The 57,390-nt window shown below is 70.7% G+C and carries 49 protein-coding genes and 1 pseudogene (2 of these 50 running past the window's edge); 29 read left to right on the plus strand and 21 right to left on the minus strand.

All coding sequences use genetic code 11. The features are described 5' to 3' along the window. Together IG98_RS0122240 and IG98_RS0122245 are read right to left on the minus strand one after the other, a co-directional pair. Positions 1 to 889 carry the 5' portion of a zinc-binding alcohol dehydrogenase family protein gene (locus tag IG98_RS0122240; protein ID WP_030915242.1) on the minus strand. 119 nt of this gene lie to the left of the window's left edge, so only the first 889 of its 1,008 coding nucleotides appear in the window; its start codon is at positions 887 to 889; its stop codon lies off the left edge, out of view. 11 nt (positions 890 to 900) lie between these two features. Next, entirely contained in the window at positions 901 to 1,575 is a 675-nt protein-coding gene (locus IG98_RS0122245; RefSeq protein WP_030915245.1) for a pyridoxamine 5'-phosphate oxidase family protein, read from the minus strand. A 295-nt stretch (positions 1,576 to 1,870) separates the two neighbouring features. Between IG98_RS0122245 and IG98_RS0122250 the strand changes: the two genes are divergently transcribed. The 3 genes from IG98_RS0122250 to IG98_RS53450 are packed head-to-tail and all read left to right on the plus strand — an operon-like array spanning position 1,871 to position 5,073. Next, positions 1,871 to 3,256 (plus strand): cytochrome ubiquinol oxidase subunit I, encoded by a 1,386-nt coding sequence (locus tag IG98_RS0122250; protein ID WP_030915249.1) that lies wholly within the window; start codon positions 1,871 to 1,873, stop codon positions 3,254 to 3,256. 21 nt (positions 3,257 to 3,277) lie between these two features. Then, positions 3,278 to 4,273, plus strand: coding sequence for a cytochrome d ubiquinol oxidase subunit II (gene cydB / locus IG98_RS0122255; protein ID WP_030915252.1), 996 nt, complete (start codon positions 3,278 to 3,280; stop codon positions 4,271 to 4,273). Between the two features lie 8 nt (positions 4,274 to 4,281). Continuing rightward, complete coding sequence (locus IG98_RS53450) at positions 4,282 to 5,073, plus strand: sugar phosphate isomerase/epimerase family protein (RefSeq protein WP_245651664.1); 792 nt, start codon at positions 4,282 to 4,284, stop codon at positions 5,071 to 5,073. A 27-nt stretch (positions 5,074 to 5,100) separates the two neighbouring features. Here the strand turns inward: IG98_RS53450 and IG98_RS53455 are convergent. The 3 genes and pseudogenes from IG98_RS53455 to IG98_RS0122270 all read right to left on the minus strand — a co-directional run. Beyond that, a pseudogene (locus tag IG98_RS53455) lies at positions 5,101 to 5,262 on the minus strand (HAD-IA family hydrolase); the annotation flags it as partial. 16 nt (positions 5,263 to 5,278) lie between these two features. After that, positions 5,279 to 5,833, minus strand: coding sequence for a nucleoside/nucleotide kinase family protein (locus IG98_RS0122265; RefSeq protein WP_030915261.1), 555 nt, complete (start codon positions 5,831 to 5,833; stop codon positions 5,279 to 5,281). Positions 5,834 to 5,839: 6 nt separating this feature from the next. Then, entirely contained in the window at positions 5,840 to 6,712 is an 873-nt protein-coding gene (locus IG98_RS0122270; RefSeq protein WP_030915264.1) for an alpha/beta fold hydrolase, read from the minus strand. 255 nt (positions 6,713 to 6,967) lie between these two features. On the opposite strand from IG98_RS0122270, the gene IG98_RS0122275 reads away from it, so the two are divergent. The 7 genes from IG98_RS0122275 (at position 6,968) to IG98_RS0122305 (ending at position 22,143) form a co-directional block, all read left to right on the plus strand. Next, positions 6,968 to 7,846 carry a DUF4132 domain-containing protein gene (locus tag IG98_RS0122275; protein ID WP_030915267.1) on the plus strand — a complete coding sequence of 293 codons (879 nt, stop codon included), beginning with the start codon at positions 6,968 to 6,970 and terminating at the stop codon, positions 7,844 to 7,846. Next, positions 7,843 to 12,828, plus strand: coding sequence for a DNA-binding protein (locus IG98_RS0122280; protein WP_245651665.1), 4,986 nt, complete (start codon positions 7,843 to 7,845; stop codon positions 12,826 to 12,828). Before IG98_RS0122275 ends, IG98_RS0122280 begins: the two co-directional genes overlap by 4 nt. Positions 12,829 to 12,967: 139 nt before the next feature. Then, positions 12,968 to 14,155: an ATP-binding protein gene (locus IG98_RS0122285; RefSeq protein WP_030915272.1), complete on the plus strand. Its 1,188-nt coding sequence runs from the start codon at positions 12,968 to 12,970 to the stop codon at positions 14,153 to 14,155. Next, complete coding sequence (locus IG98_RS0122290; RefSeq protein ID WP_211264052.1) at positions 14,152 to 17,853, plus strand: vWA domain-containing protein; 3,702 nt, start codon at positions 14,152 to 14,154, stop codon at positions 17,851 to 17,853. Before IG98_RS0122285 ends, IG98_RS0122290 begins: the two co-directional genes overlap by 4 nt. Beyond that, positions 17,850 to 19,832, plus strand: coding sequence for a hypothetical protein (locus IG98_RS0122295; protein ID WP_037970979.1), 1,983 nt, complete (start codon positions 17,850 to 17,852; stop codon positions 19,830 to 19,832). The genes IG98_RS0122290 and IG98_RS0122295 overlap by 4 nt, the downstream gene beginning before the upstream one ends. A 121-nt stretch (positions 19,833 to 19,953) precedes the next feature. After that, a complete protein-coding gene (locus IG98_RS0122300; protein ID WP_030915282.1) occupies positions 19,954 to 20,382 on the plus strand; it encodes a nitroreductase family deazaflavin-dependent oxidoreductase in 429 nt (142 codons plus the stop codon). A gap of 381 nt (positions 20,383 to 20,763) precedes the next feature. Beyond that, positions 20,764 to 22,143: a helix-turn-helix domain-containing protein gene (locus IG98_RS0122305; RefSeq protein ID WP_084195573.1), complete on the plus strand. Its 1,380-nt coding sequence runs from the start codon at positions 20,764 to 20,766 to the stop codon at positions 22,141 to 22,143. Between the two features lie 105 nt (positions 22,144 to 22,248). Here IG98_RS0122305 and IG98_RS0122310 read toward each other — a convergent pair whose 3' ends face one another. From IG98_RS0122310 to IG98_RS0122320, 3 genes are all read right to left on the minus strand, one after another. Continuing rightward, entirely contained in the window at positions 22,249 to 22,998 is a 750-nt protein-coding gene (locus tag IG98_RS0122310; RefSeq protein ID WP_030915289.1) for a GntR family transcriptional regulator, read from the minus strand. Between the two features lie 150 nt (positions 22,999 to 23,148). After that, complete coding sequence (locus IG98_RS0122315; protein ID WP_030915292.1) at positions 23,149 to 24,165, minus strand: MaoC family dehydratase; 1,017 nt, start codon at positions 24,163 to 24,165, stop codon at positions 23,149 to 23,151. Next, positions 24,162 to 25,034, minus strand: a complete 873-nt coding sequence (locus IG98_RS0122320; protein ID WP_030915295.1) for an HpcH/HpaI aldolase/citrate lyase family protein — start codon at positions 25,032 to 25,034, stop codon at positions 24,162 to 24,164. The genes IG98_RS0122315 and IG98_RS0122320 overlap by 4 nt, the downstream gene beginning before the upstream one ends. A 154-nt stretch (positions 25,035 to 25,188) precedes the next feature. Between IG98_RS0122320 and IG98_RS0122325 the strand changes: the two genes are divergently transcribed. From IG98_RS0122325 to IG98_RS47140, 4 genes are all read left to right on the plus strand, one after another. Continuing rightward, on the plus strand, positions 25,189 to 26,466 hold the full coding sequence (locus IG98_RS0122325; RefSeq protein WP_245651666.1) for a CoA transferase: 1,278 nt from the start codon (positions 25,189 to 25,191) through the stop codon (positions 26,464 to 26,466). An 83-nt stretch (positions 26,467 to 26,549) separates the two neighbouring features. After that, positions 26,550 to 27,746, plus strand: a complete 1,197-nt coding sequence (locus IG98_RS0122330) for an acyl-CoA dehydrogenase family protein (protein ID WP_030915301.1) — start codon at positions 26,550 to 26,552, stop codon at positions 27,744 to 27,746. 120 nt (positions 27,747 to 27,866) lie between these two features. Next, a complete protein-coding gene (locus tag IG98_RS47135; protein WP_051752614.1) occupies positions 27,867 to 28,715 on the plus strand; it encodes an amidohydrolase family protein in 849 nt (282 codons plus the stop codon). 28 nt (positions 28,716 to 28,743) lie between these two features. Continuing rightward, complete coding sequence (locus tag IG98_RS47140) at positions 28,744 to 29,727, plus strand: LLM class flavin-dependent oxidoreductase (RefSeq protein WP_281178510.1); 984 nt, start codon at positions 28,744 to 28,746, stop codon at positions 29,725 to 29,727. A gap of 109 nt (positions 29,728 to 29,836) precedes the next feature. On the opposite strand, the gene IG98_RS0122345 is transcribed toward IG98_RS47140, so the two are convergent. The 6 genes from IG98_RS0122345 to IG98_RS0122370 are packed head-to-tail and all read right to left on the minus strand — an operon-like array spanning position 29,837 to position 35,490. Then, positions 29,837 to 30,295 carry a MaoC family dehydratase gene (locus IG98_RS0122345; RefSeq protein ID WP_030915310.1) on the minus strand — a complete coding sequence of 153 codons (459 nt, stop codon included), beginning with the start codon at positions 30,293 to 30,295 and terminating at the stop codon, positions 29,837 to 29,839. Continuing rightward, the gene (gene fabG, locus IG98_RS0122350) at positions 30,295 to 31,038 is read right to left on the minus strand and encodes a 3-oxoacyl-ACP reductase FabG (RefSeq protein WP_030915313.1); all 744 of its coding nucleotides are present in this window, start codon (positions 31,036 to 31,038) and stop codon (positions 30,295 to 30,297) included. Before fabG ends, IG98_RS0122345 begins: the two co-directional genes overlap by 1 nt. 42 nt (positions 31,039 to 31,080) lie before the next feature. Next, positions 31,081 to 31,878 carry an enoyl-CoA hydratase/isomerase family protein gene (locus tag IG98_RS0122355; protein ID WP_030915316.1) on the minus strand — a complete coding sequence of 266 codons (798 nt, stop codon included), beginning with the start codon at positions 31,876 to 31,878 and terminating at the stop codon, positions 31,081 to 31,083. A 20-nt stretch (positions 31,879 to 31,898) separates the two neighbouring features. After that, on the minus strand, positions 31,899 to 33,008 hold the full coding sequence (locus IG98_RS0122360; protein WP_030915318.1) for an acyl-CoA dehydrogenase family protein: 1,110 nt from the start codon (positions 33,006 to 33,008) through the stop codon (positions 31,899 to 31,901). A 29-nt stretch (positions 33,009 to 33,037) separates the two neighbouring features. After that, positions 33,038 to 34,219, minus strand: a complete 1,182-nt coding sequence (locus IG98_RS0122365) for a CaiB/BaiF CoA transferase family protein (protein ID WP_030915320.1) — start codon at positions 34,217 to 34,219, stop codon at positions 33,038 to 33,040. Further along, positions 34,216 to 35,490: a hotdog family protein gene (locus IG98_RS0122370; RefSeq protein ID WP_030915321.1), complete on the minus strand. Its 1,275-nt coding sequence runs from the start codon at positions 35,488 to 35,490 to the stop codon at positions 34,216 to 34,218. Before IG98_RS0122370 ends, IG98_RS0122365 begins: the two co-directional genes overlap by 4 nt. Before the next feature lie 78 nt (positions 35,491 to 35,568). Here IG98_RS0122370 and IG98_RS0122375 point away from each other — a divergent pair, with 78 nt between their 5' ends. After that, positions 35,569 to 36,321, plus strand: a complete 753-nt coding sequence (locus IG98_RS0122375; protein ID WP_030915323.1) for an enoyl-CoA hydratase/isomerase family protein — start codon at positions 35,569 to 35,571, stop codon at positions 36,319 to 36,321. Continuing rightward, positions 36,318 to 37,622, plus strand: a complete 1,305-nt coding sequence (locus tag IG98_RS0122380; RefSeq protein ID WP_030915326.1) for an acyl-CoA dehydrogenase family protein — start codon at positions 36,318 to 36,320, stop codon at positions 37,620 to 37,622. Before IG98_RS0122375 ends, IG98_RS0122380 begins: the two co-directional genes overlap by 4 nt. A 7-nt stretch (positions 37,623 to 37,629) precedes the next feature. On the opposite strand, the gene IG98_RS0122385 is transcribed toward IG98_RS0122380, so the two are convergent. Together IG98_RS0122385 and IG98_RS0122390 are read right to left on the minus strand one after the other, a co-directional pair. Further along, positions 37,630 to 38,760 (minus strand): acyl-CoA dehydrogenase family protein, encoded by a 1,131-nt coding sequence (locus tag IG98_RS0122385; protein WP_030915330.1) that lies wholly within the window; start codon positions 38,758 to 38,760, stop codon positions 37,630 to 37,632. A 1-nt stretch (position 38,761) separates the two neighbouring features. Then, a complete protein-coding gene (locus IG98_RS0122390; RefSeq protein WP_051752616.1) occupies positions 38,762 to 39,793 on the minus strand; it encodes an acyl-CoA dehydrogenase family protein in 1,032 nt (343 codons plus the stop codon). Between the two features lie 113 nt (positions 39,794 to 39,906). On the opposite strand from IG98_RS0122390, the gene IG98_RS0122395 reads away from it, so the two are divergent. Next, positions 39,907 to 40,677, plus strand: coding sequence for an enoyl-CoA hydratase-related protein (locus tag IG98_RS0122395; RefSeq protein ID WP_030915336.1), 771 nt, complete (start codon positions 39,907 to 39,909; stop codon positions 40,675 to 40,677). Between the two features lie 11 nt (positions 40,678 to 40,688). Here the strand turns inward: IG98_RS0122395 and IG98_RS0122400 are convergent, their stop codons facing one another. Both IG98_RS0122400 and IG98_RS47145 read right to left on the minus strand, forming a co-directional pair. Next, positions 40,689 to 42,254 (minus strand): AMP-binding protein, encoded by a 1,566-nt coding sequence (locus tag IG98_RS0122400; RefSeq protein WP_037970980.1) that lies wholly within the window; start codon positions 42,252 to 42,254, stop codon positions 40,689 to 40,691. Further along, entirely contained in the window at positions 42,251 to 42,847 is a 597-nt protein-coding gene (locus tag IG98_RS47145; protein WP_169750161.1) for a VOC family protein, read from the minus strand. Before IG98_RS47145 ends, IG98_RS0122400 begins: the two co-directional genes overlap by 4 nt. A 68-nt stretch (positions 42,848 to 42,915) precedes the next feature. Here IG98_RS47145 and IG98_RS47150 point away from each other — a divergent pair, with 68 nt between their 5' ends. Next, entirely contained in the window at positions 42,916 to 43,680 is a 765-nt protein-coding gene (locus IG98_RS47150) for a FadR/GntR family transcriptional regulator (RefSeq protein ID WP_169750162.1), read from the plus strand. 62 nt (positions 43,681 to 43,742) lie between these two features. Here the strand turns inward: IG98_RS47150 and IG98_RS45125 are convergent, their stop codons facing one another. Further along, a complete protein-coding gene (locus tag IG98_RS45125; protein ID WP_051752620.1) occupies positions 43,743 to 44,150 on the minus strand; it encodes a nuclear transport factor 2 family protein in 408 nt (135 codons plus the stop codon). A gap of 169 nt (positions 44,151 to 44,319) precedes the next feature. Between IG98_RS45125 and IG98_RS0122420 the strand changes: the two genes are divergently transcribed. The 6 genes from IG98_RS0122420 (at position 44,320) to IG98_RS0122445 (ending at position 50,020) form a co-directional block, all read left to right on the plus strand. Further along, positions 44,320 to 44,571, plus strand: coding sequence for a hypothetical protein (locus IG98_RS0122420; RefSeq protein ID WP_157594457.1), 252 nt, complete (start codon positions 44,320 to 44,322; stop codon positions 44,569 to 44,571). Next, positions 44,568 to 46,280, plus strand: a complete 1,713-nt coding sequence (locus IG98_RS47155) for a UGSC family (seleno)protein (protein WP_051752623.1) — start codon at positions 44,568 to 44,570, stop codon at positions 46,278 to 46,280. The genes IG98_RS0122420 and IG98_RS47155 overlap by 4 nt, the downstream gene beginning before the upstream one ends. 16 nt (positions 46,281 to 46,296) lie before the next feature. Beyond that, positions 46,297 to 47,034: an enoyl-CoA hydratase/isomerase family protein gene (locus tag IG98_RS0122430; RefSeq protein WP_051752625.1), complete on the plus strand. Its 738-nt coding sequence runs from the start codon at positions 46,297 to 46,299 to the stop codon at positions 47,032 to 47,034. Between the two features lie 203 nt (positions 47,035 to 47,237). Next, positions 47,238 to 48,038, plus strand: a complete 801-nt coding sequence (locus tag IG98_RS0122435) for an ABC transporter ATP-binding protein (protein WP_030915357.1) — start codon at positions 47,238 to 47,240, stop codon at positions 48,036 to 48,038. Beyond that, positions 48,035 to 48,913, plus strand: coding sequence for an ABC transporter permease (locus tag IG98_RS0122440; protein ID WP_030915360.1), 879 nt, complete (start codon positions 48,035 to 48,037; stop codon positions 48,911 to 48,913). The genes IG98_RS0122435 and IG98_RS0122440 overlap by 4 nt, the downstream gene beginning before the upstream one ends. 72 nt (positions 48,914 to 48,985) lie before the next feature. Continuing rightward, positions 48,986 to 50,020, plus strand: coding sequence for an ABC transporter substrate-binding protein (locus tag IG98_RS0122445; RefSeq protein ID WP_157594458.1), 1,035 nt, complete (start codon positions 48,986 to 48,988; stop codon positions 50,018 to 50,020). Positions 50,021 to 50,060: 40 nt separating this feature from the next. On the opposite strand, the gene IG98_RS0122450 is transcribed toward IG98_RS0122445, so the two are convergent. Then, complete coding sequence (locus IG98_RS0122450; protein ID WP_051752626.1) at positions 50,061 to 50,828, minus strand: FadR/GntR family transcriptional regulator; 768 nt, start codon at positions 50,826 to 50,828, stop codon at positions 50,061 to 50,063. Positions 50,829 to 50,925: 97 nt separating this feature from the next. Then, a complete protein-coding gene (locus tag IG98_RS0122455) occupies positions 50,926 to 52,443 on the minus strand; it encodes a class I adenylate-forming enzyme family protein (protein ID WP_051752628.1) in 1,518 nt (505 codons plus the stop codon). A 167-nt stretch (positions 52,444 to 52,610) separates the two neighbouring features. Between IG98_RS0122455 and IG98_RS0122460 the strand changes: the two genes are divergently transcribed. From IG98_RS0122460 to IG98_RS0122480, 5 genes are all read left to right on the plus strand, one after another. After that, positions 52,611 to 53,426, plus strand: a complete 816-nt coding sequence (locus IG98_RS0122460; RefSeq protein WP_030915372.1) for an enoyl-CoA hydratase/isomerase family protein — start codon at positions 52,611 to 52,613, stop codon at positions 53,424 to 53,426. Positions 53,427 to 53,494: 68 nt separating this feature from the next. Beyond that, positions 53,495 to 55,126 carry a FadD3 family acyl-CoA ligase gene (locus IG98_RS0122465; protein ID WP_051752630.1) on the plus strand — a complete coding sequence of 544 codons (1,632 nt, stop codon included), beginning with the start codon at positions 53,495 to 53,497 and terminating at the stop codon, positions 55,124 to 55,126. 44 nt (positions 55,127 to 55,170) lie between these two features. Further along, complete coding sequence (locus tag IG98_RS0122470; RefSeq protein WP_211264053.1) at positions 55,171 to 55,884, plus strand: acyl-CoA thioesterase domain-containing protein; 714 nt, start codon at positions 55,171 to 55,173, stop codon at positions 55,882 to 55,884. A gap of 137 nt (positions 55,885 to 56,021) precedes the next feature. After that, entirely contained in the window at positions 56,022 to 57,194 is a 1,173-nt protein-coding gene (locus tag IG98_RS0122475; protein ID WP_051752632.1) for an ABC transporter substrate-binding protein, read from the plus strand. Next, a protein-coding gene (locus IG98_RS0122480; protein ID WP_030915388.1) for a branched-chain amino acid ABC transporter permease crosses the window boundary here: on the plus strand, positions 57,191 to 57,390 show its 5' portion. It continues 658 nt past the right edge of the window; only the first 200 of its 858 coding nucleotides appear in the window; the start codon lies at positions 57,191 to 57,193; its stop codon lies beyond the right edge, outside the window. Before IG98_RS0122475 ends, IG98_RS0122480 begins: the two co-directional genes overlap by 4 nt.

A 57,390-nucleotide genomic window follows, 5' to 3' on the forward strand; every position in this document is an offset into this window, starting at 1 on the left:
CCCTGGCGAGTTCCAGGTAGGCCCGGCCGTCGGCCCGGGTGTTGGCGGTGACGCTGCGCAGGGTGCGCTCCTGGAACAGGTGGCGATCATAGGTCAGCGGCGGGATGTCGCTGAGATGGATGCCCGCCACCGCGAGGGTGCCGCCCCGGTCCAGCGCGGACAGTGCGACCGGTACCAGCTCGCCCACCGGGGCGAACAGGATCGCCGAGTCCAGCGGCTCGGGCGGGGCGTCCGCGGCGTCGCCCGCCGAGGCCGCGCCCAGCGTCATGGCCAGTTCCCTGGCCCTGGCCGAGCGGGTCAGCACGTGCACCGTCGCGCCCTGGGCGATGGCGATCTGCGCGGTCAGATGCGCCGAGGCGCCGAAACCGTAGATGCCCAGGCGCCCGCCGGGAGGAAGGTCACTGCGGAGCAGTGCGCGGTAGCCGATGATCCCGGCGCACAGCAGCGGTGCCAGCTTCTCCGCCGGCGTCTCCGGCGGCAGCGGGTAGGCGAAGTCCTCGGGAACGGTCAGGTATTCGGCGTAGCCGCCGTCGGCGTCCCAGCCGGTGTAGGTCGAGCGGGGGCAGAGGTTCTCCGAGCCACGCAGGCAGTAGCGGCAGTGACCGCAGGTCGAGCGGAGCCAGGCCGCGCCCACCCGGGTGCCCGGCGACAGCCGCCCGGCGCCGGGACCGGCGGCCACCACCCGGCCCACGGCCTCGTGGCCGGGTGTGGTCCTCGGACGGCGTGGCCGCAGGTCGCCCTCGGCGAGATGCAGGTCGGTCCGGCAGACCGCGCAGACCTCGACGCGGACCAGCACCTCGCCGGGCCCGGGGGAGGGGACCGGGACGCGGACCCGTCGCAGGGGACGCGAGAGGATCGGCCCCGGGTGGGCGACGACCCAGGCGTCCATCTCCGAGGGGATCACAGGCCGCGCCGGATGCGCCGGCCGCTGACCTCGACGGCGGTGATTCTCACGTACAGTTCCCGCTCGCCTCCCGCCCACGGCCGGACGCCCAGCGCCGCCAGGGCGGCCCGGTCCTCCTCGGAGGAGACGTGCTGGATCCCGCCGCGCACCAGTACGCTCCAGCCCTCGTGGCAGGCGTCGTCGATCCGGTCGACCTCGAAGGCGACCTTGCACTCGACCCCCTGGACCCCGGTGCGCAGGGAAGCGTCGAGCGGGCCGCCGAAGGCGGTGCGGAAGATCACCGAGTCGCCGTGCAGGGCGTAGTTGACCGGAAGGATCACCGGACCGTCGGCCCCCTCGAAGGCGATCCTGCCCACCCCCCCGGGGGTGATGAGCCGCAGGCACTCGTCCCGGTCAAGCTTCTCCAGCACGGGGCGACCCGTTGCCGGGCCGTGACCGGGCGGCAGGTCGGTGTACTTGCCGAGCAGTTCCTCGGGCCTGGTGTCCAGGGCGGTGGCCACCCGGTTCACGGTGCCGGTGTTCGGTGAGGCCACGGACTCCTCCAGGTAGGCGAGATAACCGGGATCGATTCCGGCCCGCCTCGCCAACTCCTCCCGGCTGAGGCCGAGATCCTCGCGTCGTCTGGCGATCCGGCGGCCAAGGTCGCCCGGCGCCGATCTGCGTCCGGTCATGGGTTTCTCCCACTGAGAAGATCGATGTCGCTGCGAGTCCGGGGCTCCTCCGGCTCCGCGTTCCTCGATCGACATCATCTGAGGCCTCCCCCTCAGCCACACACCCCTAACCCGCCACCTCACCTGCGGAAACCTCGTCGGCGTTCGGGATCTTCCACGGCGAGGGCCATAAGTCCCGGATATGGGGGCGAGGGGGCAGGACCAAGGTCCCTCCGATCAGGGCCCGGCGGCCCTACGTGGCAAACCCCCCTAATCGGAATCCTTGCGGAGATATCACTCATGAGACGGAGCATCGATGGACGTCTTGGACCTGTCGCGCTGGCAGTTTGGGATTACGACGGTCTACCACTTCCTGTTCGTGCCGCTGACGATCGGTCTGTCGGTACTCGTCGCGGGATTCCAGACCGCCTGGCACCGTACGGGCAATCCCACCTACCTGCGGATGACGAAGTTCTGGGGACGTCTGTTCCTGATCAACTTCGCGATGGGGGTGGTCACCGGCATCGTGCAGGAGTTCCAGTTCGGGATGAACTGGAGTGACTACTCCCGTTTCGTCGGTGACGTGTTCGGCGCGCCGCTGGCGATGGAGGGACTGATGGCCTTCTTCCTGGAGTCCACCTTCCTCGGATTGTGGATCTTCGGTTGGGAGCGGCTGTCGCCCAGGGTCCATCTGGCCACGATCTGGATCGCCGCGATCGGCACCAACCTGTCGGCCTACTTCATCCTCGCCGCCAACTCCTGGATGCAGCACCCGGTCGGCTACCGCCTCAACCCCGAGACCGGCCGCGCGGAACTCACCGACATCTGGGCGGTGCTCACCAACTCCACCACCCTGGTCACCTTCCCGCACGTCATATTCGGCGCGTTCGTCGCCGCCGGAATGTTCGTCGCCGGGGTGAGCGCCTGGCAGCTGCTCAGGAAGAGGCACGTGGAGCTCTTCCGCGTCTCGGCGCGGGTGGCCATGGCCGTGACCGTGGTCTCCGCGATCGGCGTGTCCCTCTCCGGGCACTGGCAGGCGCAGATCATGACCGAGCAGCAGCCGATGAAGATGGCCGCCGCCGAGGCGCTGTGGGAGGACGAGAGCTCCGCCGGCTTCTCGATATTCGCCGTCGGCGATGTCGAGAACGGGCGCAACCACATCAACCTGCAGATCCCCTACGGCCTCAGCCTGCTGTCCACCAACACGCTGGACGGCGAGGTGGAGGGCATCAACGACATCCAGGCCCGCTACGAGAGCATCTACGGCCCCGGCGACTACCGGCCGGTGGTCGGCCTGGCCTACTGGTCCTTCCGGTTGATGATCGGCTTCGGCATGCTGGCCGCGCTGCTGGCCCTGGCCGGGCTCTGGTTCACCCGCCGCGGCAGACTTCCCGCCAGCCCGTGGTTCCACCGGATCGCCATCGCCGGCATCGCGCTGCCCTTCCTGGCCAACTCGCTGGGATGGATCTTCACCGAGATGGGCCGCCAGCCCTGGACCGTCTTCGGGCTGATGCGTACCGCGGCCGCCGTCTCACCGGGCGTCGACGTCACCGAGGTCGCGATCACCCTGGTCGGCTTCACCCTTCTCTACGCGGTGCTCGCGGCGACCGAAGTCCGGCTGCTGCTGAAGTTCATCCGCCTCGGCCCCGAGGACGAGACCGAGAAGCCGTCCGAAGACACCACCCCCGCGCTCTCCTACTGAGGCCCCCACCAAGGAACCCCCATGGAACTCACCACCGTCTGGTTCGTGCTCATCGCCGTGCTGTGGACCGGCTACTTCGTCCTGGAGGGATTCGACTTCGGCGTCGGCATCCTGCTACCGCTGCTGGGCAGGGACGAGGCCGACCGCAGGACCGTCCTGGCCACCATCGGGCCGGTCTGGGACGGCAACGAGGTCTGGCTGCTGGTCGCCGGAGGAGCCACCTTCGCCGCCTTCCCCGAGTGGTACGCGACCCTGTTCAGCGGGTTCTACCTGCCGCTGTTCCTCATCCTCGTCGCGCTCATCCTGCGTGGCGTGGCCATCGAGTACCGCAACAAGAGCGACAGCACCCGAGGCTGGGACCGCACGCTGTTCATCGGATCGCTGCTGCCCGCCTTCCTGTGGGGGGTGGCCTTCGCCAACATCGTCCGGGGCGTCCCGCTGGACGCCGACCACGAGTACACCGGGACGCTGCTCACCCTGCTCAACCCGTACGCGCTGCTGGGTGGCCTGGCCACGCTCTCGCTGTTCGTGCTGCACGGCGCGCTCTTCCTGACCCTGCGCACCGACGGCGACCTGCGCGCCCGCTCGGCCGTCATGGCGAAGAGGCTCGCCGTGGTCACGCTGGTCGTGGGCGGAGCCTTCCTGGCCGTCACCCAGCTCACCGGCGGCAGGCCCGCCACCTGGGCGAGCGCCGCACTGGCCGCCGCCGGGATCGCGGGCGCGCTGCTCGCCACCCTGCGCGGCCGTGACGGCTGGGCCTTCACCGCCAACGCGGTGGCCGTCATCGCCATCACGGTCACCCTCTTCGGTAACCTCTGGCCCGACGTGATGCCCGCGCTGGACCCGGCCAACAGCCTAAACGTCGACAACGCCGCGTCCAGCCCGTACACGCTCACGGTGATGACGTGGGTCGCGGTCATCTTCACCCCGCTCGTCCTCGCCTACCAGGGCTGGACCTACTGGATCTTCCGCCGCCGGCTGACCCGCACCGACCACGGAGGCGCCCACGCGGTCTAGTGTCTACGATGAACGTTCTCCAAGGGGGCTCGATGCGGTTGGCGTTCAGCACGCTCGGCATGCCGGGGCAGGGCCTCGCGCGGGCCGTCGAGACGGCCGTGGCGTACGGGTGCGCCGGGCTCGAACTCCGCCTCCACCCCGACACCGGGGTCCATGCCGGACTCTCCCCGGCGCGACGGGCGGAGGTCCGCGCGGCCGTCGGGGCGGCCCGGCTGGAGATCTCCGCTCTCGCGGGATATGTCGGGATCGCCGTGACCGGCCCGGACGAACCCGTGGTGCGGGAACTCCGCGAGGACCTGGTCCTCGCCGCGGACCTGGGCGCTCCCGCCGTGCGGGTCTTTCCCGGTGGGCAGGACCTCGAGGCGGGGGCGCGGCGGCTGCGGGCGGTCGCGGACCTGTGCGCCGAGTCCGGGGTACGGGTGCTGGTGGAGACCCACGACGCCATGCCGACCGGTGCCGCGGTCGGACGGCTGCTGGACGCCGCCGGCGTGCCCGAGACCGCGGGCGCGCTGTGGGACGTGCTGCACCCGTGGCGTCACGGCGAGGCGCCCGCCGACACCCTGGCGGCGCTGGGCGATCACCTCGCGTACGTGCAGATCAAGGACGCGGTCTCGGCGACCGACACCACTCCGGTGCCGCTGTGGACGGGCGGGGTTCCCCTCGACGGGTGCGGCGATCTGCTGCGCGGCTTCGGTGGCTGGGCCTGCCTGGAATGGGAACGTGCCTGGTACCCGCGGGTGGCGCCGGTGGAGGAGATCCTTCCCGGCGCCCGCGAGTGGGTGGCGCGCTTCTCGGCCTGACCTCGGCCCCGATGCCACGAGGACGGCGTTGATACCGAGTGCCGCCGCGGCGCGGACGTTGACCGCCCGGTCGTCGAGAAAGGTGACGTCACCGGGGGCGGCGTCGAGCCGGCGCAGGACCTGTTCGAAGACGGCGGCATCCGGCTTGGCCAGGGCCGGTCGGCAGCTGTGGAAGCGATGGGTGAACACCGCGGACCACGGCGCCTCAGCCGGTGACGATCGTCAGGTCGGCGCGGGCACGGACGTCGTCGCGGGTGTGGAAACTCTCCTCCTGAGCCGCCCAGCGCTCCCAGTGCGGTGCGTAGAGCTCGCCGTCGCGCCCCAGCGCGCGGTCCTTGCGTACCTCGTCGGCAGCCTCCAGCCAGAGCAGGCCGCTCAGGTACGGCGCGGCGGCCAGCGCGCCGGAGCCGGTGCCGTCGACGATCAGGGTCCCGGTGGCCGGAACCTCGCGCCACTCGGCGTACGCGCCGTGTGCCCAGTCGTAGCGTCGCCATCGCGCGGGCCGGTTCAGGCTCAGCGGCAGCAGGATCCACTCGACCAGCGCGTCGACCCCGCTCAGCAGGCCGTCCCACCCCGGGTAGAGGTCGTCCATCCGTACGACGGGAGCGGCCGGCTCCGCGGCCACGGCGGTGGCGAGGGTGGACTTCCCCGCCCCCGACCGCCCCTCGACGGCCAGGACCCGGGTGCGCCCCGCTCCGGCGGGGCGGGCGCGCAGCCAGGCGGAGATCCACGGCGCGTGGCCGTTCACGGCCGGCGTCATCGCGCGTCACCCCGGCCCGGCGGGCCGATGAAGCGCCCCGAGGAACTCCGCCAGCGCGGAGGTCATCTCCACCGGCCGCTCCAGTGGCGGTAGGTGACCGGTCCGCGGCAGGTCCAGCCGGCGTGCCCCCGCGATGCCGTCGGCCAGCAGGCCGGACGCCGCCTGGATCTGCGGCACGTCGGCGAGTCCGTTGACCACCAGCGTGGGCACCTCGATCTCGCCCAGCCGCCCCTTCGCCGGTGGATCGAGCTGCCGTTCGGCGGAGGGCGGGCCGCTCCACAGCCGCTCGAACACGCCGCGGCACATCGCGACGGCCGCCTCCCACACCGCGGGGTCGAGATCCTCCCGGCCTCGGTCCGGCCCGGCGACCTGCCAGCGGACCTGTGCCTCCGCCATCGCGGCCACGTCCGCGGCGTCGACCGTCTCCGCCTCCCCGGTGCGGTAACGCCGCAGCCGGTCGGCGGGCACGGCACTGTGCACGCGCACCCGTGCCTGCTCCAGCATCTCCGCCGGCCAGGCGTGCCCGGACAGACCCGAGCAGACCAGTGCGAGCGCGGTCACCCGTCCAGGGGCGGCAAGGGTCGCGTCCAGCGCGTACGCGCCCCCCATCGAGCAGCCGACGAGGGCCGCCCGCTCCACCCCGAGCGCGTCGAGCACCGCCAGCAGATCCTCGTGGTGCGCGAACTCACCGGCCGCGTCACCGGACTCGCCGTACCCGCGCCAGTCGTAGCGGATCACCCGGTAATACGCCGACAGCGCCAGGAACTGGTGCTCCCACATCCGCCGATCGGCTATTCCCGCGTGTGCGAACAGCACCGCGGGACCGGAGCCCGCCTCGTCGTACGCGATTTCCACGCCGTCTCGCCGAATCGTCGCCATCCCGGCAACCTACCGAGTGGACACCACCCCTGGAACGCGTGTTCGCCATCGACGAAGCGCCGCAGGGGGCCCGCACCCCGCCCGCCCGGCTGTCTTCGGCATGGGCCGTCCGACGCCGGAGCCGTTCTGGCCCGGACCATGCCCGCCGGGTACGGGTTTGTCGGTCAGGGGCGTTAGCGTTCCGCGCATCACGGTCGCGGGTGAGGAGATCCCCGCGAACGTCGGCAATCCGTGTGTGGTGAGAGGCGGGATCCCTTGGGCTGGCTGGCGGCGGGCGACGGGTATGAGGTCGCTCTTGTGGAGGGCCGGGTGGCGGCGAGGGCCACCTCCGGCCGGGCGGCGGGGCGGCGGCTGAAGTCGCTGCCCAAACAGGTGCGTGAGCATCCTGAGGTCGAGCGGCTGCGCCGCCTGGCCGAATGGCTCGACCGGCACGAGGCCGCCTGCGTGGCGCGGGTGGACGCCTGGATGGTGTCATCCCTGCCCGTTCCCACCGAGTTGGTGGCCCGGGTGTGGCCGGACGAGGCGTGGCGGTCGGTGCTGCGCGACCTGGTGGTGGTCGGCGACGACGAGGCGGGTTTCCTGCGGGACGTCACGGACTTCGGCGAGTTGCGGATCGTGAACCTGGACGGCGAGACCGTCCGGCTGTCCCCGGAGACGGTGACCCTGCCGCATCCGGTGCTGCTGCCGGATCTGGAGGAGCTGAGGGAGTTCGCCGCGGAGCTGGGCGTGACCCAGCGCGTCGAGCAGATCCACCGGGCGACCTGGGGCAGGCCGGTCGATCCCGCGGAGCCGGGAAAGCCCGGGGAGAAAGTCGCGGAGGTGAAGGAGTTCGCCGGGGGAAGGTTCGCCTCCCGGTTCGGCCTCGCCGCCCGCGCGACCTCGCTCGGCTACCGCGTTTCCGGTGGCTACGCCACCTGTGTGGTGCGCGACGCGGAGCGCAGCGCCGAGGCCTCTGTCTGGATCGGGGAGCCCTACTGGGACGGCGAGACCGAGACGGGCGACCTGACCTGGCGCGACCGGGAGGGCAGGCGGCTGCCGTCACGGGAGGTCGGCCGTGTGGCCTGGTCGGAGGGAATGCGCATGGCCGCGGCGCTGTACGCCGGCCGCGATGTCGAGAAGGGAACGAACGCGTGAGCCACACCACGTCGCCGCCGGGCACCCCGGAGAGTCAGCCGTCCGGGGAGCCGGAGCGGGCCGAGGTCACGGGCGCGGCCATGGCTCGGGAGCTGCTGGAGGCCGGGGCGGTCCTGCCGTCCGGCACGAGCGGGGGCGGTGAGCGGGCGGTGCCGTTGACCGCGCGCGCCTACCGGCACCCCGGGCTGGCGGAGCGGGTGGTGGTGCGCCTGGTCGCCGAGGAACTGGGCGCCGCGGAGGATGCCGCGGCCCGCTTCCTCGGGCTGGAGCCGGACGGTGAGCCGGTCGTCGTCGGGGTGGGCCTGCGGCGCTCGCTCGGGTTCCCCGAGTGGGTGCTCGTGCATCACCCACAGGACGGCCACCACGCACTCGCCCTGGTACCGGAGCTGGACCGCGCGGGCAGGCAGGTGAAGTCCAAGCCGAAGGCCGCCCTCGACGCCTACCAGCGGCTCGCCACACAGCTGGCCGGGGCCGTCCCGCACTTCCTGCCGACGTTCCTCGAACAGGCGGGCCGGGCGTTCCTCTCGGTGGAGAACACCGCCTATGCGGCGCAGCTGTTCACCCAGGCGCGCAGGGCCGAGGCGGAGCACGGACTGCCTGTCGACGAGGACCGGCTTGACGCGGTGTTCCTGGAGTTCGCACTCGCGGGGGCCCTGCCGGTCAAGGCCCTGTCGGCGTACGCGAAGGAGTTGGCGGGCCGGGTGCCGGCCGGTGAGGCCCTGCGCAGGGTCCGCCGGCTGTGTGTGCGCCGCACGGCGGCCGGGCTGTCACCGTCCGCGCAGATGGCCGCCGAACTGCGCCGCCTGGCCAGGGCCGCCGGGCGCGACGCGGACGCCGAGGAGCAGGCGTACCTGGCGGACCTGCTCGGCCTGCCCGCCACCTCAGGGGCGCCGCTGGGCTGGTGGAAGGCGCATCGCCCCGCCCTGGTGGCCCTCGCACGGAGGGAACCCGCGATCCGCGGGACGCTGCTGAACATGATGCCCGCCAACGGTGACGGCGAGATGCCCGCCCTCTGGCTGGAGATGCTGGAGGCCTCCGGAGCCGTCGCGGGCCTGGGAGCGGACGAGGTGCCCGAGTGGGAGCGTCCCGCCGACGGCACAGCGGGCTGGCTCGGGCGTTTCCTGGGCATCTGGAATCCGGGACGGCGGTCCGGCTCGCGGCTGCCGGGCCTGTACACGCTGGTCGAGCGCGTGGCGGGACGGCTACGTGCCGAGCTCGCCGTCACGGGCGGGGGCGTGCCGTTCAAGCCGGAACCCGACCTGCTCGACCTCCTGCTGTCGCTGGACGTCCCGGTCGCCGTTCCGGGCGACGGCGTGGGTCTCCTGCTGGAATTCTGGGCCCGGAAGGAGGAACGGCGCGACCTGCTCGCGCTGGCCGCCGACCCCCGGTTCCGGCCCGCGTTCCACCACGCCGCCTACAGTTTCTACGACGACACCGACGGGCGGCGTGCCGTGCGCCGACTGGCGGCGTCCCCCGGCGGCCGGACGATGCTGGCCGACTGGGTAGGCGAGGTCGCCCGGCGCTCGGTCGCCACCGGTCTGCCGCAGCTGCCCGACGCGCTCAGGCGGCTGACCTGGTTGCCCGGCGAGGCACTGGCCCTCGCGAAGGAGAAGGTCGCCGAGGCGGTACGGGCCGACCTCGCCGCCGAGCTCGCCAGGACGCTGCGCGGCGGGCTCCTCGACGAGCTGGGCTGGCCGGCCTGGGAGGACGCGGTCGCCGATCTCACCGGCCCGAAGGGCGTGCGCGAGGTCGAGGTCGCCGACGCCTGGCCGAACCTGATCGTCTCGGGGCCCTCCCAGGCCAGGGTGATCGGCCCGGAGGGGACCGTGCTCACCCACGACCTGCGCCACGCCCCGGACGACACCTGGGGAGATCCAGGCTTCCAGCACGTCGACGGTGAACTGCTCGTCTACTGGCACACCTACGGCGCGGGCGACGAGTTGCGCGGATACTGGCACTCCTCGGCGGGCACGATCCTGACGCTGGAGGGGACGGACAACAGGTGGATGCTGGGTGCCGACACGGTCACCCTGCCGCTGCCCGGCGGCGGGAGGACCACGGGCGCCGGTGTGCTGTACCCGGGTGACACCGCGGTGCCCCGCAGGCGCCGGCTGATCGGGGACGGGACCTCGTTCTGGACCTGGGACGGCGACGTCGAGCACTGGCGCGAGCACGACCCGTCCGGCATGGCGGACGGCAGGCTGAGCATGCCCGGGTTCCTCGCCGACGCGCTGCGCTCGGCACCGACGGGCAGCACCTTCCAGGGAGGCTGGGTGCTGCCCTTCGAAGGAGAGGCGACCCCGGCCGGCGTCCCGGTGGGCGGCCTGCTCGGCTGGCGGACGGTCCGGCTGCCCGACGGGTCGCTACGCGGTGAGGACCTGGCCGGTCGCACCGTCACCCTGCGCGACGGCCAGGACGGCCCCGGCCGACCGTCGCGCGCGGTGACGTTTCCCGGCGACGACCGGCCGCGTGCCCTCGTCAGGAACCACCACGAGATCAAGCTCGTCGATCCTGAGGGCGCCGTCGTCGCGACGGCCTTGACGGACAGGGAGCCGGGCCCCTTCGCGGAAGGTACCGCGCTGCTGCCGCCCCCGCGTTACTGGCACCTCATGCGGGCCCGCGACCCGGAGGGCTCACTGGCCCTGCGCGGGATCGACAGGGAGACGGCGGCGGCCCTGCTGAAGGCCGCGAGCTCCCTCGACCATGCGCGGCTCGCGAACACCACCCAGCCGGGGCAGGCCCCGGGAACCACGCGTTCGGCCCGGGAGGAGCTGCGCGAGCTGGTCCGCACGCTGCTGCCGAGACTCACCCACGACGCGCTCATCACCGGAGTCGCCGGGGTGACGGCGTTCGCCGCCGCGCAGCAGGCGAGCCTGGACGCGGCGGCGGCCAGGCTCGCCGGCGCACTCACGGGTGAGCAGGCGGAGCAGGAGCCGGACGGCCCCGGTGACCAGTCGCTCATCGAGGCACTCAACGGCCTCGGCGTCTCGGGCGACCACTGGTCGAGGGAGGAGCAGCACCGAGGGGTATTCCAGCAGCTGCGGACGATCGGCCGCGAGCAGCGGGTTCCCTCCGGCCCGACCGTCCGCCTTCACCTGGACGGCCAGGAACTCGCGCACTCCCGGCTGGGATGGGAGCCACTGCTCCACCAGTCGGCCGCGATCGCCTACCGGGCGGCGTCGGCGTTCGAACCCGAGCGGGCGGAGGCGCTGCGGAGGCTGCTCTCCGAGATCGACACGCTCGGACTGGCCTGCGCGGCCGAGCCCGCCTCGTGGCGCCGGCTTGTGGCGCATCTGGAAAGCGGCTGGCTCGACGACGCCAGGGGCAAATGGTACGACAGCCGCTGGCGCGGAGTGCTCCCGCTGGAGGGGGGCGCCTTCATCGCCTTCCTGGAGGCCGTCCCGGAGAGCGGCGGCTGCGCCTTCACGGGGCTCTTCCACGACCCGGCCGGTCGCTTCGAAGTCCCTCACCCCTACAGCGTGCGTTCCCTGGGCACGGTCGGCGAGGCCAGGCACGCGGGCTGGCTCGGCGAGTTCCTCGGGGAGTTCGCCGGACGTGGTCCCGCGCCCTGGCGGCCGGAGGGTGCCGAGGAGTTCGCACGGCTCACCGGGGTCACCGCGACGATGGCCAGGCTGGTCGTCGCCGGACTGCCGTACGTGGACACCTACCAGCGCAACTTCCTGCCCTCCGACATGCGGACCGCGCTCGGCCTGAAGGCGGCGGAGGCCGCCGTCGCCAAGGACGAGCTGTGCCGGCTGGACGCCGACATCCGGCGCGAGGTCGTCGCCGCGCTGCTGCCCGAGAGCCCGGCCGCGCTGTGGACCGACGGTCCGGACGTCGTCGCCGCCGCGCGGGTGTGGAATGACAGGGTGGGACGGCGTGCCGCCGTCCCGGAGTGGCTTCTCGGCGAGGCGGCCCGCGCGGTGCGCACCGGATGGGAGCCCGGCCGGGCGCTGCCCGCCCTGCTCGATCCGGCCTCGGCGCCGGAGCTCAGCACCGACCTGCGCTGGCGGGTGAAGGGGGACCGTGTCTCCCCGGCCGACGGTGCCGGCACCGGGTTCACCGAGGCCACGCTGGTCTCCACGGTCGCGCTGACCGCGTGGCTGGCCCACCGGCTGCCCTCGGGCGATGCCGTGCGCGCCGTGCTGCCCGCCGTGCTGGCCGCGGTCTCCGACCGGCTGGCGAATCCCGAGCTCCTGCTCGACCTGGGCCGCTACGTCGACCTCCCCGGATTCAGGAAGGTCGCCGGAGCCCCCACCGAGGTCGCCGAGGGCTGGGAACGCTACGGCGCGGTGATCATGGCCACCCATGACGACCAGCCCGCACCAGGTCTGCGCGTCGCTCTGCTCGACGCGTCGGGGAGCGATCCCTACCTGCCCGCCCTGCGGGCCCTGACCGGTGACCAGGAGCCGTTCCCGGTCGAGACGGCACTGCGCACCGCCCGCGACCCGCGTTTCGAAGCGTTTCTCGGCGACCCTGGAGACCCCGTGGCGGGGGAGCGCGCGGCCGACGGCACCTGGTGGCCGCAGAATCCCTCCCGTTCCGTGCCCGCGCTGCTCTCCGAGGTCGCGGAGCGGTACGGGCTGGGCCAGGACGCCGCCACGCTCTACCTGGCGCTGCTCGCGATGCCGGACCCCACGGACAAGAACGTCACCCGGTGGACCGGATGGAAGCCCGCGCGGTTCAAGGCTGCCCGCGCCGAGTTGGCCGCCACCGACCTGGTGGTCGAGGCCGGCCGCGCCCGAGCCGGTCGCTCCCTGTTCCTGCCGGGAGCCTGGACGGACCTCAAAACCCCGAACCTCCCGCTCGAACAGTGGAAGCTCCCCATGTTCGACCTGCTCAGCGCGGAGAGCGCGCCGCTCGGCGTGGTCGTTCCCACCGAACCCGCCGCCGACCTCTACGCCAGGGCCTGGCAGCGGGTCCGCGACGGCGACGTCCCTCGATTCGAGGAGCTTCGCGTGCGGCGCGGCAGGCGCCGCTGAGGAGAGGGGCTCCGCCTCCCCGCGGACCGCTCACCAGGAACCAGCAGTTCTCAACGGCCCGATCGGCCGGAACGCGCATGGGTTCGCCCCGTGCGTTCCGGCCGATCGGACGGTACGACAGACAGAAGGATCTCTCTCGATGACCATGACCGAACAGACGGTCCCCCCGGCTCCCTCCGGCCGGCAGACGCTGCCGGCCGAGGAACGGCACGCCGCCGAGCTCGCCTTCCTCGCCGCCCATGACAACGGCTCCCGGCCCCCCGGCTGGTCGCTGACCCCGCGCGCGGTCGTCACGTTCGTCTGCGGCAGCGAGGGACAGGCCCTCGAACTGCCCGGATCGCGGCAGGCGAGCGAGGGCGAAGGCCTCGCTTCGCCCACCCGGCTCGTCATCGCTCCCAAGTTCGTCGGCGAGCGCTCCCTGGTGGAACGCTGCGTGGTCACCCTCGCCGGTGAGCGTGGCCTGCTGCTGGTCGGCGAGCCCGGCACCGCCAAGTCGATGCTCTCCGAGCTTCTCGCCGCCGCCGTCTGCGGCACGAGCGCGCTCACCGTGCAGGGCACCGCGGGTACCACCGAGGACGCCTTCCGCTACGGCTGGAACTACGCCCTGCTCCTGGCCCAGGGGCCGAGCCGCCAGGCGCTGGTCGACTCCCCGGTGCTGTCCGCCATGCGATCTGGGCGGGTCGCCCGGATCGAGGAGATCACCCGCTGCCTGCCGGAGGTGCAGGACGCCCTGGTGTCGATTCTGTCCGACCGTCGCCTCAGCGTGCCCGAACTCGCCGGCACGCCCGACGCGCTGACGCCGGCGGCTCCGGGCTTCACCGTGATCGCCACGGCCAACCTGCGCGACCGTGGGGTCTCGGAGATGTCGGCGGCGCTCAAGCGCCGGTTCAACTTCGAGACGGTCGCCCCCATCGCCGACCCCGCCGCCGAGGCCGCCCTGGTGCGCGGACAGGCCACCGCCGTGGTGCGACGGGCCGGCGCGGCCTTCGGCGTCGATGACGCCGTGCTGGACGCCCTGGTCACGGTCTTCCGGGACCTGCGCTCCGGCCGTTCGGCCGAGGGCTGGGACGTGGAACGGCCGGGAACCGTGATGTCCACCGCCGAGGCGGTGCAGGTGGCGGCCTCCCTCGGGGTGGCGGCGGCCTACCTCCCCGGCGGGGACGTCCTCGACCTGATGCCCGGCCACCTGCTCGGCGTGGTCCGCAAGGACGATCCGGCCGACCACGCGCGGCTGCTCGGCTACTGGGACGGCCCGGTGCGACGCCGCGCCGAGGACGGTTCCGCGATGTGGCGCCGCCTCTGGGACCTACGGGAGAACCTGCGTTGACAGGCGATCGGCAGACGAGCGCGCAGGGTACGGGCGCGAGGGACGCGCATACCCGGGGAACGGCGGGTCAGGGCTCCGAGGTTTCGGAGGCGGCCTCGTGGAAGGGCGGCACCGGGAGGACGGCCGGTCCCCACCCCCGGGAGGCGATCGATGCGCTGGCCGGGGCCACGCGTCCCTACCTGCTCGGCGTACGCCACCACAGCCCCGCGCTGGCGGCGGCGGTTCCGGCGCTGCTCGACGCCGCCGCCGCGGAGGTGGTCTGCGTCGAGCTGCCCGCCGACTTCCAGCCATGGCTGGTCCACCTGGCGGATCCGGCCACCCTCGCACCGGTCGCCCTCGCCGGGACGGGCGGCGACGGGCGGCTCGGGTTCTACCCGTTCGCCGACTTCTCGCCGGAGCTGGCCGCCATCCGCTGGGCACGCGAACGCGGGGTCGAGGTGCTCTGCTGCGACCTTTCGCTCTCCGACCCCGGCTGGCATACGAGCGATCCAACTCGGCCGGACGCCCGGCCGGACCCGGCGGAGGTGCCGCCGGTCAGGGCCTTCGCCGATGCCCTCACCGCCTCGGTCACGGGCAGGGCGGGAGACGACATGTGGGACCGTGCCGTCGAGGTGCTCGCCCCCGGGTGCCCGCCCGAGGCGGTACGCCGAGCGGCGCTGGGTGTCGGCTGGGCGCTGCGGCAGGACGCGGAGGCCTCGGGCGGAGTGCCGGCCGGTGACCTGGTCCGTGAGGCGCACATGCGCGGAGTGCTCGCGGAGGCCGCCGCCGGCGGCCGGCGGGTCGCCGCCGTGGTCGGCGCTTTCCACGCCCCCGCCCTGGTCACTCCCGATCGGGTGGTCCCTGGAAGCGGCACCGGCGCCCCTGGCGCGCCGGCGGCCAAGGACCCCTCGCCCGCCACGTCACTCGTCCCGTACGCCTTCGACCTGCTCGACTCCAGATCCGGCTACCCGGCGGGCATCCGTGACCCGCGCTGGCAGCAGGCGGTCCTCGCCGCGTGCGGCGATCCCGGGAAGATCAGGGACGCCGCCGCCCGTACGATCACCGAGCTCTGCCGCGAGCTGCGCGCCGCCGGGCACACGGCGGGCACCGGCGAGGCGGTGGAGACGCTCCGGCTGGCCTGTGACCTGGCCCGGTTGCGCGGTCTGCCCGCGCCGGGGCGCGGCGAGCTGCTGGAGGCGGTGACGACGGTGCTCGGCCAGGGCGAACCCCTCGGACGCGGCCGGGCGCTCGCCCGCGCCCTCGAGACGGTCCTTGTCGGCACCGAGCGCGGCAGGATCGCGCCTGGCACACCCCGGTCCGGGCTCGGCCCCGCTGTCGAGGCCGAACTGGCGGAGCTGCGGCTGCCCCACCCCGGCGATCCAGGTCCCCGTGAGGTCCGCCTCGACCCGCTCCGCTCCGACCTGGACCGCCGCCGTGAGATCCTGCTGCAACGCCTGCTGGTGTGCGGAACCGGATACGGCCGGCCGGTCGAGGTGGCGGGTACGGGTGACGCGACGGCACTCACCACCCGCTGGTCGCTCTCCTGGACCCCCTCGGTCGCCGCCCTGCTGGACCTGGCGGGCATCCGAGGCGTCACCGCGGCTCTGGCCGCCGCGGGAACGCTGCGTGAGACCTTCCGCGGGGAGGCCGCCGAGGGCGGCCCCACCTGCGCGGCGATTCTCACCGGGCTGCGGGCCGCAGCCGTCTGCGATCTGCGGGACCTGGTCGCGGACCGCATCGAGGACGCCGTCGCCCTGCTCCCCGCCACCGCGGGGCTGCCCGACCTGCTCGGGGCCCTCGACCTGCTGGAGGCACTGCGCCGCGAGCATCTTCCAGGAACCACGCCGGAGAGCCGGAAGCGGGCCGCGGAGCTGTTCGGCATCCTGCTGGAGGCCGCCGTACGGTCCCTGCCAGGGCTGGCCGGCAGTGACCGGCCCGAGGACGCGACCGCCCTGACAGCGCTCGCCACCCGCTCCGCCGAGCACCGGCTCGGCCTGCGTCTCGACGACGCGCTGAACACTCTCACGCGCACCGGCTCACCGCTCGTCCAGGGGGCCGCGCTCGCGGCCCGGATCCTGCTCGACCTGGACGCGCCCGGCACCCTCGGGGCCAGAATCGCGGGATGGGTCGACGGCGCCACGGGCACGGAGGGCCGACACCGCCTGTCCCGCGCGCTCGTCGGCCTGTTGGCCGCCGCGGGCCCGCTCCTGCAGTCGGCCGCCGGGGCCCTCGACCCGCTGCTCGATCGTGTCGACGGCCTCAGTGACCAGGGCTTCCTGGACCGTCTTCCCGCACTGCGCGGTGGTTTCGACACGCTCACCCCGGCGGCACGGGACCGGTTGCTGCGAGCCGTGACCGACCGTCTCGGCGACCGGCTCGACCTGGCGCTGAGCGCCCCGCCCGAGATGCTGGCCCTCTGGGCCGCCGCGGACGCCGCCGGGCTGGCCGCGCTGAACACCCTGCGGTTCCGCGTGCCCGGTCTCCTTCCGCCGGGCGAGGAGGTCACGGTCGCCGGGGAGCCGGACCTTCCGGCCGTTCCTGCGGAAAGGACGGGGCCGGTGCTCCCCGCCGTACCCGCGGCGGAGCGGGGGGCCGCCTCGCGGCGCCTCGCTCCGGCCGACCGGTGGCGGCTGCTCCTCGGCAGGGAGTCGGGGCGGCTGCCCGCCGACGCCAGGCGTTACGCGCACGCCCTGGACGAGCTGTACGGGATGGGAAGGGGGGAGGGGGCAGCCGACCTCGGCTCCGGCGGCGACCGCGGCGGGCAGGGCGTCTCCTTCCCCTCCGCCCGCGAGTGGGCAGCGGAACTCGACGTACTGTTCGGAACCGAGGTGCGGGAGGAGGTGCTGGCCCGTGCGGCCGACAGCGGGCGGACCGACGTACTGTCCGAGCTCGACCCCGACACGGTACGTCCGTCGATCGAGCTGCTGACCTCTGTCCTGTCCCTGGCGGGCGGGCTGCCCGAGCAGCGGCTGGCCCGGCTCCGTCCGCTGGTCCGCCGCCTGGTCGCCGAGCTGGCCAGGGAGCTGGCCACCCGGATGCGCCCGGCGCTCGCCGGCCTGGCGACGCCGCGCCCCACCCGCCGCCCCGGCGGCCGGCTCAACCTGCCCGCCACGCTCCGGGCCAACCTGGCGCACACCCGCAGGACCGGCGACGGCAGGTTTCTCGTCGTCCCGGAGCGGCCGGTCTTCAGCACGCGGGTACGCGACGAGGCCGACTGGCGGCTGGTCTTCGTGGTCGACGTCTCGGGCTCGATGGAGGCCTCGGTGGTCTGGTCCGCGCTGACCGCGGCCGTCCTGGGAGGTGTTCCCACCCTCTCCACCCATTTCCTGGCCTTCTCCACCCAGGTGATGGACCTGACCGACCGGGTCGCCGATCCGCTGTCCCTGTTGCTCGACGTGCGGGTCGGCGGTGGCACCCACATCGCCGCCGGGCTCGCCCACGCGCGCTCCCTGGTCACCGTGCCGAGTCGCACGCTCGTCGTGGTGGTCAGCGACTTCGAGGAGGGCTACCCGCTCGGAGGGCTGCTCGGTGAGGTCCGCTCCCTCGTCTCCTCCGGCGTGCACCTGCTGGGCTGCGCCGCCCTGGACGACACCGGGACCCCGCGCTACTCGGTGCCTGTCGCGCGGCAACTCGTCGCGGCCGGGATGCCCGTCGCGGCACTCAGTCCGCTCGCCCTCGCCCGCTGGGTGGGCGACCGCCTCCGAGGAGAGAACCGTTGAACCTTCCAGCCTCCGCCTCCCTCGCCGGGCAACTGCCACCGGTGGAGCCGCACGTGGTCGCCTCGGCGGTGGAGGAGCTCACCCCCAGGCTACGGAAGAAACTCGACGCGGCGATCGAGCGCTGCGCCGGGCTTGCCGCCACCGTCTCAGGGCAGACCGTCTCCATCAGCTGGGGCGAGGACGCGGTGGTCACCCTCACCCGGGGGCCTTCGGGCACGATCGCCGACCCCGATGCGGCCCGGTGCGGCTGCCTGCTCGCGCCCCGCTGCCTGCATCGCGCCGCCGTACTGAGCGCCTGCCCGGTCGCGGAAGCCGGCCTGCCGGCGACCGCCGAGCCGGTCGCCGACGCGTCGTCCGGTTCGGGCGCGGGTTCGGGTGCGCCCCTCGACCCGGTTCCCGGCCGGGAGACCGCACAGCACACGACCGGGAGAGCCGCCCCAAAGGCCGGGCCCGGATCCAGGCAGATGGCCGCCGCGGCCGGGTTGTGGGACGCTGCCACCGCGGTGCTCGTGGGCGGGGTGCCCGGTGCCGGAGCGGTACCCCAGGCGGAGCTGCTCCGCGCGGCCCACACCGCCAGGCTGGCGGGCCTGCACAGAGCCGAGGCCGCCGCCCTGCGCGTCGTGCGCGGCCTGCGTGCCGCTCGCGCACGCCATGACGGCCACCGCCTGGCCGACCTGGTCTCCGCGCTCCGGGAACTTCTGCTGACCGCGGGCAGGCTCGCCGCGGCCGACCCCGATCCAGCCCTGGTGGGAACCGCGCGCCGCGCCTACCGGCAGGGTGAGGCACTGAAGGTGTACGGGGTCTGCCGGGAACCGGTGATCAGCGCCACCGGCTACGGAGGGGTGGTCACCCACCTCGTCGCCGAGGACGGCCGCTGGTTCTCCGTCGCCGACGTCAGGCCCGGAGGATCGGCACGTGCCCGTGGTGCGGCCACCGCCACGGTCGCGCTCGGCGCCGCGGCTCTCGACCACGCGGGGCTGGCGAGAGGAGGGCTGTTGATCTCCGGCGCGGAGATCTCCCCCGAGGGCCGTCTCGGCGCGGGTCGCGGCGTGCGGGCCAACCCCGTCGCCGGTCTGTCCTGGTCGGACTCGCCGCTGGCGGCCCTGTTCGCCAGGCCGCTCGCCGAGACCGCCGGGGTGACGTTCTCCGGGGACCCCTGGGACGATCCGCAGGACGGCGGGGGAGCGGGGCGGCCGGTCGGATGCGACCTGGTGATCGTCGGCGCCGAGGGCGACCGGGTACTCGCCCGCGAGCTGACGCCCCGTGCGGAGCCGGGTGGCGGAGCGGGCACGTCCCCCGCGCCCGCCGGACGTTCCGGCGCCGACGGCTCCCTCCGCGGACCGCTGATCCGGCTCGCGCCGGCCGACTCACATCCCGATCTGGCCCATGTCGCCAACCTGCGGCAGCTCGCGTCCAGGCCGGGGCTGAGGGTACGGGTGATCGGCAGGTTGGACCCCGACAGGGCCGCCACCCTGCGCCCGCTCGCGATCGGGCCGGTTCCCGGAGCCGGCCCGACGTTGCGCCTGCCCGCCGAGTGGATGGACCGCGCCGATCTCGGATACGACCGCCTGCGAGGTTCCCACCTCCCGTCTCGGGAGGACTGCCGGCCCCGGGAGGAGGCGGCCGAGGCCGGCCCCGACCCGGTGGCGGCCACACCCCTGTGGCGGGCGCGCCGCCTGGTGGAGCTGGCCGTCTCCGGTGGGCGGCGGACGGTCGCGGAGTCCGCGCGCGGCGACTCCCTCGCCCAGCGGGCCGCGCTCCGCCGCGCGGGCTTCGAGACCGCCGCCGACCTCGCCGACGCGCTCACCGCGGAGGCCGATCGCCGCACCCGCGATGTGTTCGGCCGCCTGGCCGACTCCGGCGGCGACCGGTACGCCTGGACGTGGCTCGCCGCCGCCGTCCATCTCGCGGCCACGGAACGGGCACTGGTCCGGGCGTCCTGGTACGACGCCCGCGCTACCGGGGAGCGGGCCGGATGACATCCGTATCGGGATCCGTGGCGCTCCCCGGTGTTCGGCCGCCCCGGGCGACCGCCCTGGCGGGTGCGGACAGGAAGGACCGGATCAAGAAATGTCACCGGTGGCCGATAGCGTGCGCGGCATGAGCGATGAGATCACCGACTCTCCCACCGGTTGGGTCGCCAAGCACGCCCGCAGGTACGTCGAGTCGAACGGCGCGGAGGGCCACCTCTATCACGGCAGGCCGACGCTGCTGCTGACGACGGTCGGCCGCAGGTCCGGGGTGCGCCGTCGCACCCCGCTGATCTACGGTCGTGACGGTGACGCCTACGTGATCGTCGCCTCCAACGGAGGGGCCGCAGGCCACCCGCTGTGGTATCACAATCTGCTGGTCCTGCCCCAGGTCGAGGTGCAGGTGGAAGCCGAGACGTTCACGGCCCTCGCGCGGACCGCGACCGCCGAGGAGAAGCCCGCGCTGTGGCGGCAGATGGTCGGCATTCACGCCGAGTACGCCGACTACCAGCGCAAGACCGACCGCGACATCCCGGTGGTGATCCTCACACCCGCCTGAGGCCCCAGGCCCGCCACCCGGTCATGACCGTGCCACCGGGACGGACCGGAGCACCGGGAGAATGCTCGCCGGCGCTGTCGATTCGTCCCGGCCGGCCGCCCTCACCGAGGCGGCGCGGGAAAGGGGGCAGGAACAGCCGTGACCACCGGTCCGTGCGGGGATCTCGCGACGGAGTCAGAGGCGGGTCGCGACCGTTGTGGTCGCGCGCACGGCCGCGATCCGATGGCGGGGCCCAGCGAGGCCGTGAGCTGTTCGTGATCTCATTTGGACCGCGACAATGCTGGCCACCAAGGGCAGTACGATCTACTGTAATTGACAATAAACCGTGCGTAAGGAGTGGGGCGTGGATCTCATCGTGCCGCCGGCGGAACGGGTGTGCTGATGGCCAGTCAAGCAAGCATCGGTGACCGCATCCGCAGATTGCGGTTGAGCAAGCACATGTCCCAGGCGCAGCTGGCCGGGCCCGACCTGTCTGACAGTTATGTCTCGCTCATCGAGTCAGGGAAGCGGAATCCCACTCCGAACGTCACGCGCCTGCTCGCTGAGCGGCTCGGCTGCGGCATCGAGTTCCTGCTTCACGGGATCGAGCCGCACCAGCGCGTCGACACCGGGCTCGCGCTGCGCCACGCCGAACTGGAGCTGTGTCACGGGGATCCGGTCGTGGCGGCCGATCGTTTCGCGGAAACGGTCAGGGCCGCGGGTGACGACAACGCCGCTCTCGCCGCGCAGGCGAGGTTCGGCCAGGCTCGTGCGCTGGAGGCCCAGGGACACACGGCGCAGGCGGTCGAGGCGTACGAGCGGCTTCGCCGCGAGGCCGCGGCGCATCCCGAGCGCCTCGCCGACCTGCCGGTCGTCGTGGCACTCTGCCGCTGCTACCACCGAGCCGGTGACGCGCTCCGCGCCCGGGATCTCGGGCTGAACGCTCTGGCGCAGGCCGTTCGGCTCGGGCTCGACCAGGGCGCCCTGGCTCTCGACCTCGCCGTGGTGCTCGCCGAGACGGAGATCGACCTGGCATATGCCGAGCGGGTGCTGTCGGCGTCCGGAGTGCCCGAGGCCACAGGCCACGGTCCGGAGGTTCTCGGCCTGTGGCAGGCCAGCGCGGCCGCGGCGGAGAAGGACTCCGCGCTGGCCCTGCGGCTCGCGGAGGACGCCATCGCCGCCGGCCGGTCCACCCGGATGGCCTCCGACTATGCCCGGAGCGCGATGTGCTGGGCGTGGATCACCGCCGCGAGCCCCGAGGGGGCCGGCCTTGACCGGGCGGGCGAGTTCGCCGCCTCCGCGGCCGAGGTCCTCACGCGTCTGTCCCCCGGGGCGGTCGAACATGCCCGGAGCCTGATCGTGCTCTCTCGGGTGCGGCTGCACGCCGGCGACCTGGACGCCGCCGCCGACCTGGCGGACCGGGCTCTCGGCCTGCTCACCGGTGTGCGCGGGGCGGTGCCGGCCATGGCGTACGTGGTCCTGGCCGAGCTCGCCTTGGCACGCTCCAACGACGGCGGCCCGGCGTTGGCGGAGGCGCAGGAGGCGCTCGCCGATCCGGCCTCCCGCACCGACAGGCAGTCGGCCAGGCTCTGGCGCGAGATCGGCGACCTCTGGGGGCGGGCCGGATCGCCGGAGAGGCAGACGAACGCCTATCGTCGGGCCCTCGAAAGCGTGGGGGTCTGCTCGCGGATGGAGACGCCACCCGGTTCGGCGTGGCGTGAGGTGATGACTCCCGTGATTCCGGCGCACCTCGGCACTTCGCGCGGGGCGGTGGCCGGGTAGTTCGCCCACGGGGCCGGTTCTCGTCCCGCTCGGTGCGCCGAGCGGGGCGGAGCCGGTCGTGACGGCCGGTAAGGTCAAGTCGGCATCAGATGATCGACTGCCTCGTCAGGTCACGCTGCGCCGCAGGTTGGTGCGGTATGAGTAGTGCTCGGGCAGGAAGTAGCTGATCGCCAGTTCGACTGGTCGTTCGGCGGTGTCGAAGTAGAGGCGATCGATCCGTAGCAGGGGATGCCCTGCGGAGCAGCCGAGTTGCTGGGCGGTCGACTTGTCGGCCAGCGCGACCGTGATGCTTTGGTCCGCCTCGGCGATGGGCGCCTCGAGCCGGGTGTCCAGGAGTCCGATGATGGTCACTTCGCTGGTCGCCCCTTCGGCCGTGAGCTCCGGAACGGACGCCAAGGTGACGCCGACGGCGGGAGGAAGGAAAACCGTGGTCAGGCAGAACGGCGTGGTGTCATGAAGCCGGCGGAAGACGAGGTTGTAGACGAGATCGCTGGACAGTCGCAGCCTGCTCGCCGCGCCCACGTCGACCTGACGGTGCAACGGAACGGTGATGTCCATCCGCGTGTCGACGGAGAGGCCCATGAGGTCCTCGACGGATCCGAATTGTCGGATGTAGGTGCCGTCCTTGGGGGTGGCGAACGTGCCACGTCCCGGGATGCGGTAGACCATGCCCTCGGCGACCAGGTCCTGGAACGCGCGCCGCACCGTCTGCCGGCTCACTCGGTGGCGCTCGGCGAGCTCGGCCTCTGTCGGGAGGCGCCGTCCGTCCGCGTAGCGACCCTGCAGGATCTGGTTACGGACCTCCCGGGCGAGCACGCTGTAATTGCTCTCCCGGCGGCTGGTGCTCGCAGCCATTGCCCACCTCGGTTTCACTCGAGCAGCGCGTCACCATGGGGTCGGCGGGAAAGGACAACCGCGGGATCCCTGCCATCGCCACCATTGTCGACGAATTCCGTCATGCAGCCTATCCGGCCTCTTCGCCGGTGCGTAGCGCATGTCGAGCGCCTACGCCAGGACAGCGACGAAGCGCCAGTCGAGGACATCGATGGGTTCGGCGCCCGAGCCGGCTGCTCGGACTCGCGACCGTAAATGGGCGAGCCCGCCGTCGGACAGGGGCTCGAGCCGCTCCACCTCGATCGTGCTTCTGAGCGTGTCGTTCTCCCGGACCGGGCCGAGATGGTCACACCCGTGCCAGCCGACCACGGTGACGATGTTCGGCAAGGCGCGGACGGCCTGGTGCAGCGCGAGCCCGATGGTGTGGCCGCCGTACACGAGACGGCCTGACCCGCTCGCGGACGCGTCATGGTGTACTTTGGCCAGGTTGAGAGTCAGCCGAGCCAGTTCGGGTGCCGAGGAGACGACGTCACCGCCCGCCACGTCGAAGACGGCCCCCGGCGAGAGGTCGGCGAGGTGCGGGCCGGACCGCTCCGTGCGGTACGCGGTCAGATCCCACTGCGAGGTCACCGCTGAGAGTTCTTCATCGGATGGCGAGGCGCCAATGCCGGACAGGTCGTCCGCGTGCCCGGTTTCCCGTTCGTCGTCGCGCAGCGGCAGCATTGCGCAGCGCCAGAAGTCGAGTACCGGGCGGCCGTTCTGATCCAGGGTGCTGATCCGCAGTGCGGCCAGTCCGGTCGCGGCCCGTCCAGGGCGGCGCGAATTCTGCCGCAGTCCGACGACTTCAGTGACCGTGCTCAGGGTCTCTCCGAGCATGGGCGCCCGACGGAACACGACGCCTCGGTAGAAGAGGTTCGCCACCACGGTGTGCGTCGCGATCGTCGACTGCCCGATGGCCACATCCCAGACGAGATTGGGTGCGGCTAGAACCCCCCTGGCACCGGTCACCCGCCGTGACAGGCTGTGGTTCAGCACCAGCGGAAGGCGGCATCCGACGATCGCCTGGTGCGCGGCCGTCAGCCCTTCGGTGAGCGTGACGGCGGGAGCGTTGTCGAACCGCTGGCCGATACGGAGGTCCTCGAAATAGGGGCCGTCCACCGGCACACGGCGCAGGTCGACGGAGTTCATCGCACGCCTCCCGTCCCAGCGCGGGACAGTGTCTGGCGGGCGGTGAGAGCCATGGCCGAATCGGCCATCTCGCCATTGACGGCGATGGCGCCGCTGCCGTCACGCTCTGTCCGCTCCAGCGCCGCGCAGACCGAGCGTGCCCGTTCCGCCTTCTCGTCCGACGGCGTGAACGCCTCGTTGACCGGGCCGATCTGACGCGGGTGGATCCCCCACTTGTCGTCGAACCCGAGGTCGCGCGCACGTTGGTTGACCGCCGCAGAGCCCTCGGCGTCATTGAACGCCAGATATGGCCCGTCGATCGCGTGGAGCCCACGTCGTCGAGCGGCGAGCAGTACGGCGTGCTGCGCCGGCAACCAGACGGCCAGTGTCCGGGGCTCGTACGGCCGCCCTAGGACGGCGCCAAGATCGGCGTATCCGAGGATGAGTGTCCGCAGGCGCGGCGACGTGGCGGCTGTCTCGTCGACGCGGTGCATGCCCTTCGCCGTCTCTATCAGCGCCTGGATGCCGATCCGAAGCCCCGCACCGCCCGCTTCGACACCGGTCGGCAGCCGGTCCACGAACGCGATGTCATCTGGATGCTTCACCTTTGGGGTCACCAGAGACGCGAGTCCGGCGCCGTTCCCGACCAGGTGAAGGACGTCCTCGTGGCACCATCGCGTGCCCACGGCGTTCACCCGTGCGGCGATGGTGGCCGGGGTCGGCGGGATCGCCAGCAGGCGCGCCGCCAGGTCGGCGCGTGCCCGCGGCTTCGCGTCGGGTGTGACGAAGTCCTCCAGGTCGATGACGATCTCATCGGCGCCCGGAGTGAGCACCTTCGCAGCGTCCGGCGCCGGGACGGACAGGCAGGAGCGGCGCACCACAGAATCCACAGGCCACCTTCCCAGCGGGCGGATCTCAGGACAGGGCAGATCTAAATGTGCGGCCAAATTCTCATGTCTGACCAGCAGCTGTCAATGGGATGCCGTTGACAGCTATGGGCGGCAAGACCAATATGGCCGTACAAATTGTGAAGGAAGGTGCTCGGTGATCGCCGCTCCAAGAACCGCCCCGGACGCCGACAAGCCGTTGGCCGGCATGCGGATCGTCGAGGTCTCATCGTTCGTCGCGGCGCCGCTCGGCGGCATGACGCTGGCACAGCTCGGGGCCGACGTGGTGCGGGTCGATCCGCTCGGCGGGGCGCCGGACCATTCCCGCTGGCCGCTCGCCCCCTCCGGGCAGAGTCTGTACTGGGCGGGTTTGAACAAGGCGAAGCGCTCGCTCTGCGTGGACCTGCGCTCGGCGGAAGGCCAGGAAATCGTCACGCGGCTCATCACCGACTCGGGACCGGGAGGCGGCATCGTGCTGACCAACTCGGCCGGCCGGCCATGGCTGACCTTCGAGGCGCTCGCGGAGCGTCGGCCCGACGTGATCCACCTGCAGATCGAGGGCCACCACGACGGTGCGCCGGCGGTGGACTACACCGTCAACGCGGCCATCGGTTTCCCCATGGTGACCGGCCCGGAGGGACACGCGGATCCCGTCAACCACGTTCTGCCCGCGTGGGACATGGCCTGCGGGCTGTACGCGGCGATCGGCATCCTCGGCGCCGATCGCCGTCGGCAGGCGACCGGGCAGGGCCAGGCGATGAGCGTGGCACTGTACGACGTGGCCCTCGCCATGGTCGGCAATCTCGGATTCCTCGCCGAGGCGCAGGTCGGTGGGGTCACCCGTCCGCGGGTCGGCAACCACCTGTACGGCGGCTTCGGGCGGGACTTCGTCTCACGCGACGGGAAGCAGGTGATGGTGGTGGCCCTGACGTCCCGGCACTGGCGGGACCTTCTCGCGGTGACCGGGTTCGCGGACACCGTCGCCGCGCTCGAACGCGGCCTAGGCGCCGACTTCTCGGTGGAGGGTGACCGCTTCGCCTACCGGGAGGTGCTGGCCGGGCTGCTTCAGCATTGGTTCGGCGCCCACGATCTGGCGCAGATCCGGGAACGGCTGGGCGGGACGTCAGTGCTGTGGTCGGCCTACGGGACGTTCGCCGATCTCATCGGCGAGCAGGCCGGCGACGTGCGCGCCAACCCGATGATGGACGTCATCGACCAGCCCGGTGTCGGCGAGCATCTCGCGCCGGGCTCGCCCATCGCCGTGCGCGCGACCCGCAGGAGGGACGTCGTGCGGGCTCCGGTGCTCGGCGAGCACACCGATGAGATCCTGCGCGGCCTCGGCCTGCGGGATGACGAGATCCAGGACCTGCGCGCGCGCCGGGTCGTGTCCGCCTGGGCCGAGCGCCCCGCGGAGCGGCCCGGCCCCGCGAACTGACAGCGCGCTGGTTGCCCGACTCGCCCCTCCGTTCCGGAGGCGCTCCGCGAGATCGGAAAGACACGAAGGAAAGGAACCGACCGATGGGCCGGCTTGCGCAGACCACAGGACTCACCGATGTCCAGCAGGAGATCCTCGACACTGTCCGTGACTTCGTCGACAAGGAGATCATCCCGGAGGCGCAGCGCCTTGAGCACGCCGACGAATATCCTCAGGCGATCGTCGACCGGATGCGGCAGATGGGCCTGTTCGGCTTGACCATCCCGGAGGAGTACGGCGGTCTCGGCGAGTCGTTGCTGACGTACGCCCTGGTCGTGGAGGAGATCTCGCGAGGCTGGATGAGCGTGTCGGGGATCGTCAACACGCACTTCATCGTCGCCTACATGCTGATGCGGCACGGAACCGATGAACAGAAGCGGCACTATCTGCCCCGGATGGCCACCGGTGAGGTGCGCGGAGCGTTCTCGATGTCCGAGCCGGGCTGTGGATCGGATGTGTCCGCCATCAAGACCCGTGCCGTGAGGGAGGGCGACGGGTACGTCATCGACGGCCAGAAGATGTGGCTCACGAACGGAGGTTCGGCGACCCTCGTCGCGGTGCTGGTGAAGACCGATGAGGGCGCCGAGTCCATCTACCGGAACATGACCACGTTCCTCGTGGAGAAGAGGCAGGGCTTCGGCGAGGTCGAGCCGGGTCTCACGGTGCCCGGCAAGATCGAGAAGATGGGATACAAGGGTGTCGACACCACCGAACTCGTCTTCGATGGTTACCGCACCTCCGCCGCGCAGATCCTCGGTGAGGCTCCGGGGCGTGGTTTCTACCAGATGATGGACGGCGTCGAGGTCGGCCGGGTCAACGTCGCCGCCCGGGGGTGCGGCGTCGCGCTGCGCGCCTTCGAGCTCGGCGTCCGGTACGCGCAGCAGCGCGAGACCTTCGGCAAGCGCATCGCGGACCACCAGGCCGTGCTGTTCCGGCTCGCCGACATGGCCACCAAGGTCGAGGCCGCGCACCAGATGATGGTCATGGCCGCACGCAAGAAGGACTCCGGCGAGCGCAACGACCTTGAGGCCGGCATGGCCAAGTACCTGGCGTCGGAGTACTGCCGTGACGTCGTCGAGGAGTCGTTCCGCATCCACGGGGGTTACGGCTTCTCCAAGGAGTACGAGATCGAGCGCCTCTACCGCGAGGCTCCGATGTTGCTGATCGGCGAGGGCACCGCGGACATCCAGCAGATGATCATCGGTCGGCGTGTGCTGGAGGACTACAGGTTGCGCTCGTGACGCCCGGGTGCGGGCGCCTTGTTCCATGGACATCGCCTTCGATCACAAGTATCTTTGCTATTCTAATAATGATTGAAGGTGAGGCGCTCGATGTCCGACGTTCGCTTCGTGGATACTCACATGCATCTGTGGCATCTGACCGCGCACAAGTGGTATCCCGCGCTCGATCCGCCTGAAGGTGAGGACGACTTCGGCATCGGGGACATGGCCGGCCTCCGGAGGGACTACCTGCCCGCGGAATACCGCGCGGACGCCTCCGGCGCGGGGGTCGTCGTGGACAAGGTGGTCCACGTCTCGGCGGTGACCGCACCCGGGAGTCACCTGGACGAGGCCCGCTGGCTCGACGCCCTTGCCCCCGGTAGCGGTCTGGTGGGCGCGGTCATCGGCGCCGTCGAGCCGGGTTCGGACGCCGTCGCCGTCGCTCGGGACATCGCCGTTCAGGCGGAGAGCCCGTTGTTCCGGGGGATTCGGGTCCTGTACGGCTTCGACCCGGTGGACCCGGTGACCCGCACGCTGGTGGAACTGCTGGACGCGGGCGGCCATGTGCTCGACGTGGTCATCCGGCCCGCCGAGGTCGAGGGCTGGCTACCGCTGCTGCGCGACGTACCGGGGCTCTCGGTGGTCCTCGAACATGCCGGCTGGCCGGACAGCGCGGATCCGGCACACCTTGCCACATGGCGGGACGGCCTGGCGGACCTGGCCCGCCTGGACAACGTGAGCTGCAAGATTTCCGGCCTGCCGATGGCACTGCACACGCTCGACGGGACGGTTCTGCGCCCATGGATCGAGACATGCCTGGACGTCTTCGGCACGCACCGGACGTTCTTCGGCAGCAACTTCCCGGTCGACTCTCTGTTCGGGACGTACGCCCAGCTTGTCGACGCGTACCTGGGCGCGACGAGCGGGCTCACCGCGGCGGAGCGGGACCAGGTGTTCGCGGCCAATGCCGAGCGCTGCTACGGGATCTGAGGAGATCGCCATGAAGGTTGGGTTCACCATGGACCTGCGTAATCCACTGGGGCGGCCGTGGCGCGACCACTGGGAGGACTGCCTCCGTCTGATGTGCGAGTCGGAGGCGATGGGCTTCGACTACGTGATGGTGCAGGAGCACTTCTTCCAGCCGGACGGCTATGCACCGTCGGTGCCGGTCTTCCTGACACTGCTGGCTGAGCGCACCAGGACCATCCGAATCGGCTCCTACGTATACATCCTTCCGCTGCACCACGCGGCCATGCTGGCGCAGGAGACTGCGGTGCTGGACCATCTCTCGGAAGGGCGGCTCGACGTCACGGTCGGGTCGGGACACAGCGCCGCGGAATATCGCGCACTCGGCTATTCGCCGAAGACCCGGCCCTCCCGCATGCAGGAGGGCATCGAGGTGCTGAAGCGCGCTTGGACAGAGCGGCCGTTCAGCTACACGGGGCGTTACTATGACCTGCACGATGTCATGGTGCAGCCGGCACCGCTGCAACAGCCCCATCCGCCTCTGTGGGTCGCCGCCACCGCACCGCCGGCCGCCCGTCGCGCCGGCCAGGTCGGTGCCCATCTGCATGGCGCCTCCGTCGACCCGGCGTTCCACGAGGCGTACTTCGCCGGCCTGGCGGAGGCCGGCGTGCCACGCGATCAGGCCCGGATCTCGAACCCGTGGTCGATCACGGTCACGGATGAGAATCCGGACGCGGTGTGGGAGCGGCGTAAGGATCTCATCTTCGAGCGGTGGGACTTCTACCGGCGGATCCGCGACGACATGGGTGATCAGAACCTGCAATACGGCCTGCCGCCGTCGCCGGAGGCATACCGGGACTTCGAGCTGATCGGTGACGCGGACACGGTGATCGGGACGCTGAAGGGATTCGTCAGGTCGCTCCCGCTGACCGACATCGTCCATTCGGGGCCAGCCGGGGGGACACCACCGGACGAGGCGTACGCCGACCTCAAGCGCTTCGCCGATCAGGTCCTGCCGACACTCAAGAGCTGGTAGGGACGCGCAGGACGCCATATGGAGGTTCCTGCTCCACTGTGTGATCGGCGGAAGGCCACAGGGGTCCGGTCGCACCTGGCAGCCAGGTGCGACCGGACCCCGGCCGTCATCACGGGCTTGCGTAGTAGCGGCTGACGGTCTCGGCGACGCAGGCCGGTTTCCGTCCGCCCTCGATCTCCATCGTCGACCGCAGCACCGCTCCGACGCCGCCGGCGACGTCCTCCGCCTCCTGTAGCAGGGTGCTGACCCGCACGCGTGAGTTCACCGGCACCGGGCTCGGGAAACGCACCCGGTTGAGACCGTAGTTGATCGACATTCGCACGCGGTCGATCCGGTAGATCTGACCGACCAGGACCGGCAGCAGCGACAGGGACAGGTGACCGTGCGCGATGGTCGTGCCGAAGGGGCCGTCCGCGGCCAGGACCGGATCGACGTGGATCCATTGGTGATCGCCGGTGGCTTCCGCGAACGCATTGATCCGCTCCTGGTCGATCGCCAGCCAGTCGCTCGTGCCGAGCGTCTCGCCGACGCAGGCCCTGAACTCGCCGAGATCTCTGAAGACGCGCACTACATGTTCCTTCCACCGGCGACCTCGGTCACGGTGCCGGTGATGAACCCGGACAGATCCGAGGAGAGAAACAGGACGGCCTTGGCGATGTCCTCGGGTTCGCCGATCCGGCCCAGCGGGATGTCCGCGACCATCCTCGCGAGAACCTCGGGCGGCATGGCGGCCGTCATGGCTGTTCGGATCAGGCCCGGCTGGATCGCGTTGACCCGGACGTCGTACTTGGCCAGCTCGCGTGCGGCGGCCTTGGTGAGCCCGACGATGCCCGCCTTGGCGGCGCTGTAGTTGGTTTGCCCGAAATTGCCGACTTTTCCAGAAATCGAGGATATGTTCACGATGGAGCCGCGCCCCTGGGTCCTCATGGCCCGGCCGGCGGCGCGGGTGCCGAGCCAGGCCCCCGTCAGGTGAACGTCCACGACGGTCCTGAAGCTCTCCAGGGTCATTTTCGCCATTGTGGCGTCTCGGGTGATGCCCGCGTTGTTGACCATGACATCGACGGTTCCGAACGTTTCACGGCAGGTGTCGACCAGCGCGTCGACGGCGTGCTCATCGGTCACATCGCAGGGTACGGAGATGGCCTGGTGCCCCTGAGCCTTGAGGTCGGCGGCCGCCAGCCTGGCGCCTTCGGCGTTGATGTCGCTGACCACGACGGAGGCGCCATGCCGGGCCAGGACCGAGGCGATGGCCAGACCGATCCCCTGAGCGGACCCGGTGACAATGGCATTGCGGCCCTCAAGAAGTTTCACGTCTCATTCCGTTCATCAGTCGTCAGGTGAAAGCCGCAAGGTCTAGTCAACCCAGCGAGGTGCGCGCTTCTCGACGAAGGCGAGGGGGCCCTCGGTCTGGTCCGGGTGTCCCCACAGGCTGACGAGGTGTTGCGCGCCGACACGGCACGCATCCGTGAGTCCCAGCTCGAGAGCCGTCCACAGAGCCTTCTTGGTCGCTGCCATGGCGGCCGGGGAGTTGCGCGCGATCTTCTCCGCGAGCTCCTGCGCGGCCTCCCGCAGTTTCTCGGGCGGGTCGACGATCTGGCTGATCATCCCGAGTTCGTAGGCACGCTGTGCCGTCATCCGCTCATGGGCACCGACGAGTGCCATCCGCATGACCGCCTCGAAGGGTATCTTCTTGGCCAGGCCGATCACTTCGATCGCGGTCACCTGGCCCACGCTGACGTGTGGGTCGAAGAACGTCGCGTCGGAGGCCGCGATGACGATGTCGGCGTCGGCGACGAAGTGCAGGCCGCCGCCCGCGCAGAGGCCGTTGACGGCCGCGACGACCGGCTTGGTGACGTTCTGGTGCCAGGATGTGAAATGGAGATCGAAGTCGATCAGGCTGTCCTGGTAGCGCTCCATGCCCACGCCGTCGGTGGCGATCTCGCTGAGGTCGGCTCCCGTCTGGAAGGCACGGCCCTCGCCGGTCTGCACGATGACCCGTACGGCGGGGTCGCGGTCCAGTTCGAGCCAGGCGGCCGCCAGTTCCTCACGCATCGCGTTGTTCATGGCGTTGAGCACCTCGGGCCGGTTGTTGACCAGCCAGCCGACAGGGCCGTGGCGCTCCACCTTGATGGTCTCGTACGTAGTAGTCATGCCTGGCATGTCCTCTCCTGTCACGCGACTTCGTGTTCAAGCAGCTCGCTCAGCGCGGCGACGTGCTCTTCGACCTGCCCGAGCAGGCGGGCACTCGTGCGCGCCCGCTTGTAGTACAGGTGTGCGTCGTGCTCCCAGGTGAAGCCGACGCCGCCGTGCAGCTGGATCGTCTGGGCGGTGACCCAGGTCGACGCCTTGGCCGCCATGAGCGCGGCCACGAGGGAGTTGCGTGAGAGCTCGGTGCCCGACGACCGCGTGGCGGTGTAGACGGCGGAGCGCGCGGACTCGACCTGGATGAGCGCGTCGGACAGTCGCTGCTTGACGACCTGGAACGATCCGATGGGCCGCGCGAACTGGATGCGCGTCTTAGCGTACGCGACGACCATGTCGAGACAGCGCTGGGCGACACCGGTCTGCTCGGCCGCGAGAAGCGCGCGCGAGACGTCGGCGGCCGTGGCCAGGGCGGCGTCGCAGCCCACCGGCCCGACGAGCTCGGCCTCCACACCGGTCAGCTGGAGCCGCGCCATCTTCCGTGTCTGGTCCAGCGTGACGAGTGGCTCCGCGCTGAGGCCGGCGGCGTCGCGCTCGACGGCGAAGACGCCGGGACCGTCCGGTGTCCGTGCCACCACCAGCAGGAGATCGGCGGTCGCGCCGTCGACCACGTGGTGCTTCGTTCCGTCGAGCCACCATCTGTCCCCCGCGCACCGTGCGGTGGTGCGCACGCCGGATACGTCCCACCGGGCGCCGGCTTCGGCGAGGGCCACGGTCGCGGTGAGCTCGCCGTGGGCGATCCGGCGCCCGTGGCACTCCATCGCGCGCGGATCGTCCAGCGCGAGCAGCAAGGGGACGGCGAGCACTGAGGTCGCGAAGAGCGGCGTGCAGGCGAGCGAGGCACCGCACTCCTCGACGGCGACAGCCAACTCCGTGGGGCCGAGTCCGCCGCCGCCGTAACGCTCGGGCAGCATCAGGCCGGGCAGGTCGAGCCGCACCAGCAGCCGCCAGGTGGAATCGTCCCAGCCGCGCTCGGTCATCATGGCCGCGCGGACCCGGGCGGAGGTGCTGGCGCCGGACAGGGCGCTCCGTACGCTCTCGCGGAACTGATCGAGGTCCTCTTCCGAGGTGGTGGTCATGGCCGCTCCTAGATCTATACGGCGCCGATTCATACGACGCCGTCGTGGTGCAGTCGGTGGATGGACGCGTCGTCGTACCCGAGCTCGCGGAGGATCGTGTCGGTGTGCTCGCCCAGGGCCGGGACGGGACCGGCGGGGGTCTTCCAGGCGGAGCTCACCGGAGGCGCGAGCGGGGTGGCGACCGGGCCGGCCGGCGCGGGCACGGTCAGCCAGCGGTCACGCGACACGAGCTGGGGGTGGTCGACGACCTCCGCCAGGCCGTTGACCAGGGCGCAGCCGATGCCGGCCCGGTGCAGCGCGGTGACGGCCTCGGAGCCGCCAAGGCGGCCGATGACCGAGGCGAGAAGCTCGTCGATGTCGGCTCGGTGAGTGACGCGCGCCTGGTTCGTGGCGTACCTGGGATCGCCGGCCAGGTCGGGCCTCTCCAGCACCGCCGTGGCGAGCTTCGCCCACTCGCGGTCGTTCTGGACGCTCACCGCCACGAGCTTGCCGTCGGCGGTCCGGTAGACGTCGTACGGTGCGATGGACGGGTGGCTCATGCCGGACGCGAGGCCGGGTACCGAACCGTGCTTGTGCACGATGAGGGGGTAGCCCATCCAGTCGGCCAGGGCATCGAGCATCGACACCTCCAGCACGCAGCCCTCGCCCGTACGCTCGCGGCCGAGCAGCGCCGAGAGCACGGAGGAGAACCCGAACATTCCGGCCGCGATGTCGGCCACGGAGATGCCCGGCTTGATCGGGTGCTCCAGGCTCCCTGTGATCGTCGTCAGGCCGCCCTCGGCCTGGATGAGCAGGTCGTATGCCTTGCGGTCGTCGTACGGGCCGCCGGTGCCGTAGCCGGAGATCTCGCAGACGACGAGCCGCGGATGCCCGGCGAGCAGGGTCGCGCCGTCCAGGCCCAAGCGGGAGGTCGCCCCGGGTACGAGGTTGTGCACGAACACGTCGGCCCGCGCCAGCAGGGCCTCGAGAACGCGACGGCCCTGCGGCGCCTTGACGTCGAGCGCCAGCGACTCCTTGTTGCGGTTGGCCCAGGCGAAGTGCGCCCCGGTGCCGTTGGCGTGGGTGTCGAAGTGCCGGGCGAAGTCGCCGCCGTCGGGCCGCTCCACCTTGATGACGCGTGCTCCCAGGTCGGCGAGCTGGCGGGTCGCGTACGGCGCCGAGACGGCCTGCTCCATCGAGACGACCAGCAGGCCGTCGAGTGGTGCCGTCATGTGCGGGAGAAGTGCTCGATGGCGGCCTGCAGCGTGCCGTCGAGGGTGCTCGCACCGCCGATCGGCTCGGGCAGGACGACGGGTCCGTGCTCGCGGCTCGGCAGCAGGATGGTCGCCGTCCCCGGCGCCGTGACCTGGCCACGCTGGTTGGTCGCGGACAGTTCGAGGTCGACGGCCGGGTGGACGCCGTTGCCGTCCTCGACGAGGTGCTTGCGCACGACGGTGCCGGTGATCCACTGGGCGTCGCCGATGTAGTTGAACTGACGGAACTCCACGCGCAGCCGCCAGAGCCAGGCGTCGTCGCCCATCCAGTCGGTGCAGGCGTGGATCATCCAGGTCTCACGCATCCGCCCATAGTCGAAGGTCGTGGGGTTGCCGGAGCGGCGCGCGAACTCCGGGTCCCAGTGCACCCGCTGCATGGCGTCCCAGACCCCGAGTTCGTCGCGGTGGTAGAAGCGCGGGATGCGCCGGCGGTTCCGGTGCGCCAGACGCAGGGGCGCGACACCATAGACGCCCGTGCCCATGCCGGTGTGCCAGCAGACGATGTCGGTCACGGTGAGGGGGCCCTTGACGAGGGGGGTGATCGCGTCGCCTTCGTGAACGTCCTCGAACCATCGCGGCTCCGCGCCGCGGGGCCGCTCGGCGGTGTACCGGGCGTCGATCTCGGCGATCCGTTCCTCGGTCCAGGGCTCGATCGCGACGTCGTCGTACTTCTTGCGCTTGCGCGCCTCGGTGCGCTCGGTGCGGATCATCAGCCGGTACTGCCCGGCGAGCGGGGTGCCGTCGGCGTCGGCGAAGACGTTGGCGTTCCACTCGTGGACGGCGCGCCCACTGAACTCGCTGGGCTTGTCGAGCACGCCCACGAGGGCGTTGCGCCGGTGGACGGCCCGGTCGGCGTACAACGGCGACCACCACTCGCGTTCGCACGCGGAGTAGAAGGCGTGGACACCGCGCAGCGGGTCGCCCTTTAGCTCGTCCTGACGGGCCAGGTCGGCCTCGGTCAGCACGTCCTCGCCGATGACGCTGTCGCCGCCCACGAGCGGAAACGGGGCGATCGGGCGGCCCCAGCGCGAGCGCTCGGCGTAGCCGGGGTCGCACCACAGCGGGTTGTCGTCGCCGTAGGAGCGGGCGGCGATGCGGAACGCGTCGGTACCGGGCCGCAGGTAGTGGGGCGGCACCGGGTTGGGCTGGGCGATGCCGATGCGCGCACGCAGTGCCGCCACCCCCCCGTCCGTGATGCGGGGCTGGGTCTTCTCATCCGTCGGAGCCATGTTGCCTGGACGTCCTCTCGCCTTTTCTTTGCTATCTTATAACTATAAGATTCGACATGTCGAGAAAGCGGGGGGCGCATGGTGTACGAGACGTTGCTCGTCGAGCGTCACGGGCCGGTGGGCTGGCTTGTGTTCGACCGGCCGCACGCCGGCAACGCCATGGACGCCGTGATGATGGCCGAACTGCCGCGCGCCTGGCGCGAGCTCGACCGGGACGAGGACGTGCGCTGCATCGTCGTGTCCGGACGCGGCAAGGCGTTCCAGACCGGGCTGGACATGGCGGCCCTCGCCCGCGACCCTGCGAGCCTGCGGGAGTCGAGCCGGCGCACTCGTGACGCGGCGCTGGAGCTGACCGGCTGGCATCTCGGCGTCGGCGTGCCGGTCGTCGCCGCTGTCAACGGGGTGTGCGCCGGGGGAGGTCTGCACTTCGTGGTCGACGCCGACGTCGTCCTCGCCGCGCGCCACGCCACCTTCGTCGACCCCCACGTCAGCGTCGGCCAGGTCAGCGCCTGGGAGGCCGTAGGCCTGGTGCGCCGGATACCTGCCACGGCCGCCGCCCGCCTCGCGCTCATCGGGGTGCACGAGCGCCTCGATGCCACGCGGGCGCGCCAGCTGGGACTGGTCGGCGAGGTGGTCGACGGCGAGGAGTTGCGAGACGCGGCGCAGCGTGTGGCCGAAGCGATCGCCCGCGGTCACCCCGTATCGGTACGGCGGATCAAGCAGGCGCTCTGGCGGTCGGAGGAACTCGGTCTGGCCGGAGCGCTCACAGCGGCCCGCGAAGCGGCGCCGCGGCCGATGCATCACCAGAGAGACGGAGAGGTTCAGCCATGACAGAGCAGCAGCCGGCGTCCACTGAGGTGCCGGTCGGACCGGACGTGCGGCCCGATCTGGCCGTCGAGGCGGTCCGGGGGTGGATCGAGGCCCACGTGCCCAGGCCGTGGCGCGAGGCGGGGGAGAGAGGCGGCGCGCGCGCGGTACGCGTGGTCAGGTCGCCCGAGGAGTACCAGGCGTGGTATCCCGTCTTCGGCGCCTCCGGCCTGGTCGCCCCGACCTGGGACGTCGAGCACGGTGGGCTCGGCTGGAGGCGGCCCGTCGCTGCGGCCGTCGAGAAGGTGCTGCGCCGGTACCATCTCCCGAGGCTCAACCCCCTCGGGCTCAACCTCGTCGCCCCGGCGCTGTTCGCGCACGGGACTCCGGAACAGCGCCGCCGCTTCCTCGGCCCGATCGTCCGGGCCGAGGAGTTCTGGTGTCAGCTGTTCAGCGAGCCCGGTTCCGGCAGCGACCTCGCCTCGCTGTCGACGAGGGCCGAGCGGGACGGCGACACATGGGTGGTGACCGGTCAGAAGGTGTGGACGACGTGGGCCGATCGCGCCGACTTCGGCGTCCTGCTCGCCCGCACCGATCCGGACCTGCCCAAGCACCAGGGCATCGGCTATTTCCTCATGGAGATGCGGCAGCCCGGCGTCGAGGTCAGGCCGCTCCCTCACATCGGCGGGGAGACGGAGTTCTTTGAGGTGTTCTTCGACGGTGCCAGGGTCCCGGACGGTCACAGAGTCGGCGAGGTCGGCGCCGGCTGGAGGGTCGCGCAGGCGACTCTCAGCGGGGAGCGGCAGATGGCGTCCGGGTCGGGATCGGGCGGCGTCGACCGGATCGGCGGTGTGAGCGCCTCCCATCTCGTACGCCTGGCTCGCCGGCGGAGCGCGGCCGGCCTGCCGGGCGGCTGGGACGATCCGGTGACCCGAGAGCACATCGTCTGGCTGTGGTGCGAGGAGCAGGCTCGTACCTGGACGAACCAGCGCGTCCGGGACCGGCTCGCTGGCAACCTCCCGCCGGGACCGGAGAGCTCGATCGGCAAGGTGCACGGCTCCGAGCTCAACCAGCGTGTCCAGGAGATGGCCGCGGACCTGCTGGGCGAGGATGCCATGGCGTGGCGCGGATCGGCCTCGACGCCCGCCGAATACTGGGATGGCATGCCGGCGGAGATCCGTGGACTGCTCCGCAGCCGTGCCAACACCATCGAGGGCGGCACCACCGAGGTCAACAAGAACGTGATCGCCGAACGGGTCCTGGGACTACCGAAGGACTTCGACCCCTACCGGGGAAGGCCCTGGCGGGAACTGCCCCGGAGCTGAGCGGGACTCATGCCAGGGGAAGCCCGAGCACCCGCTGCGCGACGATCTGGCGCTGGATCTGCTGAGTGCCGCCGTAGATCGACTGGGCGCGCGACCACAGGTAATCCGAGAACGGACCCGGCGCGCCCAGTACGAAGGACGGCCCCGCGAGATCGCTGACCACGCGGTAGAGGTTCTGCTCGACACGTGTGGCCAGCAGCTTGTCGACCGAGCCGGCGGATCCGGTGGTGTCCGTGGTGCGGTTCGCCAGCGACCGTGCCACGTGCCACTGCATCACCTGGACCTCCACGGTGGCCTCCGCGAGGCGGCGGCGCAGGCCCGCGTCGGCGGCCACCCGGCCCGACCGGACGTCGTCACATGCGGTGGCCAGCACGCGGCCGAGCCGTCCGACCCATCCCATATCGGCGGGTCCGCGCTCGTACGACAGCATGTGCATCGCGATCTGCCAGCCCTGACCGCGCTCGCCGATCAGGTTGGCCGCGGGCACGGTCACGCCGTCGAAGAAGACCTCGGCGAACTCGCGGCTGCCGCTGGCAAGCACGATCTCACGGCGGTCCACGCCAGGGGACCGCATGTCGACGACGAGCATCGACAGGCCGCGGTGGCGCGGCCGGTCCGGCTCCGTCCGCGCGAGCAGGAGACACCACCCCGACCACATCGCGCCGCTGGTCCAAATCTTCTGGCCGTTGACGACGAACCGGCCGTCATCGAACGTCGCAGTGGTGGAGAGCCCGGCCAGGTCAGAGCCTGCCCCGGGTTCGCTGAAGCCCTGGCACCACACCTCAGTGCAGTCGAGAAGCCCGGGAAGCACCCGGGCTTTGAGCTCCTCGCCCGCGAAGTCCGCCACGGCGTGAGCGATGTGGCCGATGGGCGGCGACGGAGGCGCCCCCGCGGCCGCGAGTTCCTCGTTGAGAATGGCCTCGTAGGCATCCGGCAGGCCGCGCCCTCCGTAGGCGGCGGGCAGCGAGAGGCCCGCGTAGCCCGCCGCGGCCAGGGCGCGGTGCCAGCGCAGGGTCCGCTCGACGGCTGCGGCGGACTCGTATCCGGTGCCATCGCGGTGCTCGGCGAGATGGTCGCGCAACCAAGCGCGCAGACCCGCCCGGAATTCGGCTTCGGCGGGATCGTCGGCGAAATCCATGTCAGCTCCTCGAAAAGTCGTCGTCGGCGATGAAACTCTGATGGTGGTGCTCGTCGCCGAGCACCAAACGGCCGGCATGGGCACGGCGGAGCCAGATGTGCGCGGGGGCTTCCCACGTCATTCCGATGCCGCCGAAGACCTGGATGGCGCTCTCGCACACCTCCACCGCCGACCGGGACACGAATGCCTTAGCGACGCGTGCGGCGCGCAGGGCCTCACGGCCTGGAAGCGCGTCGACCGCCCACGCCGAGTAGTAGGACGCGCTCCGGCCGGCCTCCACGAGGACGTGGCTGTCGGCCAGGAGTTGCTGGACCGCCTGGAACGAGCCGATGGGAGCCCCGAACTGCGCACGCGTGCGGGCGTGCTCGATCGCGGCGTCGAGCGCGGCCTGCATCGTGCCCAGCAGGTCGGCGGTCAGAAGGCTCAGGGCGAACGCGTCGAGCCGCGCGGCCGCGTCGCCGTCGGGCGCGGTCGGCGCGAATGCGGGGATGCCCGCCGACGGTGCGCCCAGAGGGCGGACCGCGCGTGTCGGATCGGCGAAGGGCAGTGGGTCGCCGAGAGAGTGCGCGACACCGCTCGCCGGGATCACGGCCGCCTCGGCTCCCGCGGCGTCCCAGGCGAGGGCCCCGACGGCGGCGCAGGCGAGGCCGCGCAGGTTGGCGTCGAGCGCCGGTGCCAGGCGGATCCCGCCTTCCGCGATGTCCTGGAGCAGCCCGGAGGGAGCGCCCCACGCCTGAAGCTGCTCGGCCGCGAGGATGATCCCGAGGACCGGGGCGGCCACCGTGTGGTGGCCGAGTTGCTCGGCGAGCACGGTCAAGTCGACGACGCCGGCGCCGGCGCCGCCGTTCTCCTCGCGAAGGCCGATCGCGAGCCAGCCGGTGTCGACGACGCGGGACCACGAGGCTTTGTCAGGGACGGGAGGGGCGATGTCGTGAGGGCCGCGGCCGCGGTTCCACTGGGCCGCGAGGACGGCGGCCAGCTTGCCGCACGACTCGCGGAACGCCCGCTGCTCCGCGGTGAGCTCGATTACCATGTCACTCCGAGAGCTATCTTATCTATTATTGAAATAATGACGCTATTCTAGGGCTCGTCCGCGACGTCGGCAACGGGCCCGTGTCCGAGGGCGTCCTGAGCAGGGAGAGAGCCATGACCGAACGCCGGGCCGTCACCGTGACCATGGAGGACAACGTCGCATGGATCACGCTGGACGATGTCGAACGGCGTAACAGCCTGAACCCCGTGCTGGTCAGGCAGCTGGCCGATGCCTGCGCCGAGGTCCGGCGGGATCCCGGCCTGAGGGCTGTCGTGCTCCGTGCCCGCGGTCCCGTCTTCTCGGCCGGCGGTGACATCGACGCGCTCGGCGAGCCGGTGGAGGATCCGACCGTCGTCTATGCCGGCTTCAGAGCCCTGTCGGCCCTCCCGGTGCCCGTCGTCGCGGCGGTGCACGCCCCCGCGATCGGGGCGGGCGTGAACTTCGTCCTGGCATGCGACGTGGTCGTGGCCGCGCGAAGCGCCACCTTCGACCCCCGCTTCCTCGATGTCGCGATCCATCCCGGCGGTGGCCACCTGTGGCGCATGGAACAGCGCGTGGGCCGGCAGGGAGCCGCCGCGATGGTGCTCTTCGGCGAGGCCGTGACGGCGTTGGAAGCGGAGCGGTGCGGCCTCATCTGGCGCTGCGTCGAGGACGACGATCTCCTCGACGTGGTCCGCCGCATGACGGCGCGCGTCGTGGGGCGCTCGCCGGATCTGGTGCGACGGACCAAGGCGACGATGCGGCTCAGCCGCTCCCTGACCGATCCCCGCATGGCGGCCGATCTCGAACAGGTCGCCCAGGACTGGTCGATGCGGCAGCCCAGCTTCACCGAGGCCGTCCGCCGGCTCCGCGAGCGGGTACGGCCGCGTGCCGGAAACTCCTGACGGGCGTACCGTCAGCCGGCCGGGCGCAGTAGTGTCCCGGCCAGCTCGTGGAGTTCGGCCTTGGCCACCTTCCCGACCGCTCCACGGGGCAGGTCGTCGACGAACCAGACGCGCCGCGGCACCTTGAAGTTCGCGAGCCGCTCCCGGCACCAGCCGATGAGCTCCTCTCCGGTGACATCACGGCCGCCGGTGCCGTCCTCGGGAACGACGAAGGCGGCCGTCACCTCGCCGAGGCGCTCGTCGGGCACCCCGATGACGGCGACCTCCCGCACCTGCGGGTGCTCGACCAGCGTGTGCTCGACCTCGGCAGGGTAGACGTTGAACCCACCCACGATGACGAGGTCGCGCGCGCGGCCCGCGATGCGCACGTAGCCGTCGTCGCCGATCCAGCCGAGGTCTCCCGTACGCAGCCAGCCGTCGTGGATCACCTCGGCGGTGGCGACGGGATCGTCCAGGTAACCCGCCATGACGTTGTCGCCGGTGACCTCGATCTCGCCCACGAGCGGGTCGCCCGTCGCGTCAGGAGCCCAGACCCGGGCGCGTACGCCGTCGATGGGCCGGCCGATCGAGCCGCAGACCAGGTCGAACGGGTCTCCGGGCCGGGTCATCGTGCAGACGCCGGTGGCCTCGGTGAGCCCGTAGCCGATGATCACGTCATCGATTCCGAGGCCGTCGATGAGCCCCCGTACGAGGGCGGGCGGCACGATCGCCGAACCGATGACCGCCGTTCGAATGCCGAGCTCGCCCGGGATGTCGCCGGCCAGCCGGGCCGCGAGGACGTACTGCTGCACCGCGGGCGGGGCGTTGAGGACCGTGACCGGGTGGGTGCGCAAGACGTCGACGACGGACGTGGCGGACACCACGGGCACCAGCACGACGGTGGCCCGCGCGTGGAACGCGGAGATCAGACCGGTCTTGAACCCACCGATGTGCGCCAGCGGGTAGGTCACGGGGTAGATGTCGCCGCGCCTGAGGCCGACGACGTCGGACCAGGTGCGCGCCGTCGAGAGCATCGGCCCCTGCCGTAGCAACGCGCCCTTGGGGCGCCCCGTTGTGCCCGAGGTGAACTGGATGGCGGTGATGTCACCCGCGGGAACCGGGGAAACCGGCCTGCCGCCGGCCCGCTCGACCAGATCACTCCAGCCCGCGCCGCCTTCCGGCACGTCCTCGCCGAGGGCCACCACAACGGCGCCACCGGCTATCGACAAGGCCTCCTCCGCCAGCCGGCGACCGAGGAAGTGGTCAGGCGCGACCACGAAGCCGCAGGCGGCTCGCGGCAGGATCTCGCCCACCTCCGATGGGGTGTAGCGAGGGTTGAGCGGCACGAGAACGCCGCCGGCGACGATCGCCGAGAGCATGGCGACGGTGCAGTCGATCGTGTTCACGGCCCAGGCCGCGACCCGGTCTCCGGGGCGCAGGCCCTGGCTCTGCCAGGCGGCGACACCCGCGCGGACGCACGCGTCGAGTTCGGCGTACGAGAGGGTGTGTCCCTCGCAGATCACAGCGGTGACATCGGCGGCGTCCTCGGCCGCGGTGGCGAGCAGCGCGTCGATCGAGTGGGGGAAGGTAGCGGTCATGCCTGGTCCTCGTGGTGTGGTCGTGGATAGACGAGGTGGTCGCCGAAGGCGGCGCGCACGACGTCCGTGCTACGCGCGTCGAGAAGCTCGAGACACCAGGGAACCCGTGCGTCGCGGGACTCGGTGTAAGCCCAGAAGCCCGGGTCGGTGGGCGTCGGGGCGAGGGGCATCGCTCCGCGTCCGCGAACTACTGCGGTCATCGGGAACATCGTGTCCGGGTGTCGCCCGACAGGGGAGTAGCTCACCTCGGCGCCGTCGCCGAGCGCGGAGACGGCCCGGTCGAGGTCGTCGACCCAGAAGGCGAGGTGGTGGATTCCGGGACCGCGCTCCTCGAGCCACGCCGATGTGCGGGTGCGGCCGCGGTGCGGCTCCACGAGCTCGATCGCGGTGTCGGCCAGGCGGGCGAAGGCCACCCGGCCCGAGGACGGCCCGAGGATCTCGCCGTGGAGCTGGAGCAGCCCGTCGGGATGGTCCACGTCGCGGACGAGCCAGTCTTCGATGCCCAGCAGGGCACCCCATGTGCAGCGGAACTCCTCGATGCTGTGCACGGCGAAGCCGATATGACAGAGTCCCACGATTCCGGGAACGCTCATCGCCGCCCCAGCTCGCGCCGTCCGGGCCGCCGGGGGGGCCGCGGAGTGGGACTGTGTACACTCTCTGGGTGCACGCCGAATCCGGTGCCGGCTCCACGCGTCGCCCGAAACTCTCGCTCGAGGTGGCCCGGCAGATCGTCCAGACGATGAGCGAGGCTGGCATGGGGCCGGGCGACCGCTACTTGCCGGAGGCGGAGGCGATGCGGCGCCACGGAGTGGGACGAGGTACATACCGCGAAGCGCTTCGTTTCCTGGAGCACCAGGGCCTGATCATCATGCGTCCCGGGCCGAACGGTGGGCCGGAGATCGTCCAACCGGGCTGGCCCAATCTCGCCTCGACCATCGCCTTGCTGCTGCAGTTCGCCGGGGCGCCCCTGCGATCGGTGCTGGACGCCAGGGTCGTCATCGAGCCGGGCATGGCCGAACTCGCCGCGCGGAACGCGACGGAGGAGGAGCTGGCCCTGATGGCCGACGACCTCGACGCCATCGAACGCGCGCTGGGCTCCTATCGGGCGTTCGCGACGGCCTACGAGGCCTATTGGCAGCACCTTGCCGAAAGTAGCCATAACGAGTTGTTCGCCTTCCTCAGTCCGGCGCTGCGTGCCATCGTCAACAGCGCCGGATTCGTACCGGATGAACCGTATCGGAGCGAAGTGCTGGCCCGGCTTCGTACCGTGCACGCTGCCGTGGTCGCGCGTGACCCGGCTCGGGCCCGTGAGGTCATGCGCGCACTCGAGGAGGAGTTCGGGCGGCGGCTCAGGCAGGGGTATCCCCGGCAGATCGCACGGGTGATGACCTGGTCGGATGTGCGCCAGCCCGGTGACCCCGCGTAGCCGCCGACGGGACGCCGCCGAGCGTCCGAGTGTGACACCGAGCGCGGTCCGCGGCGGCGCGGTCATCCGACGCGGCTCACGCGCCGGTAGATGCGCCAGCCTCCGGGCGTGCGGGTGAGCTCGTCGGCGTAGACGCCGAACACGCGGACCACGGGCGCTGAGGTGGTGTCGCCGAAGAAGAGGAAATATGACACCGCGTCGGCCGTGTCTCCGTCGACGGTCACGTGCAGGGGGACCACGAGGTGGCGGGTCGCCGTTCCCGGTCCGCTGACCCCTTCCGCACGCCGTTGCCGGGTGGCGGCGACGATCTCCTCGATGCCGTTCTGCGTGCTCGCGCCGAAGGTCCAGGTGGCGTCGTGAGTGTAGAGCGTGCGGTAGTCGTCGGGCGTGCCCTCGTCGGCGAGGTGCGCGGCGCGCCCGACGAGATCCCGGATGAGTGCGTGGTCGTGCGCGGGGCTGGCGTCGGACATTGTGTCACTCTAACATATTAATGATGTAAATCATAGGAAGACGGACGTCGCGCAGTCGCCAAATTGAGGTACCTGATTTCAGTGATCCGTACATCCATTGACGATGTTGCGACTAAAGACTAGGTTCCTGGATTGCTCAGAGATGGCATCGGGAATGGAGGATGCGGTCATGGCAGTGATGTCGATCGGTGCACAGCTCGTCGCCGAATTCGACCGGATGGTCCGCCGGGACGGCGGCGAGGTCACCCTCCTGGCGGAGGACGGTGACGTGATCCGCGTTGGTTACCGGCCCGGGAACGCCGGCCCCGATTGTCGCGACGATGTCTGCATTCTGCCGCAGCAGGAGCTGTGGCAGCTCATGGCCGAGACACTGCGCCGGCGTGGCCCGCACATCGAGCTCGTGATGGAGGTACTCCCGTGAACACGCGGCTGACCATTGTCAACCCGGTTGCGACGCCCCGGTCACACGCCGACGGTGACCGCTTCCCACCCGCGGCGCGGCCGTCGACGCTGGACGGCGCGACCGTGGCGCTGTACTGGAACGGCAAGCAGAACGGCCTGGACGCGCTGGCGCGGGCCAGGGAGCTCATCGACGCGAGATTCCGTGGAGTCACCTTCATCGAGATGACGGGCGCGCTCGGAGGCACGACGCGTTACCTCTCCGAGGAGCAGCTCGCGCTGATCGAGAAGCGGGTCGACGCCATGGTCGCCTCCACGGCGGACTGCGGCAGCTGCTGCTCCTGGCTCATGCGCGACCTCTGCGAGGTCGAGCGCCGCGGCGTCCCCGCCGTGGGCTACACCGCGGAGATCTTCGATGAGGACGCCCAATTCAGCGCCAAGACTTTCGGTGTGCCGGAGGCGTGCCCGGTGATCGTCCCGGAGTGCTTCTCCAACAAGAGTACGGAGGAGATCCACCGCATGGTGGACGAGTCCTTCGCGGAGGTGGTCACCTGCCTGACGTCCGAGCGGGCCGTGTACGACGTCCTGCCCGAGTTCGCCTCGATGGTGCTCGAGGGGGCGCCCGAACTCCACTTTGACGGTGAGGACCAGCTCGACGCCTTCGACGAGATGCAGCGCCGGTTCGTGGCCAACGGCTGGAGTGACGGGATGCCCCTGGTGCCGCCGACCCGTCGCAAGGTCGCGGAGATGGTGGCGGCGTCCGGGCTGGACGGTGACCACGTGATGGGCGACTTCGCGCCGGGCTTCGGCATCGGCACAGTGGAGAAGATCGCCGCGAACGCGGTCATGGCAGGGTGCCGGCCGGAGGCCATGCCCGTGGTTCTCGCGATCATGGAATGCATCCTCGACCCGTCCATAGGGCTGCGCACCTGGGCGATGTCCACCGGTCCGCAAGCCCCGCTCGTGCTCGTCTCGGGCCCTATCGCCGACCAGATCGGCATGAACCGCGGTATCTGCGCGCTCGGCCCGGGCTCGATCTCCGCGGTCAACGTCGGCATCGGGCGAGCGCTGCGGCTCATCATGATGAACGTGGGCCTGTCGTACCCGGGCATCACCGACATGGACACGATCGGTACCCCGATGAAGTTCTCGGCCTGCGTCGCCGAGAACGAGGAGCGAACGCCATGGGATCCCTGGCGTGTCCAGCAGGGCTTCTCGGCAGAGGAGTCGACGGTGACCGTGAACGTCCCCTATGGCATGACCGAGTTCTTCGACTTCCAGAACTCCAATCCGGAACTGCTCATCGAGAGCTGGTCGACACTCACCTCCCAGGCCGTCGGCACGCCGGCTGCGGGCGCCTGGTTGATCAAGCAGGACGCTCCGCTGTCCGCCGGGTATCCGTTCCACGGGAAGTTCTCCAACATGCTGCTGATGGCGCCGGACCACGCTGCGGCCTTCGCCGCGGCCGGCTGGACACCGGACGACATCCGTGAGGCGATCCACCGGCGGACGAAGGTGCCGTTCCGCCAGCTGATGTTGAACCAGTCGATGGCCGCCTTCGAGACGTCCCACCCGGAGCTGCGGTGGTTGCTCGACGCCCCGGAGACGATGGTCACGGTCAACCCCTCCGCCGACTGCTTCGAGTTCTTCGTCGTCGGCGCCAAGGCCGGGCGCAGCCAGTTCTGCTTCGGAGGCACGAACTCGGTGACCAAGCCCGTCGTCGTCCCCTGAGATGCCTGGAGAATCGATGATCGATCTGAGCGAACCCCGTCCGCATGTCGCCCTCGTCACCCTTGACCGGCCCGCGCGCCGTAACGCCCTGGACCTGGCCGGCTTCCGAGAGCTCGCGGCGACGTGGCGCGAGGTCGCGGCGGGTGGGGCGCGGGTCGCCGTGGTCACCGGGGGAGCGGACTTCTCCTCCGGCGCGGACCTGGCGACGTTCTCCGATGACGTCGCCGCGGCGCTTCGCGGCGGCGAGTCGGCGACCGATCTCTGGGCCGAGGTGCACTTCGCGCTCCTGCGCGACGCCGTGCTGACGGTACCGGTGGTGGCCGCGATCGAGGGCATCTGCTTTGGCGCCGGCATGGAGCTCGTCGGCGCGACGGACATCCGCGTCGCCGCCGAATCGGCCCGCTTCTGCCTGCCGGAGGTGCGGCACGGATTCATCGCTAGCGGAGGGTCGGTCGCGCGGTTGCCCCGCCAGATCGGCTACCCGGCGGCGATGCAGGTGCTGCTCACCGGAGAACGCTTCGACGCCACCCGGATGCGCGAGTGGGGGTTCGTTGGAGAGGTCGTACCGGACGGGTCGGCGATCGAACGCGCTCTTGAGATCGCCGAGCGGATAGCCGCGAACGCCTCCGAGGCGGTGAGAGGGGTCAAGCGCGCGGTCGGCGAGGGCCTGCGCGGCACTTTGGCGCAGGCGTTCGAGATCGAGTCGCGGGTGTCGGAGGAGGTGCTGGCTGTGTCTCGTGGTCCGGCGTCGTGATGAGCGGCCACGGGGCCTTCGCCGAGAAGGTCCCGTGGGCGCGGGCGATCTCGGTGACCGTCCCGCGTTGTCCGCCGGGAACGTCGCCGCACTTGAGCGCTGGTCCATGCACCCTTGTTTCGGCCGTGTTATCTATGTATCTTATAAATCATTGATTTATAAGACTCCACCGTAGAGTGGCGGTCGCAGAGAGGTGCTTCGTGATGCCACCACTTCCGCTCGAAGGCGCCGCCGAGGCCGGCGTGAAGATCGCGGTCCGGGCGGTGGGCAAGGTGTTCCCCTCCGGCGCCGACTCGGTGCAGGCCCTCGCGGATATCTCACTTGACGTGTACGACGGCGAGTTCCTGTGTCTCCTGGGGCCCTCAGGATGCGGGAAGACCACGCTGCTGAGGGTCATGGCACAGCTCGAGCGTCCATCGAGCGGTGTGATCGAGATGCGTCACGACGATCCGTCCCGGCCCTTGTCGGCCGTCGTTTTCCAAGACTACTCAGTGTTCCCGTGGAAGACGATCCGGGACAACGTGATCTTTCCGCTGCTCCAGACCGGGATGCGCCGGGCACGGGCACGCGAGGTCGCCGACCACTGGCTCGCCCAGCTCGATCTCGCCGGGTTCGAGCGGGCCTATCCCGACACCGTCTCCGGCGGCATGAAGCAACGTGTCGCGATCGCCCGCGCGCTCGCCGTGCAGCCCGAACTGCTGCTCATGGACGAGCCGCTCGCCGCGCTCGACGCCCAGCTTCGCCTGCTCCTGCAGGAGAAGCTGCTGGCGCTCTGGCAGGCGAACCAGAACACCGTCGTCTTCGTCACCCATTCCATCGACGAGGCGCTCCTGCTCGGTGACCGCATCGCGGTGATGAGCGCCCGCCCGGGTCGTATCGCCACGGTGATCGACGTACCGTTCGAGCGGCCCCGCCATCCGGACGAGATCCGCGCCTCTCCCGACTTCGCGGCTCTGCGTGACGAGATCTGGCACCGACTGCGAAGGGAACTCCAGCCCGCATGATCCCCGTGACCCGCGATTCCGGCGCCGCGACGGCGCCGCGCGCCGACAGCGCGGCAGGCGGCACCACCTGGCGGTCGATCACCCCCGGGTCGGCCGAGCTCGACCCGCGCGGGTACGCGAGGCGTCGGCGCCTCCTGGAACGGGGCCTCGCGATCCTTGTGCCCGTCGGACTCATCGGTCTGTGGCAGCTCCTGGCGAGCAGTGGGGCGCTGGAAGGCAACTACTTCCCGGCGCCTTCGACCATCGGGTCGGCCTGGGCCGAGCTCGTGGAGAGCGGCGTCTACCAGGATTCCGTTGTCGCGAGCATGCGACGCATCGTCATCGGTTACCTGACCGGCGGCCTCAGCGCGATCGTTCTCGGGCTCGTCATCGGCTCGGTACGGCTGCTACGTGTGGCCCTTGAGCCGATGATCTCCGCCCTTTACACGATTCCGAAGCTGGCGATCCTCCCGCTGCTCCTCCTCATCTTCGGGCTGGGCGAGACGAGCAAGGTCCTCCTGGTGGCCCTCACCTGCTTCTTCGTCGTGCTCATCAACACGATCGACGCGGTCGTCAGTGTGTCCCCCCGCTATGGCGACGTCGGCCGATCGTGCGGAGCGTCACGCTGGGCGACCCTGTGGCACATCACCCTTCCGGCCGCGCTGCCCCAGACACTCACCGGGATGCGGCTCGCCTCCGGCCTCGCTGTCATCGTCATCGTGGGTGCCGAGTTCGTGGCCGCGGACGTGGGCCTCGGGTTCCTGGTATGGAACTCGTGGAACCTCGGCGTCCCGGAGCACATGTACGTGGGCATCGTCTCGATCTCGGTGATCGGCGTCATGGCCAACATGATCCTTCGAGGTGTCGAGTGGCTGCTCACCCCCTGGAACCGATGATCAACTGAGTACGGTACCTGCCGTCGGCAGATGTCCGGCGGACCTGTGCCGATCGATTGAAAGGAACACCACGTGACCGCACGGCTCTCGCCGCGGAGTCGCGCCATGGCCGCGTTCGCCCTCTCGACCCTCGTCCTCGGCGTACTCGCCGCCTGTGGCGACGGTGATGAGCGGGACGCGTCCGCAGGCGGATCCAGCGCCCTCAAGGTCGGTTACATCTCTGGAGCCTCGCTGGCACCGGCGTTCGTCGCGGATGCCCTCGGCTGTTACCAGAAGGAGGGCCTGACGGTCGAGTTCCAACCGATCAGGAACCCGGCGGACGCGATCGCCTTCCTGTCGTCCGACAAGATCGACGCCTACGTCGGCTCGCCGTCGGCTGGAATGTTCAACCAGGTCGCCAAGGGCGCCGAGCTCAAGATGGTCGCGTCGCTGGGCTCGGTCAACACGCCCGACGGTGAGGACGCGCCGAGTGGTTTGTTCGGCGCCAAGAGCGTCGAGGAGGTCCAGGATCTCAAGGGCAAACGCGTGGGCGTCCTCGGCACCGTGGGCACCGCCACGTCCTACCTGCTCGGCAAGTCCCTGGAGGCCGGTGGTCTCACCTTCGGCGACGTCGAACTGGTCTCTCTCGCGCTCTCCGACATGGTCCCCGCGCTGAAGAACGGCGGTATCGAAGGGGCACTCCTCATCGCCCCGGAAACGCAGAAAGCCCTCGACCAGGACATCGCCCACGCGCTCGTCGACTCCAAGAAGGCATACGGGACGAGCACGACCGCCGGCATCATGTACGGTCCCGGTCTCCTCAAGGACGATCGGGCCACCGGTGGGAAGTTCATCAAGGCGGCCGCCTGCGCGACACGGCAGATGCAGGGGGACTGGCGAAAGGACACCAAGATCGTCTCGGCGCTGGCGAGCTTCATGAAGGTGCCGGAGACGACGATCAGCGGGGGCGGCCTCTACGTCTTCGAACCGACCCTCGCGGTGAACGCGAACACCTTGAGAGAAATGCAGGAGATGTTCATGAAGGTGAAGGGGACGCTCACCTATGACCAGATCATCCCGTCCGAGAAGCTCATCGACGACGGCATCCGCGTCGAGGCCGTCGGCTAGAGGCTCCGTACACGGGCGGGGGTGACAGGATCGAGGGCTTTCACGGCTCGGTGCCGCGGGCGAAACCGCGGCACCGACCCAGACTCGATCGCCTCGTCGCCGCCAGGTGGGCACTCGCCAGCTTGACGGCGCGCGCTCCGTCTCCGGCCTCGATCGCGTCGACGAGCTTCTCATGGTCGCGAAGCGCCGCCCGGCGCGACTTGCGGGCCATCGGCGAATCCGGGTCGGTCTCCCCGTCGACGGACACCTCGGACCACACGGTGGACTCATGGGCGGTCCAGATGATCTCAAGGGATCCGATAATGACGATCATCGTCTCGTTGCCGCACGTCTCGACGAGCTTCTCGTGGAAGCGCCGGGCCCGGATGGGGAACTGCTCGGGATCGTCGAAGGCCTCGTGCTGCTCCTCGATGACGCGGCGCAGTTCCGGCACGGTCGTCTCGGCGCGATCGGTACGCGCGGCGCAGAGCGCGACGCACGTGGGCTCGATGTGGAGCAGGGCACCGCTCACATCGGCCATGTTCGTGCGCCGCGTCTGCAGGACCATGCTGATCGTGCGTGCGATGCGCTGCGGCGTGGGCAGGTGTACGACGGCGCCTCCGACGTTGCCGCGCCTGACGGAGACGAGCCCCTCGGTCTCAAGGATCCGCATGGCCTCGCGCACGGCGGGCAGGCTGACCCGGAACTCGGTGAAGAGGTGCTCCTGACGAGGCAGGCTGTCACCCTCTGTCAGCCGGCCAGAAAGGATGTCGTCGCGCAGCTTCGCGGCGACGATCTCGGCGAGACGCGGCTGTCGTAGCTGTCGCACAGGACCCCTCTCCAATTAAACTCCGACACGGACGGGTCTCAGACTGTCCCTGTCAATGTTGCGTATGACCCCGTCGTCAATCATACAATCATTATGACTACAGCGTAACTTCCCGTGGAGGAATGGTGCAGCTCAACTCACGGCGGAGTAGCTTGCCGACGTCGGATCGGGGCATCGTCTCGACCGTGACGAAGGCCACCGGCACCTTGTAGGGAGCCAGGTGTTCACGACACCAGGCTTCGAGCACCAGGGCGTCGACGGATCCCGACTTAGGCACGATCCAGGCATAGGGCACCTCGCCGAGGCGGCTGTCGGGCACCCCCGCGACCGCGACGTCGCGCACCGAAGAGTGACGCCGTAGCACCTCCTCGACCTCGTCGGGGAAGATCTTGAGCCCGCCGCGGTTGATCATATCGCTGACTCTGCCCTCGATCCACAGGAATCCGTCACCGTCGAGGCGGCCGATGTCACCGGTGCGCAGGAAGTCGTCCACGATCCTGTCGTCGCCCGGCGGCGACGTTTCATTGGCGGCGGCGGCGTATCCCCGCATGCGAAAAGGCGACCGGATGTGAATGTGGCCGAGCTCGTTCGTCGCGACCTCCTGGTCGTCCTCGTCCAAAATCCGCACGTCGACGTCGTCATAGGGGCGGCCGGTGGCGCCGAGCTTCTCGGCCCCGAACCCGCGGATGTCCTCGATCGTCCAGCCGACGACCTCGCCTCCGAGCTCTGTCTGCCCGTAGGAGTTGAGTACGAGGACGCCGAACCGTTCGTGGAAGCGCCGCGCGGTGGCCGGAGAGAGCGGCGCCGTGATGGATCGGACGATCTCCAGCGGCTCCAGTGTGTCGATCTCGTCGCTGTCGCACAGCATTGTGATCATGGCGGGCGCGAGCACCGTGGAGTTGAGGCGGTGCGTGCGGACCGCTACAGCGAACTCCGCCGGGGTGAACCTGTCGAGCAGGACGACGCCGAACCCCGCGCGGAGTGAGAACAAGGTGTTGAATATGCCCGCCCAGAGTGCGAGCGACAGCGGGATCAGATTGACCCGTATCGACTTTCGAGGCTCCCGCGTGTCGGGGCCACGCCGGCGCAGCTTTCGCAGGCTCGAGTCCAAGGCGTCGATCGTGCTGCGATGGCGTAGCAGGACGGCCTTGGGCTTGCCCGTCGTTCCGGAGGTGCGCAGGATGAGGGCGGTGTCGCCGTCGTAGGTCGTTACCGGGACTGTCATCGGCCGCCGGACCTTCGCGCTCCACGCCGTCTCGTCGAGCTCGATCATGCCGATGTCGACGATCTGGCGGTCAAGGTCCTCGGCTGTGCCGAGGAGAAGACCGACCGGTGTGTCGGCGACGAGATTCGCCACTTCGCGACCGGTGCTGCGACAGTTGATCGGCATGTACACGGCGCCTACCGTCCAGACTGCGAACATGGCGACGACCCCGGTCATCCCCGGCCCGACGAGCGCGCCGACGGGGTGGCCCGGTTCCACACCGGCCCGGGTCAGCTCGGCCGCCACCCGCGACACGGCCGTGCGCAGCTCCATGAAGGTCAGAGTGCCTCCGGTCGAATGCACGACAACGGTCTCGTCGAGCGCCGGAAGGTCATCCAGAAGCTCGACCAACGACCGATCGGGCGGTTGGATCGAAGACCGGTCGGATGACCCGTCCTCGCTGGGAACGCTCGTGCTCATGTCCGTCCTCTCGATGGCGTGAAACCTTATTATTATAAAGATAGCAATATCACGAAGGCTAGGCTGGCGCCCTAAGAGTTCATCTTTATAATGCTTGCATGCTAAGCGAATATCCTGCCGCCGACGGAGTCGAGATCGACCTGACCGGTGGTGTCCTGGCCCTGCGCCTGAACGACCCGCGCCGGCGCAACGCGCTGCACGACCGATCGCTGCGCGCCCTCATCGACGCCCTCGAACTCGCCCAGAACGACGAGCGGGTCCGTGCCGTACTTCTGTCCGGAGCAGGTGCTGACTTCTGCAGCGGCTTCGACATCGTCGGGCGCAATGCCGGTGGCTCGGCCGAGCGCCCCCGGCCGGGGGCGATCCAGCGCCGTCTCCCGTCCCAGGCCCATCGTCTGATCCCCCAGCTGTGCGAACTGCAGGTGCCGGTCGTGTGCGCTGTGACGGGATACGCGGTCGGGATCGGGTTCCAACTCGCCCTCGCGAGCGACTTCGTGGTCGCGGATATTTCGGCCACCTTCTGGCAGCCGTTCATCACTCGGGGAATGACGCCGGACAGCGGTGCGACCTGGCTGACGACGCGGGCCGTCGGGTCGCAGCGAGCTCGTCGCCTTCTCCTGCTCGGTGACCGTCTCGACGCCCGGACGGCCCATGACTGGGGCATCGTGTACGAGGTCACCGAACAGGGGGCGGCCGACGAGAGGGCCCGCGCGCTCGCGGTCAGACTCGCCGGCGGACCGACGGTGGCGCTCGGTCTCACGAAGGCCCTCATCAACCAGGCCGCCGACGCCGCCCTGCGCGAGCAGCTCCCCGCCGAGGCGTTCTCGCTCGAGATCTCGTCACGGAGCCAGGACTTCCGGGAGGGACTCACCGCCTTCGTCGAGAAGCGCGAGCCGAGGTTCGCCGGCCGATGAGCGGACGTGCCCCAGTGGCAGGCGCCTCAGGAGGAATCGGGATGACGGGCACATGGTCGGGAGGACCAATGGAAAGTGATCACGTGGCGGAGCGGACGGTCCCGCGGATGCTGATGGGCAGTGCCGAGCGCTTCGGCGACCGGCTCGCCGTCATCGACGGCGAGACCAGGTTCACCTTCCGTGAACTGCTCGACGCGGCGATGGAGGTCGCTCGCGGCGCCATCGCGCTTGGGATCGAACGCGGTGACCGGGTGAGCGTCTGGGCCCCCAACTCTCACCGCTGGATCATCGTGTCGCTCGGCCTGCACTGCGCCGGAGCGACCGTCGTCCCCATCAACACGCGCTACCGTGGCCGTGAGGCGCGCGAGATCCTGGCTCGGGTCCGCGCGAAGGCGGTCTTCGTCGACGGCGGCTTTCTCGGCTACGACTACGCCGGCGCCGTACGCGATCCGGGCGAGGACGGCGAGGGCCTCGAAGGCGTCGACGCGTCTTTGACGGATCTGGTCGTCGTGGACATGCTGGCCGGTGCGGCGGCGGGTGATCCGCGCCTGCTGGGCTGGGACGACTTCCTCGCACGGGCGAAGGAGGTGTCCGCCGAGGCCGCCCGTGACGCGGCGATGGCGGTGCAACCGGCCGATCTCGCTGACGTGATCTTCACCTCCGGCACCACCGGACGGGCCAAGGGGGTGACGCTCCCGCACGGCCCCTCGCTGGATCTGTACGCGACGTATGGCCGTATCTGGGGCCTGCGGCCCGGTGACCGTTACCTGGTCACGCTGCCGTTCTTCCACACGGGTGGCAACAAGGCGGGAATGATCACGAGCCTCATGCACGGTCTGACGATCGTGCCGATGGCGGTTTTCGACCCCGTCGAGGCGATGCGGCTCGTCGAGTCCTACGAGGTCTCGGTCATGAACGGCCCGCCCACGATCTACTACTCGCTCATGGAGAGCGCCGAACGGGAGTCGTACGACCTCGGCTCCCTGCGCGTGGCGGCGACGGGAGCGGCGGTCGTTCCGGTGGCGTTGGTCGAGCGCGCGCGCTCGGAACTGCCGTTCGAGCACTTCATCACCGCGTACGGGATGACCGAGTGCTTCGGCACCGCCACGATGTGCCGCATGGGCGACTCCGCGGATGTGATCGCGGGCACGAACGGCCGGGCTCTGCCGGGCATCGAACTCAGGGTCGTGGACTCCGAAGGTCAGGACCTCCCTTCAGGCGAGCCGGGGGAGGTGCTGATCCGCGCCGCCACCATCACGCCCGGCTACTGGGAGGATCCGCAGGCCACCGCGGAGGCGATCGACGCGGACGGCTGGCTGCACTCGGGTGACATCGGGACGCTGGACGCGGACGGCAACCTCAAGATCACCGATCGGCTCAAGGACCTCTTCTTCGTCGGCGGTTTCAATGTGTCACCGGCCGAGGTGGAGCAGGTCCTCGCCCGTCACCCGGCGGTGGCGGAGGTCGCCGTGGTCGGGGTGCCGGACCAGCGGCTGGGCGAGGTGCCCAAGGCCTATATCGTGCCGCGCAGGGGGGCCGAGGCCACCGCCGAGGAGATCATCGCCTGGGCGCGTGAGAGGGTGGCGAACTTCAAGGTCCCGCGGACCGTCGAACTCGTCTCCACACTGCCGCGCAATGCCAGCGGCAAGGTGCTGAAGGGCGACCTGCGCGGCCCCGCGGCCAGGCGAGCGACAGCGTGACCGCCGCCCTCTGGCCCCGCGGCGGCCTAGGCTCCGGTTCCAGCGTGCCGGTGGGCTCCGAGATCTGCAGCGCCACCGGCACGCTCTTCGGCGGCTGGGGGCTCGGGTTGCTCGCGGACGTCGCCCAGCGGTCGACCGGACGGCGGTTGAGCGACCTCTCCGTGAGCTACCTGCGCCCGGTCATCGAGGGAAGCCGGCTCGACGTGGCCTGCGAACTGCTCGTGGCGGGACGGTCGCTGGGTCACTACAGGCTCACGGCGACGGACGGCGGGCTGCCGGCCTTCGCGGGCACGGCGGTGGTCGGTCCGGCGCCGGGGCCGGTGGACTACGGGGGCGGCCCACCTCGGGTCCCACCGCCTTGGGACTGTCCAGAGCGCTCGTACGGCTCCGGACCCGGCACCGGGACATCAGTGCTCCTCGACGTCCGTTGCGCCCGGGAGGAGGCCGGAGTCGGCGTCGCCGGATCGGCGCTGCTGTGGGCCCGCGTGCGTTGCGACGCGGCCGATGAGGTGCGGCTGGCGGTGGTCAGCGACCATGTGCCCTACCTGCTGCGCCGATCCTTTCCCCGGTTGGCCCGGGTCACCACGGTCAGTGCCTCGCTGCGCGTACTGGGCGGGCCGGTAGCCGACTGGATCCTTCTCGATGTGAGCCTGGTGGCGTGCGCCGAGCGCACCGCCGTCGGCAGGGTCGCCATGTGGTCGGGAGGAACCGCACTGGTGGCGGTCGCAGAGCAGACCGCGCGGCTGACTCAAGGTTGATCAGGCGGTAGGCCAGGGAATTCTCTCCTGACTCATTGCCAGCGGGCCTCTCTCGTGCCAGCCTTTAGCGCATAGGATTCAATCATAGCTAAGATAGGCAGGATCCGATGAAGGTTCGACAGGCTCGGTGGGCGGCGTTGGCGGCCGCGGTGCTGATACTCCCCGCGTGCGGCGCGCCAGACGACGGGGGATCGAACAAGGCGAGCGAACCATTCGTGATCATGATCAGCGGCGGTGCCGACGCGGGACCGGTCACCGATCAGCTGCGGACCGCGCTGACCGCGGCGAGAGCGGGCGTCGCGACGGTCAACGAGGAGGGCGGCATCAACGGGCGCGAGGTGAAGCTCCTCGAGTCGCCCGACAACGCCAACCCGACGAAGGCGCTGAGCGCGCTACGCGCGCAGATCGCGAAGAAGAAACCCGACGCCTATCTGGTGGGCGCGGGCTCGAACGTCAGCGCCGCCATCGCGCCGATCCTGAACCAAAACAAGATCCTTTTTGTGAACGCCGCCAACATCGCGGCGACAGGAGATCCGAAGCAGCACCCGCTGGCGTTCAACCTCGCGGCGTCCACCCAGGTGGTGGTTGAGGGCTATCTGCCAATGTTCGAGGCCAACGGCTACAAGAAGATCGGCGTCCTGCACGGCAACTCGGCGTACGCGAAGACGTTCGGCAAGCTCGCCGAGTCGGTCTTCAAAGGCGCCGGCTACGACGTGGCCGGGGTGGAGGAGTACGACTCGACCGCGCTCGACATGACCGCCCAGATCTCCACCCTGCGGGCTGCCGGCCCCGACGTCGTCGTCTTCAACGCCTACGGCGCCCCGGCCGGCTACGTGCTCAAGGGCATCACCAAACTGGGATGGGACGTGCCGCTGCTGGGCGACACCTCGGTATCCTCCACGCCGCTGATCACACAGGAGCCGCCCGTTGGCCTGCTGGGATCGCCGGACCTCAAGCACCTCAAGCTCGAGGTGACCAAGAGCACCGTGTACGACCCGTCGGCGGAGGCCACCAACAAGGCAGTCAAGGCGATGACGTCGATCGGCCAGATCAAGGGCTCGATGAACAACTGCCTCGGCTACGACGCGATCCTGCTCGTCGCCGCCGCGGCGAAGAGCGCGAACAGCACCGAACCGGAGGCCATGGCCAAGGCACTTGAGGATCCGAGCGTCACGAGCGCTGCGGGAACGGCGGTCTATCCGACCTATCCGTTCTCGGCGGACTCGCATGAACCGAAGCTCCCGCTCGACACGCACTCCTTCGCCGAGCCCGGCCCCATCGTCAACGGCCAGCTGAACTCGCCGAAATGACGCTCATCTACGCAGGACTGTCCCTGGGCGCGGTGTACGCGCTGGTGGCGATCGGCTACAACATCGTCTTCGTGGCGTCGCGCTCGTTCAACTTCGCGCAGGCGCAGCTGATGACGATCGGCGCCTTCGTCGCGTACACCGGTCACGTGACGTTCGGGCTGCCCGCGATCGCCGTCGTCCTGCTGGCGATGATCGC

The organism is Streptosporangium amethystogenes (assembly GCF_000721075.1).
GTDB lineage: Bacteria > Actinomycetota > Actinomycetes > Streptosporangiales > Streptosporangiaceae > Streptosporangium > Streptosporangium amethystogenes.

What these genes read in the sequence shown, in the direction of transcription:
- IG98_RS0122245 (WP_030915245.1), bottom strand. Translation starts at nt 1,575, where the DNA reads ATGACCGGACGCAGATCGGCGCCGGGCGACCTTGGCCGCCGGATCGCC.
- IG98_RS0122250 (WP_030915249.1), top strand. Translation starts at nt 1,871, where the DNA reads ATGGACGTCTTGGACCTGTCGCGCTGGCAGTTTGGGATTACGACGGTC.
- cydB (WP_030915252.1), top strand. Translation starts at nt 3,278, where the DNA reads ATGGAACTCACCACCGTCTGGTTCGTGCTCATCGCCGTGCTGTGGACC.
- IG98_RS53450 (WP_245651664.1), top strand. Translation starts at nt 4,282, where the DNA reads ATGAACGTTCTCCAAGGGGGCTCGATGCGGTTGGCGTTCAGCACGCTC.
- IG98_RS0122265 (WP_030915261.1), bottom strand. Translation starts at nt 5,833, where the DNA reads ATGACGCCGGCCGTGAACGGCCACGCGCCGTGGATCTCCGCCTGGCTG.
- IG98_RS0122270 (WP_030915264.1), bottom strand. Translation starts at nt 6,712, where the DNA reads ATGGCGACGATTCGGCGAGACGGCGTGGAAATCGCGTACGACGAGGCG.
- IG98_RS0122285 (WP_030915272.1), top strand. Translation starts at nt 12,968, where the DNA reads ATGACCATGACCGAACAGACGGTCCCCCCGGCTCCCTCCGGCCGGCAG.
- IG98_RS0122300 (WP_030915282.1), top strand. Translation starts at nt 19,954, where the DNA reads ATGAGCGATGAGATCACCGACTCTCCCACCGGTTGGGTCGCCAAGCAC.
- IG98_RS0122305 (WP_084195573.1), top strand. Translation starts at nt 20,764, where the DNA reads ATGGCCAGTCAAGCAAGCATCGGTGACCGCATCCGCAGATTGCGGTTG.
- IG98_RS0122310 (WP_030915289.1), bottom strand. Translation starts at nt 22,998, where the DNA reads ATGGCTGCGAGCACCAGCCGCCGGGAGAGCAATTACAGCGTGCTCGCC.
- IG98_RS0122315 (WP_030915292.1), bottom strand. Translation starts at nt 24,165, where the DNA reads ATGAACTCCGTCGACCTGCGCCGTGTGCCGGTGGACGGCCCCTATTTC.
- IG98_RS0122330 (WP_030915301.1), top strand. Translation starts at nt 26,550, where the DNA reads ATGGGCCGGCTTGCGCAGACCACAGGACTCACCGATGTCCAGCAGGAG.
- IG98_RS47135 (WP_051752614.1), top strand. Translation starts at nt 27,867, where the DNA reads ATGCATCTGTGGCATCTGACCGCGCACAAGTGGTATCCCGCGCTCGAT.
- IG98_RS47140 (WP_281178510.1), top strand. Translation starts at nt 28,744, where the DNA reads ATGGACCTGCGTAATCCACTGGGGCGGCCGTGGCGCGACCACTGGGAG.
- IG98_RS0122355 (WP_030915316.1), bottom strand. Translation starts at nt 31,878, where the DNA reads ATGACTACTACGTACGAGACCATCAAGGTGGAGCGCCACGGCCCTGTC.
- IG98_RS0122360 (WP_030915318.1), bottom strand. Translation starts at nt 33,008, where the DNA reads ATGACCACCACCTCGGAAGAGGACCTCGATCAGTTCCGCGAGAGCGTA.
- IG98_RS0122365 (WP_030915320.1), bottom strand. Translation starts at nt 34,219, where the DNA reads ATGACGGCACCACTCGACGGCCTGCTGGTCGTCTCGATGGAGCAGGCC.
- IG98_RS0122370 (WP_030915321.1), bottom strand. Translation starts at nt 35,490, where the DNA reads ATGGCTCCGACGGATGAGAAGACCCAGCCCCGCATCACGGACGGGGGG.
- IG98_RS0122375 (WP_030915323.1), top strand. Translation starts at nt 35,569, where the DNA reads ATGGTGTACGAGACGTTGCTCGTCGAGCGTCACGGGCCGGTGGGCTGG.
- IG98_RS0122380 (WP_030915326.1), top strand. Translation starts at nt 36,318, where the DNA reads ATGACAGAGCAGCAGCCGGCGTCCACTGAGGTGCCGGTCGGACCGGAC.
- IG98_RS0122385 (WP_030915330.1), bottom strand. Translation starts at nt 38,760, where the DNA reads ATGGATTTCGCCGACGATCCCGCCGAAGCCGAATTCCGGGCGGGTCTG.
- IG98_RS0122390 (WP_051752616.1), bottom strand. Translation starts at nt 39,793, where the DNA reads ATGGTAATCGAGCTCACCGCGGAGCAGCGGGCGTTCCGCGAGTCGTGC.
- IG98_RS0122395 (WP_030915336.1), top strand. Translation starts at nt 39,907, where the DNA reads ATGACCGAACGCCGGGCCGTCACCGTGACCATGGAGGACAACGTCGCA.
- IG98_RS0122400 (WP_037970980.1), bottom strand. Translation starts at nt 42,254, where the DNA reads ATGACCGCTACCTTCCCCCACTCGATCGACGCGCTGCTCGCCACCGCG.
- IG98_RS47145 (WP_169750161.1), bottom strand. Translation starts at nt 42,847, where the DNA reads ATGAGCGTTCCCGGAATCGTGGGACTCTGTCATATCGGCTTCGCCGTG.
- IG98_RS45125 (WP_051752620.1), bottom strand. Translation starts at nt 44,150, where the DNA reads ATGTCCGACGCCAGCCCCGCGCACGACCACGCACTCATCCGGGATCTC.
- IG98_RS0122420 (WP_157594457.1), top strand. Translation starts at nt 44,320, where the DNA reads ATGGCAGTGATGTCGATCGGTGCACAGCTCGTCGCCGAATTCGACCGG.
- IG98_RS0122430 (WP_051752625.1), top strand. Translation starts at nt 46,297, where the DNA reads ATGATCGATCTGAGCGAACCCCGTCCGCATGTCGCCCTCGTCACCCTT.
- IG98_RS0122435 (WP_030915357.1), top strand. Translation starts at nt 47,238, where the DNA reads ATGCCACCACTTCCGCTCGAAGGCGCCGCCGAGGCCGGCGTGAAGATC.
- IG98_RS0122440 (WP_030915360.1), top strand. Translation starts at nt 48,035, where the DNA reads ATGATCCCCGTGACCCGCGATTCCGGCGCCGCGACGGCGCCGCGCGCC.
- IG98_RS0122460 (WP_030915372.1), top strand. Translation starts at nt 52,611, where the DNA reads ATGCTAAGCGAATATCCTGCCGCCGACGGAGTCGAGATCGACCTGACC.
- IG98_RS0122465 (WP_051752630.1), top strand. Translation starts at nt 53,495, where the DNA reads ATGGAAAGTGATCACGTGGCGGAGCGGACGGTCCCGCGGATGCTGATG.